This window comes from Escherichia sp. MOD1-EC6475, from assembly GCF_003046645.1.
Taxonomy (GTDB): domain Bacteria; phylum Pseudomonadota; class Gammaproteobacteria; order Enterobacterales; family Enterobacteriaceae; genus Escherichia; species Escherichia ruysiae.
The window spans coordinates 1-44,749 of record NZ_PZKQ01000064.1 but is presented as its reverse complement, the minus strand read 5'-3'; the positions used below and the strand labels follow the sequence as shown (position 1 = coordinate 44,749).

General features: G+C 50.5%; 38 protein-coding genes and 1 pseudogene. 5 read left to right on the top strand and 34 right to left on the bottom strand.

Translation table 11 applies throughout. The features are described 5' to 3' along the window. The 26 genes and pseudogenes from A7589_RS19865 to glcD form a co-directional block, all read right to left on the bottom strand. A pseudogene (locus tag A7589_RS19865) lies at positions 1 to 291 on the bottom strand (IS1-like element transposase); the annotation flags it as partial. A 28-nt stretch (positions 292 to 319) separates the two neighbouring features. Continuing rightward, positions 320 to 712, bottom strand: coding sequence for a hypothetical protein (locus tag A7589_RS23390; RefSeq protein WP_235613323.1), 393 nt, complete (start codon positions 710 to 712; stop codon positions 320 to 322). Further along, positions 681 to 1,505, bottom strand: a complete 825-nt coding sequence (locus tag A7589_RS19860; RefSeq protein WP_235613322.1) for a hypothetical protein — start codon at positions 1,503 to 1,505, stop codon at positions 681 to 683. Before A7589_RS19860 ends, A7589_RS23390 begins: the two co-directional genes overlap by 32 nt. Before the next feature lie 6 nt (positions 1,506 to 1,511). After that, complete coding sequence (locus A7589_RS19855) at positions 1,512 to 3,263, bottom strand: DUF8374 domain-containing protein (protein ID WP_108188976.1); 1,752 nt, start codon at positions 3,261 to 3,263, stop codon at positions 1,512 to 1,514. A gap of 234 nt (positions 3,264 to 3,497) precedes the next feature. Beyond that, positions 3,498 to 4,190: an ABC transporter ATP-binding protein gene (locus A7589_RS19850; protein WP_021524958.1), complete on the bottom strand. Its 693-nt coding sequence runs from the start codon at positions 4,188 to 4,190 to the stop codon at positions 3,498 to 3,500. Next, on the bottom strand, positions 4,187 to 4,963 hold the full coding sequence (locus A7589_RS19845; protein WP_000124294.1) for an ABC transporter permease: 777 nt from the start codon (positions 4,961 to 4,963) through the stop codon (positions 4,187 to 4,189). Before A7589_RS19845 ends, A7589_RS19850 begins: the two co-directional genes overlap by 4 nt. A 1,056-nt stretch (positions 4,964 to 6,019) precedes the next feature. Then, positions 6,020 to 6,556 carry a GspM family type II secretion system protein YghD gene (gene yghD / locus A7589_RS19840; RefSeq protein WP_004018100.1) on the bottom strand — a complete coding sequence of 179 codons (537 nt, stop codon included), beginning with the start codon at positions 6,554 to 6,556 and terminating at the stop codon, positions 6,020 to 6,022. Position 6,557: 1 nt separating this feature from the next. Continuing rightward, positions 6,558 to 7,736, bottom strand: a complete 1,179-nt coding sequence (gspL, locus tag A7589_RS19835; RefSeq protein WP_108188975.1) for a type II secretion system protein GspL — start codon at positions 7,734 to 7,736, stop codon at positions 6,558 to 6,560. Next, entirely contained in the window at positions 7,733 to 8,710 is a 978-nt protein-coding gene (gspK, locus tag A7589_RS19830) for a type II secretion system minor pseudopilin GspK (RefSeq protein WP_105282615.1), read from the bottom strand. The genes gspL and gspK overlap by 4 nt, the downstream gene beginning before the upstream one ends. Continuing rightward, a complete protein-coding gene (gspJ, locus tag A7589_RS19825) occupies positions 8,707 to 9,312 on the bottom strand; it encodes a type II secretion system minor pseudopilin GspJ (protein WP_105282614.1) in 606 nt (201 codons plus the stop codon). The genes gspK and gspJ overlap by 4 nt, the downstream gene beginning before the upstream one ends. Further along, a complete protein-coding gene (gene gspI / locus A7589_RS19820; protein ID WP_021551396.1) occupies positions 9,309 to 9,680 on the bottom strand; it encodes a type II secretion system minor pseudopilin GspI in 372 nt (123 codons plus the stop codon). Before gspI ends, gspJ begins: the two co-directional genes overlap by 4 nt. Next, complete coding sequence (gspH, locus tag A7589_RS19815; RefSeq protein WP_105282613.1) at positions 9,677 to 10,240, bottom strand: type II secretion system minor pseudopilin GspH; 564 nt, start codon at positions 10,238 to 10,240, stop codon at positions 9,677 to 9,679. Before gspH ends, gspI begins: the two co-directional genes overlap by 4 nt. Positions 10,241 to 10,243: 3 nt before the next feature. Continuing rightward, the gene (gspG, locus tag A7589_RS19810) at positions 10,244 to 10,699 is read right to left on the bottom strand and encodes a type II secretion system major pseudopilin GspG (protein ID WP_001087292.1); all 456 of its coding nucleotides are present in this window, start codon (positions 10,697 to 10,699) and stop codon (positions 10,244 to 10,246) included. A 16-nt stretch (positions 10,700 to 10,715) separates the two neighbouring features. After that, positions 10,716 to 11,939, bottom strand: coding sequence for a type II secretion system inner membrane protein GspF (gene gspF / locus A7589_RS19805; protein ID WP_108188974.1), 1,224 nt, complete (start codon positions 11,937 to 11,939; stop codon positions 10,716 to 10,718). Then, positions 11,939 to 13,432 (bottom strand): type II secretion system ATPase GspE, encoded by a 1,494-nt coding sequence (gspE, locus tag A7589_RS19800; protein WP_105282611.1) that lies wholly within the window; start codon positions 13,430 to 13,432, stop codon positions 11,939 to 11,941. The genes gspF and gspE overlap by 1 nt, the downstream gene beginning before the upstream one ends. Next, positions 13,432 to 15,492, bottom strand: a complete 2,061-nt coding sequence (gene gspD, locus A7589_RS19795; RefSeq protein WP_000498820.1) for a type II secretion system secretin GspD — start codon at positions 15,490 to 15,492, stop codon at positions 13,432 to 13,434. The genes gspE and gspD overlap by 1 nt, the downstream gene beginning before the upstream one ends. A 29-nt stretch (positions 15,493 to 15,521) precedes the next feature. After that, positions 15,522 to 16,481, bottom strand: a complete 960-nt coding sequence (gene gspC / locus A7589_RS19790) for a type II secretion system protein GspC (protein ID WP_105282610.1) — start codon at positions 16,479 to 16,481, stop codon at positions 15,522 to 15,524. A gap of 15 nt (positions 16,482 to 16,496) precedes the next feature. Continuing rightward, positions 16,497 to 16,907, bottom strand: coding sequence for a type II secretion system pilot lipoprotein GspS-beta (gene gspS2 / locus A7589_RS19785; RefSeq protein WP_001309757.1), 411 nt, complete (start codon positions 16,905 to 16,907; stop codon positions 16,497 to 16,499). Between the two features lie 65 nt (positions 16,908 to 16,972). Further along, positions 16,973 to 17,782 (bottom strand): prepilin peptidase PppA, encoded by an 810-nt coding sequence (pppA, locus tag A7589_RS19780; RefSeq protein WP_001372632.1) that lies wholly within the window; start codon positions 17,780 to 17,782, stop codon positions 16,973 to 16,975. A gap of 193 nt (positions 17,783 to 17,975) precedes the next feature. Further along, a complete protein-coding gene (gene sslE, locus A7589_RS19775; protein ID WP_105282609.1) occupies positions 17,976 to 22,529 on the bottom strand; it encodes a lipoprotein metalloprotease SslE in 4,554 nt (1,517 codons plus the stop codon). A 496-nt stretch (positions 22,530 to 23,025) separates the two neighbouring features. Next, positions 23,026 to 24,708, bottom strand: coding sequence for a glycolate permease GlcA (glcA, locus tag A7589_RS19765; RefSeq protein ID WP_000259282.1), 1,683 nt, complete (start codon positions 24,706 to 24,708; stop codon positions 23,026 to 23,028). 355 nt (positions 24,709 to 25,063) lie between these two features. Continuing rightward, on the bottom strand, positions 25,064 to 27,235 hold the full coding sequence (gene glcB / locus A7589_RS19760; RefSeq protein WP_000005028.1) for a malate synthase G: 2,172 nt from the start codon (positions 27,233 to 27,235) through the stop codon (positions 25,064 to 25,066). Between the two features lie 21 nt (positions 27,236 to 27,256). Beyond that, positions 27,257 to 27,661 carry a GlcG family protein gene (locus A7589_RS19755; protein WP_010355598.1) on the bottom strand — a complete coding sequence of 135 codons (405 nt, stop codon included), beginning with the start codon at positions 27,659 to 27,661 and terminating at the stop codon, positions 27,257 to 27,259. A 4-nt stretch (positions 27,662 to 27,665) separates the two neighbouring features. Then, a complete protein-coding gene (glcF, locus tag A7589_RS19750; RefSeq protein WP_001194830.1) occupies positions 27,666 to 28,889 on the bottom strand; it encodes a glycolate oxidase subunit GlcF in 1,224 nt (407 codons plus the stop codon). 10 nt (positions 28,890 to 28,899) lie between these two features. Next, positions 28,900 to 29,952 carry a glycolate oxidase subunit GlcE gene (gene glcE, locus A7589_RS19745; protein ID WP_000943115.1) on the bottom strand — a complete coding sequence of 351 codons (1,053 nt, stop codon included), beginning with the start codon at positions 29,950 to 29,952 and terminating at the stop codon, positions 28,900 to 28,902. Next, a complete protein-coding gene (gene glcD / locus A7589_RS19740; RefSeq protein ID WP_000026094.1) occupies positions 29,952 to 31,451 on the bottom strand; it encodes a glycolate oxidase subunit GlcD in 1,500 nt (499 codons plus the stop codon). The genes glcE and glcD overlap by 1 nt, the downstream gene beginning before the upstream one ends. 250 nt (positions 31,452 to 31,701) lie before the next feature. On the opposite strand from glcD, the gene glcC reads away from it, so the two are divergent. Next, a complete protein-coding gene (gene glcC, locus A7589_RS19735; RefSeq protein ID WP_010355594.1) occupies positions 31,702 to 32,472 on the top strand; it encodes a transcriptional regulator GlcC in 771 nt (256 codons plus the stop codon). Between the two features lie 70 nt (positions 32,473 to 32,542). Here glcC and yghO read toward each other — a convergent pair whose 3' ends face one another. Further along, positions 32,543 to 33,667, bottom strand: a complete 1,125-nt coding sequence (gene yghO / locus A7589_RS19730; RefSeq protein WP_000590177.1) for a protein YghO — start codon at positions 33,665 to 33,667, stop codon at positions 32,543 to 32,545. A gap of 379 nt (positions 33,668 to 34,046) precedes the next feature. Between yghO and A7589_RS19725 the strand changes: the two genes are divergently transcribed. From A7589_RS19725 to spt, 4 genes are read left to right on the top strand one after another with little or no spacing between them, the layout of a single operon-like run. Further along, positions 34,047 to 35,768, top strand: a complete 1,722-nt coding sequence (locus A7589_RS19725; RefSeq protein ID WP_010355590.1) for a fatty acyl-AMP ligase — start codon at positions 34,047 to 34,049, stop codon at positions 35,766 to 35,768. Continuing rightward, entirely contained in the window at positions 35,765 to 36,679 is a 915-nt protein-coding gene (locus A7589_RS19720; protein WP_000084341.1) for an NAD-dependent epimerase/dehydratase family protein, read from the top strand. The genes A7589_RS19725 and A7589_RS19720 overlap by 4 nt, the downstream gene beginning before the upstream one ends. Positions 36,680 to 36,710: 31 nt before the next feature. Further along, the gene (locus A7589_RS19715; protein WP_000248094.1) at positions 36,711 to 36,959 is read left to right on the top strand and encodes an acyl carrier protein; all 249 of its coding nucleotides are present in this window, start codon (positions 36,711 to 36,713) and stop codon (positions 36,957 to 36,959) included. Further along, complete coding sequence (gene spt, locus A7589_RS19710) at positions 36,959 to 38,131, top strand: serine palmitoyltransferase (protein WP_000524981.1); 1,173 nt, start codon at positions 36,959 to 36,961, stop codon at positions 38,129 to 38,131. The genes A7589_RS19715 and spt overlap by 1 nt, the downstream gene beginning before the upstream one ends. 34 nt (positions 38,132 to 38,165) lie before the next feature. Here the strand turns inward: spt and lptG are convergent, their stop codons facing one another. The 7 genes from lptG to A7589_RS19675 are packed head-to-tail and all read right to left on the bottom strand — an operon-like array spanning position 38,166 to position 44,636. Beyond that, complete coding sequence (lptG, locus tag A7589_RS19705) at positions 38,166 to 39,245, bottom strand: LPS export ABC transporter permease LptG (protein WP_010355589.1); 1,080 nt, start codon at positions 39,243 to 39,245, stop codon at positions 38,166 to 38,168. Then, positions 39,242 to 40,312, bottom strand: a complete 1,071-nt coding sequence (gene lptF, locus A7589_RS19700; RefSeq protein WP_010355588.1) for an LPS export ABC transporter permease LptF — start codon at positions 40,310 to 40,312, stop codon at positions 39,242 to 39,244. Before lptF ends, lptG begins: the two co-directional genes overlap by 4 nt. Before the next feature lie 30 nt (positions 40,313 to 40,342). Then, positions 40,343 to 40,903 (bottom strand): YtfJ family protein, encoded by a 561-nt coding sequence (locus tag A7589_RS19695; RefSeq protein ID WP_001141114.1) that lies wholly within the window; start codon positions 40,901 to 40,903, stop codon positions 40,343 to 40,345. Next, on the bottom strand, positions 40,903 to 41,739 hold the full coding sequence (locus A7589_RS19690) for a hypothetical protein (protein WP_000984961.1): 837 nt from the start codon (positions 41,737 to 41,739) through the stop codon (positions 40,903 to 40,905). The genes A7589_RS19695 and A7589_RS19690 overlap by 1 nt, the downstream gene beginning before the upstream one ends. Next, positions 41,736 to 43,088 carry a lipopolysaccharide biosynthesis protein gene (locus tag A7589_RS19685; RefSeq protein ID WP_000896936.1) on the bottom strand — a complete coding sequence of 451 codons (1,353 nt, stop codon included), beginning with the start codon at positions 43,086 to 43,088 and terminating at the stop codon, positions 41,736 to 41,738. The genes A7589_RS19690 and A7589_RS19685 overlap by 4 nt, the downstream gene beginning before the upstream one ends. 45 nt (positions 43,089 to 43,133) lie before the next feature. Beyond that, positions 43,134 to 43,892, bottom strand: a complete 759-nt coding sequence (locus A7589_RS19680) for a nucleoside/nucleotide kinase family protein (RefSeq protein ID WP_000339523.1) — start codon at positions 43,890 to 43,892, stop codon at positions 43,134 to 43,136. A gap of 30 nt (positions 43,893 to 43,922) precedes the next feature. Then, a complete protein-coding gene (locus A7589_RS19675) occupies positions 43,923 to 44,636 on the bottom strand; it encodes a dTMP kinase (RefSeq protein WP_105282608.1) in 714 nt (237 codons plus the stop codon). Between the last annotated feature and the right edge of the window lie 113 nt (positions 44,637 to 44,749).

Here is a 44,749-nt window from a genome sequence, read left to right as displayed (position 1 = left end):
GCTGTATGCGCGAGGTTACCGACTGCGGCCTGAGTTTTTTAAGTGACGGAAAATCGTGTTGAGGCCAACGCCCGTAATGCGGGCTGTTGCCCGGCATCCAACGACATTCATGGCCATATCAATGATTTTCTGGTGCGTACCGGGCTGAGAAGCGGTGTAAGTGAACTGCAGTTGCCATGTTTTACGGCAGTGAGAGCAGAGATAGCGCTGATGTCCGGCAGTGCTTTTGCCGTTACGCACTACGCCTTCAGTAGCGGAGCAGGAAGGACATCTGATGGAAATGGAAGCCACGCAAGCACCTTAAAATCACCATCATACACTAAATCAGTAAGTTGGCAGCATTACCGAGAAATACCCCCATATCCGGGCTTATTGGCCAACCATGAAATCCTGTTATACAGTCACCATGAGTCAAGTATTGTTGAATGGATATGAAGGCCTCTACATGACGAACAGATTTGTTAAGTTTTGCATCTAATTCTTTTTTTATTAAAACGGGTAAATTTTTATTAATTTGAGTATATATTTCCTTTTGCTGTTCCTCTATCTTTTTCATCATCGTGCATACATTATCTGTATGAATTTCATATTTAGATAAAATGTTTTCATTAACAGCATGGAACTCATTCAGATTAATAACAGATAGCTCCAATTTATTTTTTGGTTTTAATAATTCATTCTTAATATGATTTTTTATCCAGGATTTTTTCAAATTCTAACTTGTGTTTTTTTTCAATATCATGAATTTTTAATTCATACTCAACAGATTGCTGTTCCAAGCTAGACTGTAATATACTTATCTTCCGCTGCTGTTGTTTAATTTCTTCTTTTAGACTTTCTGCCTCAGTTATTTTTAATGCTACATTTCTAGTATAAATAGCATAGCCTATAGAAGGATGACGTTCTTGAAATAAATGGACCCGCCGCATGCCTACTTCATTCAAAACTTTGTCTAAATTTTTTAGGCTAGCTGAAAATGGTTCATCTTGTATGACTACCCTACTTACTACAACCTCTATTCGATGTAACATATCCCCCGCATGCTCAAGAATTTCTGGTGCGGGTAGGCAATCAATAAATAGCCAATTCAAGGGTAAGTTTTCACTTTTTTGTAGGCTATTAAGTGTGATACCATTATGTATTGCCTCTTCACCTATACACTTTATATTTGGCCATAGTGAATGTAATTGCTCTGGAGATAACAACCCGTTTTCTCGTGAGTTATCTACATAATGAAAAATATGTGGCTCACTCCCGAATATTACAATCTTATTCAAGAAAACCCATTCTTTATTTAAAGGAATATTATGTTTTAACAACTGAAACTGCTTCTGATTCCCTTCAACCAAAATGACAGGATTCACACATTTTTTGTAAAGCCATTGGACCCAAATACTGCTTCCATTTCCAGCACCAATGACCATGACGCCTGTCGGTGGATATATCGAACTTAAACAATCCAGCCATGTTTCCTCCGGTTGGGAAATCATAGATATTGATTTCATCGTATATTACTCACCTCGTTCTAATCGAAACTCTCGTACATTTTGTGCTAGTGCAAATGGGAGTTTAACCCAACCTAATGGAGACTTAATATTTTTAAGTAATGTCTGTCCTAATCTATAAGAAAGATGTTTTTTTACTCGTTCTGCTTCAAAGGCGTCATTATATGCATAAATAGGTGGTTCATTATTATGCACAATATCTTTCTTTTGATTTCGATATTTTTTAGCTTCAGAGCAAAGAGCCCAAGGCATTCCTAGCCAACCAAATAGTGAGTGCGAATGTTTTATCATAACTGCACCTAACTTATACCCTAGTTCATTTTTTATTCGCTGAGCTGCCCCATACAGTGGTACTGGTAATTGTTGCTTGAGCTTTTGGTTATCGTAATAATATTTCTCCAGTTCATCTTGGGCGCGATGTAGTTGGGATATTAATGATTTATTCTCTTCTTCTAATCGTGAAATGCCAGAACGCAGCTCTTTAGCTTTTTGTTCAGTCGCATTCAGTGATGATAACTTGCTTTGAAGCTCATGTATTGATCGTTGTGATAATTTTATTTGAGATTCACGTTCCTGCAATGTTTTTAATGTGGCTTTGAATTCTTTTTCAAGCTCACCTAGTTTAATTTCTAAACAATTACGTTCTTTTTCTTTTTCTTTAACTAATCTTTCCTTATCTTCAAGATGGCATTCCTTAATTTTAAGCTCTTTTTCTAAATTTTTCTTGTTTAAATAAAAGCTCTCTAAATCTTCCTGGGCTTCGTATAATTGTGACAATACTAACGATTGTTCTTTATTTTTTTCAGACAGTATAAGTTGAGTATCATTATTAATATTTTTGTATGCTTTATGGAGTGCGGTTATTAGTTTATAACTCACATCCTGTTGTTGCATAAAATTTTCAAAAGCCTTAGTTGGATGAATCTCTTGTATAAATGATTGAGACGGGAGATTAGCTACAGATTGTAATTCAGCATAAAGCTGTTGACTTGCAGGGTAGTATTCTAGTAAATGTTTTAGCAAGTAATTCTCTGTGATTTCATTTGAAAATGCAGTCCTGACAACTCTTGAGTCAATACCAGAAATATTAATTATATCTTGATGTATTACTGGAAGCTGACATGATAATTCATTAGTTTGAGAGGAATTTATAATATCTGTATTCTTTTCTATTAATGTTGAAGATAAAGATGGCAACTCAAGAAGATCTTGAATTTGTTGTATGCAATCCTCAGCATTCCTTTTTATTTGTTCAGAACTAACCAATATGCATCTTTTTTTATTTCGCAGAAAGAATCTTAATAATGCACTATTATATGCGTTCCAATTATTTATCTTTCTTTCAATATTTCTTTCGTCTACATATGTTTCGTTTTTTCTGTCTATTAATACTGACTGAGGCTTATCATAAACCAATACAAACATTAACTTATCATCAAGATCCAACCAATAATTTAGTAAAAATATTAAATTTGGATCTGACCACCCCCAAAATAATTGATCTATATTGTTAAGCATTAAATCCAAAACAAGGCTATTCCATACAGGAGAAATCTGTAATGGATGAAGTTCACTCTCGTTTTCAATATCTTCTAATGGATGAACTTGATAAGCATTACAAATAGTTGTAGTAATATCACTTGGCGTTAGATTTTCCCGCCTTGAGGATTTTGGATAAGCCATTCCTCTTTGTCTAAGAATATCCTCAACTTCCTCAAATTTTGAATTTGGGTGGCCAACAACAACTATTCTGTTCATCAAATTACCTTTTTGTTAACTATAGATGATATACGTATAAATATTTAAATTACATAGCATTGAATATATTACGATATAATTAACACTTCCTGGATAATAGCGTCTTTATAATCATTTTTATATAGCACCATAAATATACCATCAATAGAATTTGTTTTTATTTTCACTATGATGCATCATAAAAATAAAATTGTTGTTTATGTTGTTGAGATTTATTTGCATAACTATTTATGTTTAGTCATAGGATTCAGAATCGCCCAATATATAATATTTTAATTTTTTATACTCTTCTATCCCTTCCTGAACATCCTCATGAAAACTAACCACATTATCATCCTTAAATACAATGGCCACATCACAAAACTCTTTCAATGAATTCAAACTATGTGAAACCATCAAAAAACTAGACTCTTTATGCCTTTCTTTAAACAATTGAGCGCATTTTTCTTTAAACCTGGCATCACCGACCGCCGTTACTTCATCGACGATATAATAATCAAACTTAAATGCCATGCTTAAACCAAAGCCTAAACGCGATCGCATACCAGATGAGTAAGTTTTGATCGGCATATCGAAGTACTTACCGAGTTCGGCAAATTCTTCGACAAACTCAATTTTCTCTTTCAGTTCTTCTTGCTTCGCGTATAACCGCGCAACAAATTTTACGTTTTCGCGTCCGGTTAAACTTCCCTGAAATCCACCTGCGAGGCCGACTGGCCATGATATTGTTTTATTAGTGATGATCTTTCCACTGTCGGGGCGGTCAATGCCGCCAATCATTCTCAGTAACGTTGATTTACCAGCTCCGTTGCGACCAATAAAGGCAACACTTTTTCCTGAAGGGATTTCAATATTTAAATTCTTAAAGACATAATGTCGACCCGTTGGCGTGCGATAGGACTTCGTCAAATTTTCAATCTTAATCATGATGTCAGCATTGCCTCTTCACGCGTTCGGTATAACGCCAGCCCGATGAACAGGGTGACCAGAGTGAACATTGCAAGGTAGTTCAGACTCACGCCTTCGCTGATATAGCCAGGCATAACAGCCTCGCGGCTTAGCTCTACGACATGCACTAATGGATTCCAGAGTAGATATGACCAGTATTGCTTCGGAATCGAGTGTAGAGGGAACATGATGCAGGAGATGAAATACAGCGGCTTAAGCAGTATCGGCAGGACCTTTTGCATTTCAGGGAAAGTCTTACCAACGACCATGAATATTAAGCCAACGCCACATGAAAGAATGATTAACAAACTCCAGGTAAGCACAAGTTGTAAAAAGTTTGTTATTTCGAAATATTCGCCTGCCATCCAGACGATAAGCATAAGCAATATATAAACAGCAACGTAAATCAGTGTCTCAAGCAATGCACGCGCAATGATCGTATCGATGGGTTTTACTGGTCGATAATTAAACAGCCCCTGATTCGCTTCAATAGCACCTACAGAACGATTGCTGATACTGCTAAAGATAAAAAAGGGAATCAGGCCATTAAGTAAAAACACCGGGAATGAGATGTCTGGCATCGTGCGGTGCATAATGTAACCAAAAATGCCCAACAGTATCAGCAAATGCGCAGAGGGTTCGAGAATCGCCCACAAATATCCCAGACGGAACTTACCAAAGCGTGTTCGTATTTCTCGTAGAAATAATGCCTCTACGGTGACTTTCTGGACTTCAAATCCACTTCTTGCCATTTGATGATGTGATCCTAATCTCTTCAGGTACGCTACCGCCCTTGGCTTAACAGCTACCAATACACTGGAGGTAATGCTTATTTGTAACTGGATAAAATTTACTCAGACGGTTTGACCTTTTTAATAGCCGCAAAAAATTTCAGCAGAAATTATTTCCGCAGGGATAAATAGTTCTATTTCCGTCTCGTTTCTTCTAATCCATTCTTCAGGCATGAATGTATTCGGTCTTCTGGTAACTTCAGAAAACTGGCCGTTTTAGAATGTAGAGTTAATTTCTCAGGAAATTATTTTTTGTTATTACTGTTAACTACTTGATTATAATATCACCTATGGATTTTATGCGTAACAATACCTGCAATCTGTTTCAAACCAGAACGCACGCGATTGATTACCAATAAATTGTTCACCGAGAAACTATTTCCCTATTTAAAATTCACTCATGTACTTCTTATTTATATCTACAGCCCCCTCTTTACAGTCACATTTGTGATTTACATCACATTTAAACGGTGTTATTTAAGCCCCACTAATAATTCCGTGAGTAATTATTTTCATCAATTAAAATATACATCTTGATTATTTTGTACATTTATTTTAACCAGCGTTACAGCCAGCATTATCCCTCAGTAGATATACCTGAGCAGACATTTCTTAAAATCGTCGAATAGCTTCCCTGGAAATTATTATGCTTATTTGAAATTCCCTTTCTGATTATCTCCAGTAATTTTACTAATTTCCAGGCTACACAAAATACAGATCACATAAGAATTATCCTATATGTTTTGACCTATCAATTGTTACTCAATGATTTATTACAACTATTAATAATCATAATGTGTCAAAACACTTAAGCATCTTTACAGTCTTAGAAAGGTGTCGATTAACGAAGGCTACATGGTGAAAAACAGGTTCCTTCAGTGTTACCGAATATTCCGTGGTGGTCTGGAGGGAGATAATTCTTGCTACATCGAAACTCAGCCCGGTGAGCGGGTTTGACAGTTCCGCACTCACCATTGGGCTAAGGGTTATCAGGTGGGGTTAAGGAAATGGCAAAACCTACCCCCGCCCAAACTCCAGTCGCTGCACGTTCACCATTCCTGCCTTTTCATCTGCACTGACATCAATTTGTGTCACCTGCAGCGCATATTTTTCATCCAGCGCGTTTAACCAGTTCAGCAGGTCATTAAACACCACAGGTTCTATCCAGACCTGAATATTCTCCCCGCGCTCGGCTATCCGCTTGATGACCACAGAGTGCGCCGACGCACTGTCACTGATAACCCGCGATAGCTGAACGGGCGTTGTCGTGCCGGATTTTCGCGCCGCAATAATATTCGGCGCAGTGCTCTTCAGTCGCGCGTTCATCGCCACGAGCTGCTGCAACATTGTCTCCCGCTGCTCAATCCGTTCGCTCAACGGCTGCCAGATGAGGACGTAATATCCGACGCTAAACAGGAACACCACCGCTGCCAGTAACATGCCTTTTTCACGCGGCGAACGCCCCGCCAGGTGCTGTGCTAGCCAGTGTTCGCCACGGCTTAACTGGCGTTCACGCCATTGCTGAAAATATTGAATAAATTTATCGCGTAACATGTTATTTCCTCCGCAACGTTACGCCGCCGGAAACCGCATCACCCTCTTTCTGTAACGCGTCCTGTTGCACAACATAATCTGCCGCCAGTGCGCTACGCAGTTTGTCGAAGCTGGCAAAGTTCGCAGCCCGTAGCTGGAGGTGAAGCGTCTGGCGTTTTTGATCAAAGGTGAAACCACGCATTTCGATGTCGGTAAGTGACGCTGATTTCAGGGTACTGGCGATCGCTGACAATTCTGCGAGCAGCCGGGTATCGTCGGCCTGTGGGCGATATTTTTTCAGCGCCATCGTCACCTGAGAGCGTAAATTCACAATCCGCTTCTGCTCCGGGAATAGCGTTAAGAACTGTTTCTCCGCCTGGGTGCGGCTTTGCGCCACCTGTTCGCTGACGCTCCATAACGTCACGCCCCGTTCCACTACCAGCGCAACCAGAATCAGCAATATCGGCAGAATCATCACCCGCCAGCGCGCCCACTGTTTTCGGTAGCTGACACGAGGCTGCCACGGCCCTGTTAGCAGGTTTCCTTCCGGTTCTCCATAAGTGGTAATAGCTGGCAGAGCCGTCACTGTCAGGCGTTCGGCGTCCGCCTCAGCCCATGCAGATAGCTCTTCCGGTTCAATGCCGACCACGGTTAGCGAAAGCGGTAAATCCTGCTCATTGAGCTGTGCGCGGAACATGACCGGAGCCAGCGCCCGCCCGGCGCTCCATCCCCGACATTCATCGATGCGGCAGATAACCCGTTGCGCATCGCCAGCCATATAGCCACAAGGAATGGACATCCAGTCCGGCGCGACGGTAGCGCGGGTGATACCGTTTTCCTGCAACCACTGCGCAATGTTGCGCATATGCTGCTGGTGAATCACTGCCACGGTTGCCAGTTGCTGGTCGATTTTCAACGGGGCGAAATGCAGTTCGTCGATATCCTGGTTCAGCTCTTCTTCCAGTAAGGCGGGCAGAATAGTCGGTATCTGCTTGCGGGCGACATCAGGCAGTTCAACCTGCCAGACGCTGATCCATTCGCCGGGAATGTAGAGTCGAATCGCATCAGTTTGCAGCCATTGCTGGAGATGCTCATCGGCAGCGTCAGGCCAGATGCCGTGCTCCACGTCGGGTGTACGGCGCTGCCAGCGGATGGGGTCGGTGGCGCAAAGCGGGAAAAAAATCTCAAGCATGGAACTCACTCACTTTCTCCTGTCTGATGCCAGAGAACCGAAAAGTGTTGTGGCCCCATGCGGACAATTAACGAGTTCATCGTCAGTTCAATCTCATTCACGGTGATATCCGAACGCAGCCAGAAGTAATTGCTGTCCACGCTCAGGACGGTTTTTAGCTGTTTTTTAGTACGCTCATCGACGTCAGCAAGTAGCGGCTGTGCAAGAAACTGATCGACATCTTCCCAACCCTTTGCCGGACGTTGTTGTAGTAACGCCCGCGCCTGAACAGGGCTTAACCACGGGTCAAACAGCGCCTCAAGAATTACGCTTTGCGTGACGTCTAAGGTGTTGATGTTGATTTGCTGGCGGGTCATCGGCAGCGCACAAACCAGCGGTTTCAGTTTTTGATAGAGTCCGGCGTCCATTCCCTGCACCACGCGCATCTCGCTGATATCAGCCAGCGGTTGATTCGCGGCATAGAACGGCACCGAGCGGGCGAGATACTCGCTGTCTTCACGCCCCAGACGCGTCTGCACGCTGCGATCTTCGTCAATAAACTCCCACAGGCTTTCGGCTATCAGTTCGGCTCGATAAGCAGGCACATCCAGGCGCGAGATCAGGGCAATCAACTGTTGTACCGCAAGCGGACGCGATGCCGTCGTCGGCTGAGCGAGAGCATTCAGGTTAAAGCAGGCCTGTGCGTCACGCAGGGTGACGGCAATTTGCCCCTGCGGCAGAGGAAAAAAACGAGGGCCGGGTGCCCACAGCTGCGCCAGATGCACGCGTTGTTCATTTTTCAGGCTCAGACTGAGCGCGCTCAGCGCCAGGCTTTCTGCACTGGCGCTGTACCACAGTGCCTGCTGGTACTCCTGCTGGCTGCGCGTTCGCCCAAGTTGTTGTTGCATCCGCCCGGAAAGCGTGATGGTTACCAGCATTATGACCGCCAGCAATATCAGCACCACGACCAGTGCCATTCCGCGTTTTGGTGGTGAGGTGATCATGATAATTGCGGCCCGCGTAACAACCAGATGCGTTCAATCTCGCCCCATTGCGGCGAATGCAGAGTCATGCGCACCGCCACAGGGATCGCCTGCCCTGACGACCAGCTCTCCTGCCAGCGCGTGCCGTCGTAGAACTGCAAACGGAGCGAATCTGCCGGGATTAATTTTTGCGTTGTTGGCTTCACACTGCCTGCTGCATCGGTCAGCGGCCAGGACAATCGTTCAAGATAACCGTCATGAATGCGGTAACCGACGGTGAGCAGATTACTGCGCGGCAGGCGCATCAATGGATTAACCACACCGCCACGCACAAAGCGTATCCCTTCACTCTCAGACGCCAGCACGCCAGCGCCAACCAGTAACGCCGGTTCCCGCTGCCCCTGCTCGCCTCTTACCGGGCGTGGCATCATTTGTGTCAGATCGTGGGTCAGAAAACTCATCGTTTGCTGCATGAGGTTTAGTTTTTGATCGTGTTCGGCGACGGCGCTATTCACGCGCGTAACGCCGTTTGTCACCTGCTGTGCCATCAGTGCCAGAGAGGCAAAAATGGCGATTGCCACCAGCATTTCCAGTAACGTGAAACCAGCGCGAGTCTTTTTCATTGCTGGCCTCCCACGGAGCTAAACCAGGCGCGTCGTGACTGAACCACCGACGAAAAGTCTTCGTGACGGCTGACTTCAATATCCACCGCCTGAAGCAGCGCGTTACCTGTATTCAGCGGTGTGGTTCGCCAGTACCAGCGGCTTCCTGCCATATCGCTCTCGCCCTGATGCCTGACCGCCCGCTGCTCGCGGGTCATCAGGTAGAGCAGTGCGATTTGGTTTTCAGCTACCCAGCCCGCTACTGTTTTCTCCTCAAGAACTTGCTGATTACTCAGCGCACCGCTGGCAATCTGTAACACTGCCGTGGCAGCCAGCGCAAAAATCGCCAGCGCGAGCATCACTTCCAGCAACGTAAATCCGCGCTTCATGGCATCCTCTCATCACATTGATTGAGGGATAACGCGCCATCGTGCGCCAGCTTTACCGCCCAACATGCGTTTTGCGCCGCCGAATAGAATCGCAGCGTAAACGGCGTGGCGGGTTCAAAAGGCGAAAAACGGATCTGCGGCGTCTTCTTTTTCGCCTCTTTTTGCAGCTCCAGTTCAATATCATGCAGCGTCAGGCGACGACGTTGCAGCTCCAGAGTATATTCCTTCTGCCAGATATCACTTCCGGGTTGTAACAGCATCTGCACCTGTTTCGGCACCGTAACCTGTGCCGATAACCGGGTCGCAGAAACGGGCAACCACTGCCCCTGACGACGCTGCATAAACTGGTAGCCAGGCGGGTCGATTAACACACCGAGTGTTTTCCCTTCGATCACTGCCCTGTCCTTAAACTGCGCCAAGCGAGTCAGAAAATCCTGCGCCGCTTTTTTCGCGGGCGATTCAGAATCGGTCGCAAAAGTCTGTACCACGCCCACACTGGCAAGGCCGATAAGGAAAATCACCAGCATGATTTCCAGAAGAGTGAATCCGCGTCCAGGCACTGATTACTGAAACTCCTGCAAATTCCAGTTACCGATATCTGCGCCAGCGCCTTCTCCGTTTTCCTGACCATCCGCCCCTAAGGTGTAAACATCAAACATCCCTTTTTCACCGGGGCTGAGATACTGATAATCATTGCCCCACGGATCTTTTGGCAATCGTTTAATGTATCCACCTGGACGGTAGTTGCGGGAATCCGCCATATTGGCCGGTTGCTGGATCAGCGCCTCAAGCCCCTGCTCGGTGGTCGGATAACGCCCGTTATCCAGTCGGTACATATCCAGCGCGTTTTCCAGCGCCACGATATCGCTGATGGCTTTTTGCCGATCCGCTTTCTCTTTGTTGCCCAGCAGGTTAGGCACCACCAGGCTTGCCAGAACGCCAAGAATAACAATCACCACCATCACTTCCAGCAGGGTAAAACCTGCCCGTGGTTTTTGTGTGCGGGATAATGAATTCATGTGATAACTCCGTAAATTACATTCCAACCATATTGTTCAGTTGCAGCATTGGTTCGAGGATGGCGATGACGATAAACAGCACCACGCCCGCCATCATCACCACCAGCGCCGGTTCAAACAGCCCTAATGCCAGCCCCACCTGGGTATCAAATTCCCGCTCCTGGTTGACTGCGGCCTGTTCAAGCATGGTTTCTAGCTCGCCGCTCTGTTCACCGGAGGCGATCATGTACAACATCATCGGCGGGAACAGGCGCAACTCCGCCAGCGCGGCGCGCAGACTGCTTCCTTCGCGGACGCGATCTGCCGCCAGCAGCAGTTGTTGCTCGACATAGCGATTTGCCGACACGGCGGCGGCGGTCTGAATGCCTTCCAGTAGCGGAACACTGCTGGCAGTGAGGATGCTTAAAGTGCGGGAAAAACGCGCCGTATTCAGCCCGCGCGCAACCCGCCCCGTCACGGGCAGGCGCAGCAAGGTTTTATCCCAGCGCAGTCGCATAGCAGGATTTTTGAGTAGCCGTTGCCCGAGCACCAGAAGTCCCAGCAAACCTACCAGCCAGTAAACGCCGCTGGCCTGTAACGCGTCGCTCATGGCGATAAGCGCGCGGGTGGAAGCGGGCAGCGCGTGTCCGAGATGATCAAACTGTTCGATAATTTTCGGCACTACCGCTGTCAGCAAAATAGTGACCACGCCTGTTGCCACCACCAGCAATACCAGCGGATAGAGCATGGCCTGCAACAGTCGTGATTTCAGGCGCTGGCGCTGTTCGGTGTAATCCGCCAGGCGATTGAGCACCACGTCGAGATGCCCGGATTTTTCTCCGGCAGCCACCATCGAACAAAACAGAGAATCAAAGACGCGGGGATGTTCGCGCAGGCTGTCCGACAGGGTGTAACCCTCCTGAATCCGGCTGCGTAGCGCCATTCCGAGGCTTTTTACATGCAGTTTTTCACTTTGCTCACTGACCGCCTGTAAGCAGGTTTCCAGCGGCATTGCTGCCTGCACCAGCGTTGCCAGTTGGCGCGTGAACAGCGCCAGATCTGCCGCCGCCACGCGACGATTTGCGTGCCGCCGACGCTGCAACATTCCCCCTGACGAAGCATTCAGCCGGGCTTCAATGTGCACGGGAATGAGGTCTTTACCGCGTAACAACTGGCGGGCATGACGCGCGGAATCCGCCTCAATCATGCCTTTGGTTTTGCGACCATTACGCTCCAGCGCCTGATAGTAAAACAGTGCCATTACGCCTCCATGGTTACCCGCAGAACTTCATCGAGAGAGGTTTCTCCGGCGAGCACTTTCTCAATGCCGTTGCTGCGGATACCCGCAGAGTGTTGCCGGACATAACGTTCCAGCTCCAGTTCCCCGGCCTGACGGTGGATCAAATCACGCAATGTGGCGTCCACCACGATCAGCTCATGGATGGCAGTACGTCCGCGAAAGCCTTTGTGATTACAGGCGGGACAGCCCTGCGGATGGTACAGAGTGACGGTTCGCGCATCGGTAATCCCCAGCAGGCGTTTTTCTTCGTCGGTGGCAGGCACGGGCTGGCGGCAGTCGGGGCACAGCGTGCGAATCAGCCGCTGCGCCATCACGCCCGTCAGACTGGAAGAGAGCAGGAAAGGCTCCACGCCCATATCCTGCAAACGCGTAATCGCCCCCACCGCCGTGTTGGTATGCAGCGTGGAAAGTACCAGGTGCCCAGTGAGCGACGCCTGAACCGCGATTTCTGCGGTTTCGGTATCGCGGATTTCACCGACCATCACCACATCCGGGTCCTGACGCAAAATCGCGCGCAGGCCACGGGCGAAGGTCATGCCGACGCGGGTGTTGACCTGCGTCTGACCGATCCCTTCAATCATGTATTCGATAGGGTCTTCAACCGTGAGAATGTTGCGCGAATGGTTGTTCAGCTCCTGCAATCCGGCGTACAGCGTGGTGCTTTTGCCGGAACCTGTCGGCCCCGTCACCAGAAAGATACCGTGCGGTTTGTGTAACAGCTGGCGCAACTGCGCGGTCAGTTCATGGCTCAACCCCAGACGCTCCAGCGTCAGGCGGGCCTGGTTTTTGTCCAGCAGTCGCAGCACCACGCGCTCGCCCCAGGCGGATGGCATGGTGGAGACACGCACGTCAATCGCCCGACCGCCCAGCAGCAGCGCAATACGTCCATCCTGCGGTACGCGCTTTTCGGCGATATCCAGCCGTGCCATCACCTTAATACGCGATACCAGCAGCGAGGCCAGTTTGCGCCCCGGACGCAGCATTTCATGTAATGTGCCGTCAACACGAAAACGGATCACCAGACTCTTTTCAAACGTCTCGATGTGGATATCCGAAGCGCCTTCTTTAATCGCCTCTGCCAGCATGGCGTTGATCAGTTTGATGATTGGCGCATCGTCGTCACTTTCCAGCAGATCTTCCGTTTCCGGCAGCTCTTCTGCGAGGGTAAAAAAGTCCTCGGCAGAACCGAGATCTTCCATCAGCTGGCGAGCCTCGGAAGAGTCCCGCTGCCAGACCGCATTCAGCCGCTGTTCAAACTCGGCCTCATCGATTTGCCGCAGCGTAAAGGGCGCGTTCAGCCCCCGTTGCAGCTCCTGCAAAACAGAGAGCGACAACGGATGCACATGGAGGATCTCCAGCGACGCTTCGCACCATGCCACCAGGCTAAACCGACGGCTGAAACTGTAGGGCAGACGCACGGTGTTAGCGGTGGTTTCCTGTGCTACAGGCACCATTAACGCGTTCTCCCGGCATTGAGGAATGCACGTACTTCCGGCGGTAGGGCCTGGTTTTGCGCTGGCAGTACCGGCTGCGCGGTGTGCGGCATCAGGCTTAAGCCTTGCTCATCGCGATAAATCTGCTCGGCGCGCATATAGTTATATTTGCGCTGCGACACGCCGTCTGCCGCCATACCGTCACGCAGAATCGTCGGGCGGATAAACACCATCAGGTTACGTTTTTCTTTTTTATCTGCCGTCGATTTAAACAGGTTACCAATCAACGGGATATCGCCCAGCAACGGCACTTTCGCCACGCTTTCTCCCGCCTGGTCGTCCATCAGACCGCCAAGCACGATCAGCTCACCATCGTTAGCTAGCACGGTGGTTTTCAGTTTGCGCTCACCAAACACCACATCGAGGCTGGTCTGCCCTTCCACTTTCGAGACTTCCTGCTCAATCACCATCTGTACCGCGTTACCTTCGTTAATCTGCGGCGTGACTTTCAGCATGATGCCGACTTTTTTCCTCTCTACCGTGTTGAAAGGATTGCTGTTATTGGAGCCAACGGTAGATCCGGTTAATACCGGAACATCCTGCCCCACCATGAAGAAGGCTTCCTGGTTGTCCAGCGTGGTGATGCTCGGCGTGGAGAGCACGTTAGAGCTGGAGTCGTTTTTAACCGCCTGCACCAGCGCCATCCAGTCGCCTTTCACCACGCCAACCGCCGTACCGCTAAAGCCGGAAAGTAGCTGAGCGAGCGTGGAGAGATCGCCGTTGGTATCCGGGTTAATGGTGGTGGCACCGTTTTCGCTGATCACCGTGGAGCCTTTCTGCGGTTTCGCCTGAGAAATCGCCGCCCCCAGCGTGCCGATAGGGATCTGCGTGCCGTTGGCAAACTGCATTAACCCGGCATCTTTCGACGCCCACTGTACGCCGAAGTTGATATTGCTGCCTTCGGCAACTTCCACGATCAACGCCTCGACATGCACCTGAGCACGGCGAATATCCAGTTGTTCAATCACGCTTTGCAGCGACTGCATGATGTCCTGCGGCGCGGTAACAATCAGGGCATTACTGTGTTTACTGGCGGCGATGGAGACAACCTCACGCCCGCTACCGACCGTGCCTTCCGCCTCTTCTTTAGCGGCGGTGAGCGTGCCGCTGACCTGTTTCAGAACATCGACCAGATCTTCGGCTTTGCTGTATTTGAGATAGAACACCTGGCTGTTGCCGCTGCGCTCCATTTCTGAGTCCAGACGACGGATCAGGCGGCGCATTTTATCCCGCGTGGCGGGATCGCCGCTGATAATCACGCTGTTGGTGCGTTCATCGGCGACAATCTGTGATTTCAGCGTCGCTGGCTGGTTCTCGCCGCTGTTTTTGGTCAGGCTTTCCAGCACGCGGGCAATTTCCGAAGCCGAGGCGTTATCCAGCGGGATCACCTCTTCAGTGCGATTTCCCGCGTGATCCACGCGCTGGATCACTTCCGTCAGCCGTTCCACAACCGAGGCGCGTCCGGTAAGCATAATCACGTTGGAGGGATCGTAATTAACAACGTTGCCTGAGCCTGCGCTGTCGATCATCTGGCGCAAAATCGGTGCCAGTTCGCGGACCGACACATTACGTACCGGCACTACTTTGGTGACCATTTCATCGCCCGCGTAGTTGTCGCTGCCTTCACCGACCAGCGGCAGCGGCTCGACTTTCGCGGCGCTGGATTTCACCACCTTCAGCACATCGTTTTCCATCGGTACGACGGCATACCCCTGCGCTTCCAGCAGGTTAAGGAATAGCTGGTAATACTGGCGTTCATTGAGCGGGGTCATGGTGCGAATACTCACTTTCCCCTGTACGCCTGGTCCCATAATGATGGTTTTATTAAGGTTAGCGCCGACGGTTTCGATGAACGATTTCAGGTCGGTATCTTTAAAATTGGCGGTAAAGGTGGCTTCTTCCGCCCAGACCGGTGAACTACATAATGCCGCTGCCAGCACCAGCGGCAGTAAACGCTTTTTTGTTTTGAGGCCAGTTGTCTTCTTACGCCAGACCGACAACGTAATATCACGCCAAAACACGATGAATGATTCTCCTGGATTAAATGCGGTTAGCGCAGCGCGATGGAAATGTCGTAGCGCGCACCCTTGCGTAAAACCGTAAGTTGAATGGAATCCATTGAAGGTAACTGCCGCATCAGAGCAATCATTGCTCGTGGATCAGTGAAATCCTGCTGATTTAACGCAATGGCGATATCGCCTTCCTTGAAACCGCTGGCATCGAACAGAGAACGATCTGCCCCCGGTTTCACTGCATAACCGACAATCCCCTCCTTACGCACGGGCGTAAGCTGGATATAGTTAAAAATTTTCTGCGGATCTTTCGCCAGCGCCTGACGCACGGCTGCCGGGATCTCAACTGGCGCACTGGCAGCAGGCTCAACAACAGCTTGCTTTGCTTCGTCACTGACGGCTTTTTTGTTGGTCACGGCTACGGTAGAACGCTCCTCTTCTGCCAGACTGAGGCGCTCCATTTTTCCCTGATAGCGCAGCATCACATGGTCGCGATTGATTTCCTCAATCACCGCGTTGTGAGAACCAAGCCGTTCCCCCTGCAAATAGACCTGCTGTTTGCCGCCTTCTTCAATAACCGCACCGGGTCTGGCACCAAAGGCGATCCCGCGCAGCACCACGTTAAGACGCGTTTCTGCCACAGGCGCTGGTTCGGGTTGCTTTACCGGCGCGGCGACGGGCTGATATTTGCCAAACCAGTTTTGCTGGCTGATTAATTGCACGTCTTTTTTATCGAACTTTTTTGCATCCGCACGTGCCGGTTTATTCGCCGATGGGGAAACCGCCGTATATTCCGCAGAAAAGGAGATATAGCGCCAGAGTGAATACGCCATTTTTGCAGAAATAATAAGCAGCATCAGCCAGAACATCGCGCGTACAATTTTTCGCAGATGCTCTTTGTCTGTATTAAGAGATTGTCTCTGGCTAAGAGTGTGACGAATTTTAGTCAGCCACTGAATGAGATAAATTCGTGCGTCACGAAAAACAACCCGCGCCAATTTATATACCCGACGTTATGCTTTGACTATTCCACAGGTGGTGCGATCCAGTTTCCGCTGATACTGGTTACCTGTACGTGTATCATTAATCGTTATGCTGTAATTAATTCCCTCGGTAATCATTAATTTCACCGTCGGGTCAGCGCACATTTGTCGTTGATAGCTGGTTAAAAAGGCGTCAGGCGTCTGCGTGGTCTGGGCACCCGCTTCGCTGATAATGGTCATTTTTACCGTCGTGCCGCTACTTTGCGCCAGCACTAAGGTATATCCCGCAGATTTAATTGGCAGGTTTTGACTGATATTTTGCGCCTGTTTTTTCGCCAGTAAACTGGCGTTTTCATTATGGCTGGCGCAGCCACTTAATAATCCTGTAACGCTCAACAATAGCGATATTAATACCCTCCCTGGCATCTGTTTTATCGACATGGTTAATAATCTCTAAGGTTATTAATAAGAGTAAAAATGTCACTTCGATAATGACATTGTTATCATTAAAGCAATGCCTGTAGATAAAGTGTTGCTATACCGCCCAGACTTAAACACGGTCCAAAAGGCAGCGTGGTTGATCCTTTCTTTGTAATAACGGCATATATCAGGCCGCAGCATGAGGCGATTAAAGCAACATTGGGCAGCGACAACGCCCCCACCCAGCCACCTAAAGCGGCGAAGAGTAATACATCGCCCATGCCTAATGCTTCTTTACGCAGAACTATTCCGGCTATCCAGCGCAGCGAGTAAAAAGAGATAAACCCTACCAGTACGCCAGTAACTGCGTCTTGTAGCGTGAGCGGACTCTGCTGCGCCCATGCCGCAATCAGCCCCGTCCACAATACGCCCTGAGTAAAGACATCGGGGAGCCATTGGTTATCGAGGTCGATGATGCTCGCGGCAATCAGCCAGGCGGATAATATCATCACCGCCAGCCCCCATCCACTTTCCGGCCAGACCAGACTCGCCAGCAAAAAAGCGAGTGCCGTCAATAACTCCACCAGCGGATAACGCTTGCTGATTTTCGCCTGACAGTCACGGCAGCGCCCTTTGAGCATCAGCCAGGAGAGCAGCGGAATGTTGTCACGAACGCGGATGGTCTGCTGGCAATGCGGACAGTGCGAACGTGGCAGGGCAAGGCTTATTTTTGACTGCGCACTCGGAGTTTCCCCCTGAAACTCCGCCATTTGTTGGCGAAGCATGATGGGGTAACGCCAAATCACCACATTCAAAAAACTGCCGATGATTAATCCTCCAACGGTTGCCAGGATGGGCATCACCGCTGGATATTGCTGAAAAACATCAAAATGCATGGTTAAAGGTTGTTTGTTGTAACTTGCCGGATGCGGCGTAAAACGCCTTATCCGGCCTACAGGTATCTGCCAACGCAAGTAATCGCGGCTTTCCCTGAAGACCCGATAAGATGGCGCATCGGGCATATGTGTTAACCCGATGCGCCTTATATCATGCCGGATGCGGCGTGAACGCCTTATCCGGCATACAGGCTTACTCGGCAGACATCTTATGCTCGGTAACCTTGTTAATGGTTTCCGGCCCCTGTTCCGGTTTCGGCAGATTAAGCGCCGCGAGCTTGTTGTAAGCCGACTGGCTCACACCGCCCTCGAAGCTCATCTCGCTCGCCCCCGGCAGCTGGTAAGCATTCGCACCCGGATTCCATTTCTTAAAGAACGCGGAAAGATCCGTCTGGGCTACCCAGGAGGCACACAGCATCAGCGTGTCGGCAGCGTTACCGTTGGATTCGGCACAGTAATTCTTGCCGCCGAAGGTGCTATCACCGACATCATCGCCGCGTGCTTTACGATGCATCAACTGGAACAGGTTCCAGCCTTTCATCCCTTCACGATCGCTGTAGAACTTAGGCAGAGGAGTGCCATCTGGATACCATTTCTTGATATCAAAGTTTTTCTCTGCCCATTCCTTCAACTGTGCGTACATCAGCAGACGGTCACCCGCACCGCCGCGCGCCCATGCCTGACCGTTGCTCTCGTTCAGATATTCCGGCGCAACGGTAATATCGTCAGCGACACGGTTCATCTTGCCGAGATAGCGATCCTGCATGTACAGCGCCAGCACGTTGTTCGCTACTTCAGTTGCGCCCGGTACAGTCAGTGGCGTTTCTGCAGCGTTGTGCCCTACTTCGTGCCAGATCAGCCAGTCGTTCAGCGGCGTCGTCGGCAGCGTGGTGCTGTTCGTCGAGAAGCTGCTGTTCATTACCGGATAACCAGAGTGCGCATCACCAATGGAGATCTGCACATCGTTGGCGAAACGGTGTTTATGCCCCGTCAATGCTTTATAGGTAAACATCCGGTGCTTACCTTGCTCGCCATCACGACCGTAGAAGTCATTCATCGAGCTGGCAAAAGTATCCAGATCTTTAGCGAATTCTGCTACGCCACCAGTGAAATTGCTGGCCTCAAGGTTCTTCTTCGGCGTGGTGTAGACGAAAGAGTCTGACTCCAGCTCACCCAACGGCGCCGGTGAGTTCAGAGCGTTTTTCCATTTACCGTCTTTATAGAACGGCGCTTTTACCACACCGGTAAAGGTGAAGCTGGCAGATTTATTATTCTCCTTGCTGTCGCCCTTGATATAAATCAGACCACCGTAAGGAACCGTAAACTTCACCGTACCATTAGCCTCCAGAGTATACGTTTTAGTCACTCTCGGCGGACGGTTCAGCGCGACTTCATGCTTCTCACGTCCGGTCAGGTCGTCAGCCAGCGCCACGGTGACAGTCACAGGAACGTCCGCCGTAGACTCGATGGTGACCTCTTTCTGAGCCGGAGCCCACAGACCAGTAGACTGCATGTTACCCGCAAACCATTTGGTCGGATTCGAGTACAGGCTGATGGTTTCAGTAACATTCTCACCCTCTGCCGATACCGCTCCCGGATACTTCTCGACATCAACTTTGATGTTCAGATCCCACCAAGAACGCCCCAGCATCAGACGCGTCAGCGGTTTTTCCATATAGTTGAGCGGATAGCTCGGGTTCATCATGCCCGCTTTGCCGCTACTTTCACCGTAGATCATCTTGTTATCGACAAGCGATTGTTTCAGCTCTGCGGAGCACTGCGTGCCTTTGGTGTAAGCATTGTTGGCGTAGCAGTTCAGGAACTCGGTGAACGTTTTAAAGCCCAGCTCGTCATCCTTGTCGTTTTCATAGCGGTATTCTGTATCGTTCCACAGCCAGACCGACATGTTCTGGTACAGACGTTCCAGATCGACGCTGCTCAGACGCTCACCTTTGCGACCATTGGTACGGAAGTAAAGCTCGTGCTGATACAGGCGCTGAATGTTGGTTCCCAAATCCGCTGCCTGTAGCATCGCTTTCGCGGTGTCGGCGCTGAGATTCAGTTGCGTATAGCGCGGAACATACATGCCCCCGGTTACCGGAACACCCGTGCCAGGACGATGTTCCAGGCAGTTGACCTCGTAGTGGTAGTCAGGATCCTTACACACCTCTAATCCAGGAAATGCCTTAAGGATTTTTGCCTTTGCCGCCTCCAGGGACTCGTTTGTTTCATGCTCCGCCTCATCGATAAAGGCATAACGCTTGACCTGTTTGCCATCGACATCTTCCAGCCAGCTGGCCACTTCCAGTTTCGGCTTGTCATCAGGCTTGTTTTCTTGCTGGTATTTCCAGATAACTTCTTTCGTTGTTTCATCAATGGTATACGGCGGTTTACCGTCGACAAACGGATAACGTTCATATACCCAGATGCCTTTTTCACGCTGCTGACGAACGCGATCCGGATACCCTTGAGGATCGTTATTCACCACCGACTTGTTCAGTGCCATCGACAGACCTGCGGCATCAAGCAGACGAACAAAGCCAGATGCGCTCTCTTCCTTAAGGTTGCTCATCACGTTTTCCATGATCAGCACCGATCCGCCTTTGTTCAGATAGGCGATCAGATCGGTCACATCCTGCTGAGTCAGCTTCGGTTTGCTGGTGTCTGCACGCAGCGGGATTGCATAGGGATCGTTACCCACCTGAGTCACATACTCAAAGCCGTTGAGGATCAGCAGCGGCATTTTCTGCGGATCGAGATCGCCATAGCTACTTAAATGTTCAACGGAGATACCCGCAAAATCCGGATGGAAGCCGAACTCAGCACTGTTTCCTGTAACCTGACCATGACGTTTGAAATAGACGGTATCCAGGTTGGTGCCCACGGTCATGCTGGTTTTCGCGTCTGGAGTCCAGCTATTGTTAGACAGATAGCGCAACACGTTCTGCATAAAGTGCTTCATGTCATTTGAATCACCGTTACGCATACACTGACCGTTTTTATCAACACCGCCTTCCCAGCTGTAACCGTTCGGGCAACGCAGGATGCTGTTGTAGTGCGGGTTACCGATAACCATCAGTTTGCCCTCACCAACTTGCCCCAGCGAGATAAACGGCAGGTTGAAGGTGGCAGTTTCGCGTGTCACGTTCTCCGGTCGCACAATGGAAGGCGCTTCCGTAATGTACGCCAGCTCGTTTTTATCCCAGGCGCGTTTTTCGCCAAACGCCAGCCAGTAGTTTTTATCATTACGCGCCATCAGAATCGGGAATGCCGCGTTGGAGATATTCACCACCGCCTGACCACGCGCATTACCGGTGCTACCATAGAAGTTGGTAGAGTCATGGAAAACGTGGAATTTCGTCACTGATTTGTAATCTTTATCCACACCCCACAGCTTGTTGATAACGCCCTGAATCTGACCTTCGTTAATGCTGCGCGCGGTCAGCGAGAACCAGCGCGGAGAGTTACAACCGTCGGTTTTCGCACAGATTGCAGTATCGATCTCTTTGGCCTGACCCGTTTCAAACTGTTCGATAAATTCGTTAGGCAGAGTAACAACTTGATCACCTTCACCCAGCGTCGCACCGTTGGATAAAGAGAGATTGATAATCTCGTTGATCACGTTGGGATATTCAGCAAAGACCTTGCGCACATCGTCCGGAACGACACGGGTATTATTTTGTCCGGCTTTCGAATAGCGGTGGATCAGCTGATCGATATTTGCCCCGCGAACTTCATCGCCCAGTTCCGTCAGTGCAATAGTCGACTTGTTACCGCGCACTGAGCCAAGTTCAAAGGTGTCGATGCCAAAGGAGATGGTTTCCCCCCAGCTAAAGGAAAACTCGCCGTTTTCTCCGGTTACACCACGCCCTGAATTGGTGTAGTAGTTGACGCCAACCACGCCATTCCCCTGGCTATCTACCAGACGACCTTCAGAAAGAATGATTTCCGTAGGTTGATACTGATAAAACTGTTCCGCGTTAGCCGACACGAAGGAAGCGTTCAGATCCGGCTTTGTTCCCGGCGTCGTGACGGGCACTACCGGTGAAGTATGAGTGGATGGCGCCTTATCGGTCGCGGCATTGTTTTCCACCTCTTCATTGACCAGCTTTTTGAACTCTTCCGGAGTCAGATCGATTTGCTTATACAGCGAGTCGAAGCGTTTACTCTCGATCACCGAGGAGAACGTCAGGCAAACCTGTTCTGTATCCGCCGGACAACTGTTCATGGAGGTTACCAGCGAGAGCGCATTGCTTTTCTTGTCGTCGGACTCCGCCAGTTCTTGCGAGTCCTCAAGGCTAAACGACACTTTTTCAACCGCACGCAGGCTACGCGCAGCTTCTGACTGAGTGTTGAAGGTGGCAATTGTCGTGTTACCCGCTACGCAAGTAACGTCCTCGCCAGGTGTAAAAGTAAAGCCGTCGCTGGATTCACCATTACATTTAGCACCGATTACCCGCTGGCTTCCGCCCAGGGTCAGATAACCCGTTTTAGTAGGAACAGGTTCTGGCTCCGGTTCTGGCGTTGGCTCTGGATCAGGTGTCGGGTCCGGAGTAGGTTCAGGCTCCGGCGTCGGCTCCGGGTTTGGTGTTGGATCAGGTTTCACTTCCGGCAAAGACCCTGTTCCAGAATCTACAGGCGGAGTATCGGAGGACGATCCTGAACCACCGCCATCACAACCGGCTAACAGGGTTGCGCTTAAAATAGCCGCTAAAAGCGATTTCTTATATTTAAATTTCTTATTCATTAATAACGCAAGTGACAAAATAAAGTTAAAAGATTCGTAACTGGGGAAATAGTTTTATGCTTTATCTTCTCTAATAATTTCCTCCATTCTTAAGAAAACTGCATTATTGATAACGAAACAGGTAAAATTTATAAGAATATCCCCTATACGATGTCAGTCGGGGTATTTATCAAAAGATTTAACAAACAAAAAAGTAACAATTATTCACAATGTGACTATCTCAAGTTGTTGATAGTTTTAACGATTGCGATTGCAAAAGCAACAGATAGCACGGTGTTTACTCATCAAGCGAACATAATTAATACAGACTTGTTTTGCGGGACAAAAAAATAGATATTCTCACGCGCTTAATTATTTAGCGGGTTATCTGAACACAAAACATTATTGCCGCATAGATAATAAATCAGGAAATGATTTTTTTAATTAATAAGACAGAATAATGTAACCAGAAAAGAATGAAGCCGGATGATATTGACGATCATCCGGCTTTGTTGACTTACGAGACTAACATTCCGGTAAACACATACGCCTGCAACAGCGTGATAATGCCAATAACGCTGGCAAAGATCAGACTGTGTTTCACAGTGTAGCGGAACAGTTCAGATTCTCGGCCCACCATGCCTGTTGCGGCGCACGCCACGGCGATAGATTGCGGAGAGATCATCTTGCCGGTCACGCCGCCGCTGGTATTTGCTGCCACCAGCAGGGTGTCAGAGACGTTGATTTGCTGCGCGGTGGTTGATTGCAGTGAACCAAACAGGGCATTCGAGGATGTGTCCGAGCCGGTAAGGAATACCCCCAGCCAGCCAAGGAACGGTGAGAAGAACGGGAACATCACGCCAGTGCCCGCCAGTACCAGCGCCAGCGTGGTAGACATGCCGGAATAGTTGGTCACGAAAGCAAATGCCAGCACCATGCCAATCGACAATATCGGCCACTTCAGGCTAATTAGCGTTTCGGCAAAGACGCCAATGCCTTTCTTGATCCCCACGCCGAGAATGAAGATAGAGATAATCGCCGCAATAAAAATAGCGGTGCCGCCAGCGGACAGCGGGTCGAATTTAAACACCGCATCCATCGGTGTCGGCTGGGCGACAATGGGTGCCGCTTTCAGTACCTGCTGATGCAAATGAGGGATCTGGAAATTAATCACCAGCGAATAAAACGCACCGCCCGGCGCAAATAACGCTTTAAATGGCTTCATCGTCCAGATGGTGACCAGCACCGTTAAGATTAAAAAGGGTGACCAGGCGCGAATGATTTGCCCCAGACTATATTCTGAAGGCACGGGACCGCCAGAAGACGGTTTATTCACCACCATCGCACCTGCGGATTGCCCCATGCTGATTGCCGTTTCGGTATTTTTCGGTCGCCAGACTTTAAGGAATAAAGAAAGTGAGACGATACTCACCAGCGCCGAAGTAATATCCGGCAGTTCAGGACCAATGTAGTTAGAGGTAAAGAACTGGGTAACCGCAAAGCTACCACCCGCAACCAGCGCCGCTGGCCACGTCTCTTTCACCCCTTTCCAGCCGTCCATCATCGCCACCAGCCAGAACGGTACAAGAACTGACAAGAACGGCAACTGACGTCCCGCCATTGCACCGATGTCGAACGGATCGATTCCCGTTACCTGACCGGCGACCAGAATCGGCACGCCCAATGCACCAAACGCCACCGGCGCAGTGTTGGCAATCAGGCACAGCCCCGCCGCATATAACGGTTTGAAGCCCAGCCCCACCAGCAACGCCCCCGTAATCGCCACCGGTGCACCAAAGCCAGCCGCCCCCTCCAGCAGCGCGCCAAAGGAGAAACCAATCAGTAGTACCTGCAAACGTTGATCGTCGGTGATGGAGATAACCGAGCTGCGGATAATATCAAACTGCCCGCTGGCAACGGTTAATTTATAGAGGAATACCGCTGCGACAATAATCCACGCAATCGGCCATAAGCCATAAATAAAGCCATATCCCGCAGCAGCAAATGCCATATCAATCGGCATTTTAAAGGCGAATATCGCAATCAATATCGATAATATAAGGGTTATTGCTCCGGCGACATGTCCTTTCAGACGTAATACCGCGAGTGCAACGAAGAAGAATATTATCGGGATCAAGGCGACCAGAGCGGATAGCCCCAGTCCTCCCATCGGCATATACATTTGGGTCCAGGTAACCATATTGTTCAGTCTCTTATTATCTTTATATGCTTGATATACTTAAGGTTGTAATAAGCAAAAGAGGACTGAACTGTAAAATATAGGGGTTATACTTTACAGCAACAGCACGCCGCTAACGCAATTGCTACCTCTGGCATAACAAGTATATCGGGTAAGGGTTTCTGTTCCGCACACGCAGGTGCAGAGTATCGTTAAGATGTCCATATTGTTGTTTTAATCCCGCTAGTGATGCGCTACGGGTATTTAATATTGTTAAACCCTGATAATCGCTCCGGTTATTTCCGGGATAAATGTACTACCGCAGTAACTATAATAGCCCCGACAATAAAACTTGCCGGGGCTTTTGCTATTGCTATTAATGACTTTCTTTTTCGCGTAAACGCCAGGCGTGTAATAACGGTTCGGTATAACCGTTTGGCTGTTTCACGCCGAGGAAGATTAAATCGCTGGCAGCTTTAAACGCACACGAATTAGCGAAATTCCCCACCATCGGACGATACGCCGGATCGCCAGCGTTTTGCTGATCCACCACTTTCGCCATATTCTCCAGCGACGCCTGCACCTGTTCTTTAGTCAGAATACCGTGACGTAACCAGTTGGCGATATGCTGGCTGGAGATGCGCAGCGTTGCACGGTCTTCCATCAGCGCCACGTTGTGAATATCCGGTACTTTTGAACAACCAATCCCCTGCTCGACCCAACGCACCACGTACCCCAGAATCCCCTGCACGTTGTTATCCAGCTCTTGTTGGATCTCTTGCGCCGACCAGTTAGCGTTTTCAGCAACCGGGATGGTCAGCAGATCGTCCAGCAGCGGTTCAAATTCAGCATTGAACTCTGTGTTGGCAATGTTGGCTTGCACGCTCTGTACGTTGGTTTGATGGTAGTGTAGCGCATGGAGCGTAGCGGCGGTCGGCGACGGAACCCAGGCCGTGTTTGCCCCGGCACGTAACTGGTCGCCCTTCTGGCTGTACATGTCAGCCATCAGATCCGGCATTGCCCACATGCCTTTACCGATTTGCGCTTTACCGCGCAGCCCACAGAACAAACCAGACAGCACGTTATTGCGCTCGTAGGCTTTGATCCACGGCGTCGATTTCATCTGGTTTTTACGCAACATCGGCCCCGCTTCCATCACCGAATGCATCTCATCGCCGGTACGGTCGAGGAAGCCGGTGTTGATGAACGCCACGCGGTTGCGCGCCTGGGCGATACAGCTACGTAAGTTCAGCGAGGTTCGGCGTTCTTCATCCATAATGCCCATTTTCAGGGTATTCGGTGCCATGCCGAGCATCGTCTCAATGCGGGTAAACAGTTTGTTGGCGAACGCCACTTCCTGCGGACCGTGCATTTTCGGTTTCACAATATAGACGCTGCCGGTACGCGAGTTTTTCTGCACTTTTAAATCGTAGAGGGCAATCGCGCCAGTCATGACGCCATCAAGAATACCTTCCGGAATTTCATTGCCTTCGCTGTCCCAAATCACGGGAATGGTCATCAAATGACCCACGTTACGGATAAACAGCAGCGAGCGCCCGTGCAGAGAAATTTCAGAGCCATCGGCGGCGGTGTAATGACGATCGTCATTCAGTTTACGCACGATTTGCCGACCGTTTTTCTCCATCTTCTCTTGCAGAGTGCCCTGCATCAGCCCCAGCAGGTTGCGGTACAGCAGGATTTTATCTTCCGCATCAACCGCAGCGACCGAATCTTCGCAGTCGAGAATGGTACTGATGGCAGCTTCGACGATAACATCGTTGATGTGCGCCGGATCGTCTTTGCCAATCCGCCCGTTGGCATCGATTTGCAGCTCGATATGCAAACCGTTATTTTTCAGCAAAATGCAGCCCGGCGCAGCGGCATCACCACGATAACCGACAAACTGCGCCGGGGTACGTAACGTGGTTTCCGTGCCATTTTTCAACTGGATACGTAATTGTTTATCGACCACGCTAAACGCCACCGCATCCTGATAGCTGCCATTTTCCAGCGGCAGTGATTCGTCGAGAAAACGCCGAACCCAGGCGATAACCTGCTCGCCGCGCTGCGGATCGTAGCCGCTGACCATCGCCCCTTCCTGCGGGATGATGTCGCTGCCGTACAGCGCGTCGTACAGTGAACCCCAGCGGGCGTTCGCCGCGTTCAGCGCATAGCGGGCGTTCATTGCCGGAACCACCAGCTGTGGCCCCGCCTGACTGGTAATTTCACTGTCGATGCCCGTGGTTTCCACCGTCACGTGCTCCGGTTGCGGCACCAGGTAGCCCAGTTCACGCAGGAAAGATTTATAGGCCGCTTTGTCTTTTACCGGCCCTGGATTGCTGCGATGCCACTCGTCGAGCGCCGCCTGAATGCGATCGCGTTCTGCCAGCAACTGACGATTTTCTGGCGCCAGATCGTGAACAATCTCATCAACATTGCGCCAGAACGCGGCAGCATCCAGTTCCACGCCCGGTAAAACTTCTTCATCCACAAAACGTTTAAAATTGGCGTCAATGCGTAAACGGCCCTGGGTTATGGTCTCACTCATTATTTATATCCTCGTTTTCGCTTATTTCGCCAACACCGCTGCTGCCGCTTTCGCGACCTGCGCATCCTGTGCTCCGGTTAAACCAGAAACGCCCACGGCACCAATAATTTGCCCATCAACAACAACCGGTACGCCGCCTTCCAGCGACGTCAGTAACGGTGCCGTCACAAACGCGGTACGTCCGTTGTTCACCATCTCTTCATAGCCCTTAGTTTCACGACGCCCCAGCGAGGCGGTACGCGCTTTCTCCTGGGAGATGTAAGCCGCAATTGGCGCGCAATCATCCATGCGGCTTAACGCCAGCAGATGACCGCCGTCATCTGCAACAGCAATGGAAACAGACCAGTTATTTTTCTGCGCCTCTTCCTGACCTGCGGCAATAATTGCACTCGCCATTTGCTGGCTAAGAATGACTTTAGTTTTCATTTTGTTATTCCTTTTCAAGGGCTTGTTCTACAATTTCAATCCAGTGACGCACAGAGGTACGACCGGCGCTCGCCAGATGCGTCTGGCAACCAATGTTGGCGGTGACGATCATTTCCGGTTTGCCGCTTTCCAGCGCATTCATTTTGTTATCCCGTAGCTGGCGCGCCAGATCGGGATGCGTTAACGCATATGTTCCCGCCGACCCGCAGCACAGATGGCTGTCGGGAACGTCGGTTAAGGTAAATCCAAGACGAAGTAACACTTTTTCCACTTCGCCGTTCAGCTTTTGCGCATGTTGCAGAGTACACGGGCAGTGGAAGGCCAGTTTTTTATCGCCGCGAATTGCCAGTTTTTCCAGCGGTTCCTCGCGCAACAGTTCGACTAAATCGACCGCCAGTTCACTGACCTGACGCGCTTTATCGGCATACAGCGCATCGTTTTTCAGCATCTGCCCATACTCTTTGACGAACGCGCCACAGCCGCTGGCAGTCTGCAAAATAGCCTCGGCACCCGCTTCAATCGCAGGCCACCAGGCATCAATGTTATTTCGCGCACGCGCTAAGCCCTTTTCCTGCGCATTAAGATGATAGTCCACTGCCCCACAACAGCCTGCTTCGTTAGCTGGCATGACGCTGATCCCCAGACGATCCAGCACCCGCGCGGTTGCCGCGTTGGTGTTGGGCGAAAGCGTAGGCTGGGCGCAGCCTTCCAGCATTAAAACCCGACGCTTATGGCGCAGCGGTGGACGTGGTTTGGCCTTCACGGTTTCGGCGGGCAGTTTTGCTCTGAGCTGCTCTGGCAAAAACGGTCGCAGCACCAGGCCTACCTGCGTCAGCGCGCGGAAGACTGCCGGACGCGGCACCACCTGGCGCAGCCCTTCGCGCAGCATTCGCTCCGGCAGTGGGCGTTTCACTTTCTGCTCGACAATATCACGCCCGATATCCAGCAGAGTGTGATAGCGCACACCAGAAGGACAGGTGGTTTCACAGTTGCGACAAGTGAGACAGCGATCGAGATGCTCCTGTGTTTTAAGCGTAACTTCGTTGCCTTCCAGCACCTGTTTAATCAGATAGATGCGCCCGCGCGGCCCGTCCAGTTCATCCCCCAGAAGCTGATAGGTTGGGCAGGTTGCGGTACAAAATCCGCAGTGAACACAGGCACGCAGGATGCTGTCGGCTTCCAGCGCCCGCGCGTTCTGACGCATCTCTTCGGTTAATCGGGTTTGCATAGCCTGCTCCTCAAAGTTCCGCGTACATGCGACCGGGGTTAAACACGCCGCAAGGGTCGAGCTGCTGTTTAAGCTGCTGGTGATAGCGGAATAAAGGAGCCGGTAGCGGAGCAAAGCCGCCATCTCCGGCACTAAAGCGAGTCGCATGACCGCCAGCGTTGCGGGCGATGCGGTGGATTTGATTGTCATCGGCTGTCGATTTCAGCCAGCGTAACGCCCCGCCCCAGTCGATCAGTTGCTCGCCGGGTAAATCCATCATCGGCGCATCGGTAGGTAAGGAAATGCGCCATAAAGTGCCCGGTAATGAGAAGAACGGCAGTTGTTGTTCACGCAATTGCTGCCAGAACTGACCCGCAACCTCTTCGCCCCCCAGCAGTTCACGCGCTGCTTTTACCGATCCTTCGCCGCCCTCAAGGCGGATCCACAACGCATTGTCGAAGTAACATAAGCCACTAATGGGTAGCGGCTGGAGTTGCCACTGGGCGATTTCGTTCATGGCTTCTTGCAGGCTGATTTCCCGACGCAGGCTCAGGGTGGCGCGCGGTCGCGGCAACACTTTCATTGAGATTTCAGTGAGTACGCCAAGACAACCGTAGCTTCCGGCCATTAACCGCGAGAGATCGTATCCGGCGACGTTTTTCATCACTTCGCCGCCAAAGCGCAGATGTTTTCCAGTGCCGGTAATGATGCGCGTACCGAGGACAAAATCGCGTACCGATCCGCTCCACGGGCGACGCGGCCCCGCCAGCCCGCAGGCGACCATCCCGCCCCAGGTGGCTTCTTCACCATAATGCGGCGGCTCGCAGGGGAGCATTTGCCCGGCGCTCTCCAGCGCCGCTTCAATCGCCACCAGCGGCGTTCCAGCGCGAGCGGTAATCACCAGTTCGGTCGGGTCGTAATTAACAATGCCGCGATGACAACGCACATCCAGCGTTTGCCCGGTGACAGGGCGACCTAAAAAGGCTTTGCTATTGCTTCCCTGAATTACCAGCGGCGTTTTATCGCTAATCGCCTGACTCACCTGCTCCAGTAGCACCTGGCTGTAATCACACTCGCGTAGCATCAGAAACGCTCCAGTTCAGGGAAAGGTAAATGACCGTGATGCACGTGCATGGCACCAAATTCAGCGCAGCGGTGCAGTGTGGGAATGTTTTTCCCTGGGTTCAGCAAACCATCAGGGTCAAACGCCGCCTTGACCGCATGGAAGGTCGTGATTTCATCGCTGTTGAACTGGGCGCACATTTGATTGATTTTTTCGCGCCCGATGCCATGTTCCCCACTGATGCTGCCGCCCACTTCGACGCAGAGTTCGAGGATCTTCCCACCCAACTCTTCCGCACGGGCAAATTCACCGGGTTCGTTGGCATCGAAAAGGATTAACGGGTGCATGTTGCCGTCTCCCGCGTGAAAGACGTTGGCAACGCGTAAATCATATTGCTGTGATAAACGGGCAATGCCTTCCAGTACGCCAGGCAGCGCACGGCGCGGAATGGTGCCGTCCATACAGTAGTAATCCGGCGAGATACGCCCCACCGCCGGGAAGGCGTTTTTGCGACCGGCCCAGAAACGCACACGCTCCGCTTCGTCCTGTGCCAGACGGACGTCAGTCGCGCCCGCTTTTAGTAAGATGTCGTTAACCCGCTCGCAGTCTTCCTGAACGTCAGACTCCACGCCGTCCAGCTCGCACAACAAAATCGCTTCGGCATCGACGGGATAACCAGCATGAATAAAATCTTCCGCCGCGCGGATCGACAGGTTATCCATCATCTCCAGCCCGCCGGGGATAATGCCATTGGCGATGATGTCACCGACGGCAAGCCCGGCTTTTTCTACCGAGTCAAAGCTGGCTAACAACACGCGCGCCACGGGGGGCTTTGGCAGCAGTTTTACCGTCACTTCGGTGGTCACGCCGAGCATACCTTCCGATCCGGTGAACAGCGCCAGCAGGTCAAAACCAGGCGAATCCAGCGCGTCCGATCCCAACGTCAGCGCCTCGCCGTCCAGCGTTTGCACTTCGATTTTCAGCAGGTTATGTACGGTCAGACCATATTTCAGGCAGTGGACGCCTCCGGCGTTTTCCGCCACGTTGCCGCCAATAGAACAGGCGATTTGCGAGGAGGGATCCGGTGCGTAATAGAGATTATGCGGCGCTACGGCCTGGGAAATCGCCAGGTTACGTACGCCCGGCTGCACGCGCGCGCGGCGACCGACGGGGTTAATGTCGAGGATTTCTTTAAAGCGCGCCATCACCAACAACACACCTTTTTCCAGCGGCAACGCGCCGCCAGAAAGCCCGGTGCCTGCGCCACGGGTCACTACCGGTACACGCAGACGGTGGCAGACAGCCAGAATCGCTGCCACCTGTTCCATCTGCTTAGGCAGAACAACCAGTAATGGACGCGTGCGATACGCGCTCAACCCGTCACACTCGTAAGGAATGATCTCCTCATCGGTATGCAGGATCTCGAGTCCTGGGACATGCTCACGCAGTGCCATCAGTACCGATGTGCGGTCGACATCGGGTAAAGCGCCATCAAGACGCTCTTCGTACAAGATGCTCATGAGTAGGCTTCGCTTTGTTGTGTTGTGTGGCAGCTGATTTTTGCGCGCTGCTTCTGTGAACAGTTATTAAGCGGGCTTTTTGTTTTCGTCTATCTCTTTAGCTACCGGTCAGACCATTTTTTTTCCAGCTCTGTGACCTTGCCTCGGTTAACTTAATGTTAAATTGATGTAACATAATCACTTACGTGATGTACGTGTTTTGCAAATTAAGAACAGAAAAATTGGTCCTACCTGTGCACGAGGTCCGGCAATGAAAGATGAGCGTCGCCCTATTTGCGAAGTGGTTGCAGAGAGTATCGAACGGTTGATTATCGACGGCGTGTTGAAAGTTGGGCAGCCGCTTCCTTCAGAGCGCCGACTGTGTGAAAAGCTCGGCTTCTCACGCTCCGCACTGCGTGAAGGACTGACCGTGCTGCGCGGGCGCGGGATTATTGAAACGGCGCAGGGGCGTGATTCCCGTGTGGCTCGTCTTGATCGGGTGCAGGACACCAGCCCGCTAATCCATCTGTTCAGTACGCAGCCGCGAACGCTGTACGATCTGCTCGACGTTCGCGCACTGCTGGAAGGTGAATCGGCAAGGCTGGCGGCAACGCTGGGAACCCAGGCTGATTTTGTCTTGATTACCCGCTGTTATGAAAAAATGCTCGCCGCCAGTGAGAACAACAAAGAGATTTCGCTGATCGAACATGCGCAGTTGGATCACGCTTTTCATCGGGCAATTTGTCAGGCTTCCCACAATCAGGTGCTGGTGTTTACTCTGCAATCATTGACCGACCTGATGTTTAATTCGGTGTTTGCCAGCGTGAATAATCTCTACCATCGACCACAGCAGAAGAAACAGATCGATCGCCAACATGCGCGGATCTATAACGCGGTTTTGCAGCGGCTGCCGCACGTCGCCCAGCGCGCCGCCCGCGATCACGTGATGACCGTAAAAAAGAATCTCCACGATATCGAGCTGGAAGGCCACCACTTGATTCGCTCGGCGGTGCCTCTGGAGATGAATCCGGGGGGAATGTGAGCCGAGTTTTCGCCCTCCCCCTCTTCCCCTGGGGCGAGGGGACCGCCCCTGCGCTTAATGGGATCTGGTATTAAATGTGCTTTTCATACAACCGGTAACGTTTATACGGCTCCGCCCCAATGCGTTCCAGCATGTTATTCATGCCTGTATTGGTTTCGAGGATCCATGACATCTCCAGCGCATCAATCTTCCTGCGAGCAAACGGATCGCGTAATGCTTCAATCAGCAGCAGCGCGATCACCGGGCCAATGCGGCTAAACTGATACTCGTCACGTACCCCCATCAGCGGCACTCGCGCAGTTCGCACACCGCTGACTTTTAAGCGCCACAGCAATTTTGCCCAGCCGAAGGGAAAGAGCGATCCATTCAGATCGGCAATCGCTTCGTTGATGTTCGGTAAGCCGACAATAAACGCACAGGGTGCAGAATCAATCTCGGCGATGTAGATCATATCGTCCGGCACCAGGTACTTAAGCTGATCGCCCATGGTCGCGAACTCATGTTCGGTAAACGGCACAAATCCCCAGTTGTGCTGCCAGCCAGAGTTGAAAATCTCACGCAGAACCTGCATTTCTTCGGCAAACCGCTGGCGATTGATGCAGCGAATGATCACCTTTTTGCGTACCTGCTCCATCAGTTTTTTTAGCACCGGAGAGAAAGTAAGATCGGTTCGCTGCATCCACCACGCCAGTAGATCAATGCCTTTGCGATAACCCAATTGTTCAATATGCGCGGCATACCACGGTTTACCGTGCGGCATCATCGCGCATGGCGGTGTATCGAAACCTTCAATCAGTAATCCGCTTTCCTGATTGATATTCAGGCTGAAAGGTCCGCTGATGTTGCGCGCGCCTTGTGACTTCAACCACGCTTCCGCTGCGCCAAATAAAGCGGCAAAAACTTGCGGATCATCAATGGCGTCAATCATGCCGAAATGACCGGTATCTTCACCGTAACGCTCACGGTGCAAGGTATCGATTTGCGCGGTAATACGCCCAACTATCTGCCCGGCTTTTTTTGCCACCCACGCCTGCCAGATGATATGGTCCGTCCCCGGATTCTTCGCAGACAAATGCTCGCTGCGTTCAATGAATAAAGGGGGTATCCAGTTTGGATCATCGGGATAAAGTGATGACGGAAAAGCGATAAATGCCTTAAGGTCATTTTTATTAATTACTTTTTCAATTTTAATCATCAGCAGACCGCATTCCCTGGCTCAGTGGCTAACAAATAATTAACGGAGGGAATACGGGCATACACCGAGACATTCGGCACCTTAATAATCCATCCGATGAATATAAAATACTGTTTTTAATTATTGCGATAATACCATCACCTACATTATCTGAAAAAATATTAATCGTTAGTGCTTAATGCGACCAGACAGGCCACTTACTTAATATATTCACAAATCAAATATTATTCACAATAAAAACAAAAAAGTTAAAATCATTATTTAAATCAATGTTCAATATCGCACCCGTGAAAATACTATCTCATTTATCTTTTATGCATATATAATCCACCGCATTATTGTCATTTTATTTTTGATATCCAATTTTCTCGTGGTGTATATGTCTAATAAAATTTTTACGCATTCCCTGCCTATGCGCTATGCCGATTTTCCAACGCTGGTTGATGCTTTGGATTATGCCGCTCTGGGTAGCGCCGGAATGAATTTTTATGACAGACGTTGCCAGCTTGAAGATGAACTGGAATATCACAATTTAAAAGCACATGCCGAAGCAGGCGCAAAGCGGTTGTTATCGCTAAATTTGAAAAAAGGCGATCGCGTGGCGCTGATTGCCGAAACCAGTAGCGGGTTTGTTGAAGCATTTTTTGCCTGCCAGTATGCCGGGTTAGTCGCCGTCCCGTTGGCGATTCCGATGGGGGTCGGTCAACGAGATTCCTGGAGCGCCAAATTGCAGGGCTTACTGGCAAGCTGTCAGCCAGCCGCGATTATCACCGGCGATGAGTGGTTACCGCTGGTCAATGCTGCGACGCATGACAACCCCGAGTTGCATGTGTTAAGCCATGCCTGGTTTAAATCCTTGCCGGAAGCCGACGTTACGCTCCAGCATCCCGTTCCAGACGATATAGCCTACCTCCAGTACACCTCCGGCAGCACCCGTTTTCCCCGTGGCGTCATCATTACTCATCGCGAAGTAATGGCAAATCTACGTGCCATCAGTCATGACGGCATTAAATTACGTCCGGGCGATCGCTGCGTCTCCTGGCTGCCTTTCTATCATGATATGGGGCTGGTCGGTTTTCTCCTGACACCTGTCGCCACGCAGCTTTCAGTGGATTACTTGCGCACTCAGGATTTCGCCATGCGCCCGCTGCAATGGCTTAAATTGATCAGCAAAAATCGCGGCACCGTTTCCGTTGCGCCACCGTTTGGCTATGAACTGTGCCAGCGCCGGGTGAATGAAAAAGATCTCGCTGAACTGGATCTCTCCTGCTGGCGCGTCGCCGGTATTGGCGCTGAGCCAATCTCCGCAGAGCAACTCCATCAATTTGCTGAATGTTTCCGTCAGGCTAACTTTGACGATAAAACTTTCATGCCATGCTACGGGCTGGCAGAGAACGCACTTGCCGTCAGTTTTTCTGACGAAACCTCCGGCGTTGTAGTTAACGAAGTGGATCGCGACATCCTAGAATATCAGGGTAAAGCCGTCGCGCCGAACGCAGAAACGCGCGTTGTATCGACTTTCGTCAACTGCGGTAAAGCATTGCCGGAACATGGTATTGAAATCCGTAATGAAGCAGGTATTTCAGTCACGGAACGTGTGGTAGGTCATATTTGCATCTCCGGCCCCAGCCTGATGAGTGGTTACTTTGGCGACCTGGCTTCGCAAGACGAGATTGCCGCGACGGGTTGGTTAGATACTGGCGATCTCGGCTATCTGCTGGACGGTTATCTGTATGTCACCGGACGCATTAAAGATCTGATTATTATTCGTGGGCGCAATATCTGGCCGCAGGATATTGAGTACCTGGCGGAGCAGGAGCCGGAAATTCACTCCGGCGATGCCATTGCTTTTGTTACCGCCCAGGAAAAAATCATTTTGCAGATCCAGTGTCGGATTAGTGACGAAGAACGTCGCAGGCAGCTTATCCACTCGCTGGCGGCGCGGATACAAAGCGAGTTTGGCGTGACAGCGGCTATCGATCTGTTACCGCCCCACAGTATTCCCCGCACCTCTTCCGGCAAGCCCGCCCGTGCGGAAGCGAAAAAACGTTATCAGAAGGCCGTCGCCGCTAATCCCGCTGTGCAGGAATCTCTCGTATGAGCCAAACAGTCGCGGTGACGGGTGCTACCGGGTTTATTGGTAAATATATTATCGATAACCAGCTCATTCGCGGCTTTCATGTTCGCGCGTTGACGCGTACTGCCCGCGCTCACGTCAGCGATAATCTCATCTGGGTGCGCGGTTCGCTGGAAGATACGCATTCGCTTAGCGAGCTGGTTGCCGGTGCCAGTGCGGTGGTTCATTGTGCCGGGCAAGTGCGCGGGCACAAAGAAGATGTCTTTACCCGCTGTAACGTTGACGGCAGTCTGCGTCTGATGCAGGCAGCAAAAGAGAGCGGCTTTTGCCAACGTTTTCTGTTTATCTCTTCACTGGCGGCACGCCATCCTGAACTCTCCTGGTATGCAAACTCCAAACACGTCGCCGAACAACGGCTGGCTGCGATGGCTGACGAAATTACGCTGGGCGTTTTTCGCCCGACGGCAGTCTATGGCCCCGGCGATAAAGAGCTAAAACCACTGTTTGACTGGATGCTGCGCGGTTTGCTGCCACGGCTTGGCGCACCAGAAACACGGCTCTCTTTTCTGCACGTTACCGATTTCGCGCAAGCTGTGAGTCAGTGGTTAAGCGCCGAAACTGTACCAACGCAAACATATGAATTATGCGATGGCGTCTCCGGAGGCTATGACTGGCAACGCGTACAACAACTTGCTGCTGCCGCCCGTCATGGTTCCGTGCGAATGGTCGGCATTCCTCTACCGTTGCTCACATGCCTTGCGGATATCAGCACAACATTAAGTCGTCTGTCTGGTAAAGAGCCAATGCTGACGCGCTCAAAAATTCGTGAATTAACCCATGCCGACTGGTCGGCAAGTAATAACCGTATTTCTGAAGATATTAACTGGTTTCCCGGGATTAGCCTGGAACACGCATTACGCAACGGGCTATTTTGATTGTCTTGTTTAAAGGTGTGTTAACGTTTCTATGGTAAATCGTGAAATAGTAATGGATTACATCCTTTCCTGTTTACAGGATTTGGTCGAAAACGGTGTGGAAATTAAGCCTGACAGCGCGCTCGTCAACGATCTTGGTCTGGAATCGATCAAAGTGATGGATCTCTTAATGATGCTGGAAGACAGATTCGATATTTCCATTCCGATTAATATTCTGCTGGATGTCAAAACCCCTGCGCAATTAATGGAAACACTACTTCCATGGCTGGAGAATAAATAATGGGGCTATACGATAAATATGCGCGTCTTGCTGGCGAGCGACTGCAATTTAGTGATAACGGGTTAACGCCGTTTGGCACCTGTATTGATGAAGTGTATTCCGCCACCGAAGGGCGTATCGGCAATAAAAAAGTGATCCTGGCCGGAACCAATAATTATCTCGGTTTAACCTTCAATAACGAGGCCATCGCCGAAGGTCAGGCTGCGTTAGCGGCACAAGGCACCGGCACCACCGGTTCTCGAATGGCTAATGGCAGCTATGCGCCGCATCTGGCGTTAGAGAAAGAGATCGCCGAGTTTTTCAATCGCCCTACTGCTATTATTTTTTCAACTGGTTATACCGCCAATTTAGGCGTCATCAGCGCACTTGCCGACCATAACGCCGTGGTATTGCTGGATGCCGATAGCCACGCCAGTATTTATGATGCCTGCTCTCTCGGCGGCGCGGAAATTATTCGTTTTCGCCATAACGACGCCAACGATCTGGAACGTCGCATGATTCGCCTCGGCGAACGGGCGAAAGAGGCGATTATCATCGTTGAGGGCATCTACAGTATGCTCGGCGACGTTGCGCCGCTGGCGGAAATTGTTGATATCAAACGTCGTCTCGGCGGTTATTTGATTGTCGATGAAGCTCATTCGTTTGGCGTGTTAGGCGCAACGGGGCGTGGGCTGGTTGAAGCCGTTGGCGTTGAGGACGATGTTGATATTATCGTTGGCACCTTCAGTAAGAGTCTGGCCTCTATCGGCGGTTTTGCTGTCGGCTCGGAAGCGATGGAAGTGCTGCGCTACGGCAGCCGCCCGTATATTTTCACCGCCTCCCCTTCTCCTTCCTGCATTGCGACCGTGCGCTCGTCGTTAAGAACCATTGCCACACAACCAGAGTTGCGGCAAAAGTTGATGGATAACGCCAACCATCTGTATGACGGTCTGCAAAAATTGGGTTACGAGCTAAGCTCGCATATTAGCCCGGTAGTGCCAGTGATAATCGGTTCGAAAGAGGAAGGGTTACGCATCTGGCGCGAGCTTATCTCTCTAGGTGTTTATGTGAATCTTATCCTGCCACCTGCTGCGCCTGCGGGCATTACGCTGCTGCGCTGTAGCGTTAACGCTGCGCACAGCCGCGAACAAATCGATACCATCATTCAGGCATTTGCCACGCTGAAACAGTAATGTTAACCCGTCGTGGTATTACGCCACGGCGGGTTTAGTGTTGCCTGTCATACCAATACACCAGACTCAACGCCACCAGCACAAACACTACCGGTAAACCGAGCGCAGTCGCTGGGGCGCTTAACGCAAATAGCAATCCCAGATTGACCATGATTTGATAGCTGATCCAGGTAAGCAAGCCAACGATGACGCCCACAGCAAGACGGCTGCCCATCCCCGGTGAGCGCGGGGCGCTAAAGGTAAACGGCACAGCCAGTAAAATCATCGCCAGAGTTAAGATGGGGTGTCCCAGCTTTTCCCACAGTGCCAGACGATATTCACTGCTCGGTTGCCCAGTTTCCTGCAAATAATGGATGTAATGGTTGAGCTGGCGGACAGAAAAGCTATTACCCGGCATCGATAACTCTTCGAGATTTATACTGGTGAACGTCGATTGCCACGGCAGATTATCTAATGTTTCCAGCGTTTCTTTGCCATTAAGCCATTTTTTATGATTCACACCGTGCAGGAGCCACGTTTTATCGTCTTCGATGGTGGCGCTGCGCGCGTAAATGTAGGATTCGAGTGACAGATCGTCGCGGTAATGAAATATCTCCACGCCTACCGGCTGGCCCTGTTCATTCAGCGATTTCACCGTCACAAATTCATTGTCACGTCTGGCCCACAACATGTTGCCGGTGATGTCATCGTCCCCCCCTAACGCGGTGGCGGTCGATTTGATTTGCATCGCCTGTTGCTGCAATGGCGACGCTACCCACTCATCAATCGCGCCTAACGAGACTGTCCACAGCATTCCGGCGACCAGCACCACCAGCGCGATACGGAAAATGGAAAATCCCGTGCTGCGAATAGCGGTAAGTTCACTGTTTTTCGATAACTGCCCAAGACCGACAATCCCCCCTAATAACGCGATAAACGGCGCAAGATCGACCAGTGTGCGTGGCAGGGTCATCACCACCACCAGAACAGCCTGAGTCCAGCGATAACCGCCAGGGCTGACATCATCCAGCTCGTTAATCAGGTTGAAGGTGGTAAAAAGCGGCAGCAGTAGTCCTGCGGCAGCGGCAAAACCGAGAAACAGGTGACGGATTAAATAGCGACTGAAGACATTCATCGGGAAAATTTCTGCAGCAAAGAGAAGTCGCGAGCAACCAGCACCAACAAACCAGTCAACATCAGTCCAGGCACTAACCACAAACCAGGGATAACAGGAATTGCACCGTTCGCCACCAGAGTGCGGCAAACGTCTCCGCCATAAAAAATGGCAATAAACAGTAACGTTAAAGGCAATAAGGTAGAAAATCGCCCCTGCCGTGGTTTTACCCGACTTAAAGAGATAGCCATCAGTGCCATTAACAACGCAGTCACGCCACGGCTTTGTCGCCATTGCAATTCGGCGTGATCGGCAGGAAAGACAGAATGCGCCAGCTCCGTGAGCGATTTCGCTTTGCGTTTGACGTTAGGGCTTTGATCCAGCGGATTCAGATGTAATTGCAGATTGCGATAGATCTGTTCGTTGTCGTCACTGCCCTGATGATCGAGAAGATAGGCTGTGCCGTTATGCAACATGACGGTCGGTTTGTCCGGAGAGGGATCGATAACATTAACGGAGCGGGCACGAAAAATGCGGGTTCGATTGGCCGTAGAAGTGTATATCAGCGCGTCAGTCAGGCGATTATTGTCTTGATCAACCGTCTGCGAGAGGATCATCCGCCCATTATCGTTAGTATTAAATTTTTTCGCCCGTAGCTGGCGGACATCCAGCTCCGACTGCGACTGTTGCTCCAGTTGATAAATCTGCGCATAAGCCCACGGCCGACCATACATCGACAAAACGGTGACAAAAATACTTAACGGTATAGCAAGGTAAAGAACAGCTTTATACAAACGCGCCGGGCTGCCTCCCGCCGCAGAAATTGCGGTAATTTCTGAGTCGGTATACATCTGCCCAAGCGTCACGCCAACTGACACATACAGGCCAACCGGTAACAACATCTCCAGTGCAATCAGCACTTTGTAAAAAACGATATCCAGCACAACGTTGAGAGCTAAAGTGCCATTTGCCGCTTCGGTCAGATAACGCTGTGCGGAATAGCTGGCGAAAATAAAGATCAGAAAACCGACGATAATCAGCACCAGACGGCGCGTACCGCGCATGATGTAATGTTCAATCAGCTTCATCTCACTAACGCCCTCAATCCTTTGAGTTTTTTATTCATTGATCAGCTTCTGCGCCAGCGCAATAACATGATCTACCTCTTCCGGCGTCAGGCTGCCGTCCTTTGCCCACTGAATTTGCCCGTTTTTATTCAGCACCAGAATGGTTGAACTCTGCTCCGGCAATTGCCAGGCAACCCGTCCCAGACCATTGCCGTCAATAACGAATTGCGCCCACGGATAGCGGCGTTTATTTTTCTCGATTTTACCGCTCACAAAATAGCCTGTACCAAAGATGGCATCATCAGTATTCACAATAGTGGTGGGCTGAAAACGATCCTGCGGAAAGTTTGCCGCTTCTACTGCTTTGATTAACAGTGAGTTCTTTTTCTTTGCCGACTTGCGCCCGGCGATATACTGGATAATGCGGACTTTTCCCGCCAGTTGCGCGCTGTTCCATTTCTGGTAGTAGATTTCATCGTTGTTAGTAAGCAGTAATTCGCCGCCATCCTGAATATAAATAGGCGTAACCTGCTTCCCATTGATGAAATTATGCGCCGCCACGACTGGCGCTAAGAGCGCAAGGATCAGCGCGACAATCAGGCGAGATGGCATTATTGCTCCGGATATAGCGGAAAACGCGAAATCAGCAGCTCTAAACGCTGGCGAATATCGCTATCCAGCGCCGTCGGCACGTTATACGAACGGCGGTTCTCCATATCATCCGCCACCATGTCGTCGTGTTTATCCCCCATCAGACCATTAATGGCAGCGAGGAAGCGGGAAATCTGTAACGCCTCTTTATTTTCAGGATCAAGCGATCTTAGGGTGTCGTAATAAGAAACCTGCTGACTGATGATTTTTCGCACATCATGAAATTCCCTGCCGGTTAGTCGCGGTTTGGCAATAATCTCTTTCAGGATATGCATTTGCTTTTGCCGATAGGCAATAAAACCGTTCACGCTTTCTAACTGGCTATGGCGTAATGACCAGTTCACTAACGACCAGACCGGGGAGCTTAAATAAATCCGTAACAGGTTACCGTAATACGACACGATATTTTTCTTACCGTTACGAAAACCATCCTGAAAATGGCCCAGACATACCGTCGTTTTGCCGAATAAAAATCCGGCCTGATGCTTCTTTAAATACAACCGTTGAGCAAAACGTAAATGCTTATAGCGCGCTCGCATGTATTTAAATTGTTTGCGCTCTTCAGCCGAAAGCTCATCGCCTTTGGTTTGTTTATGGATTAAACGCAGCAACTCCTTATGATCAACGCCATTTAGCCAGAATTGCAGACATAACGCGTAATTATCATGGATGATTTCGGCGGTACAACCCAGGGCGATTGTCGGCGGCAAACTGACCTGCGCGTCAACAACATCATCTTCCTCAATCGCAACAAATAAACGCTCGCTCGCCTCAAGCGGAAAATATTTTCTCATCATCGGGATTTCTCTCCGGCTGCGTTATAAAGCAATGAATGGCGCTGAAAGAACGCCTTTAAGGTCGGAATTAGTGAGAGCGCCACGTCCAGACATTGACCGCCGAAATAAGCAAACGCTGCTCCCAGCACGCCAAACAGATGACAAAACATGAACAGCAAAACGATGTAGCCGATTGAAGCGATGGTTTGCGCTACGAGGAAGGCGCGCTGTTTACCCGCCATCAATAGCAATGACTCCTGCGGAAAGCCCAGCATCGAAATAACAATCGCACCAAGCATCACCTGGATCAGGTCATATGCTTCGAGATATTTAACGCCAAATACCAGCGAAATTAGCGGCTTGCCGACGATTAGCACCGCGAGCGCCACCAGAATACCGATTCCGCCAGCCAGTAAACCTGACTTCACGCCTAACAACCACGGTCTGGTAGTGCGCGGATCTAATCGCATTACCTCTGGATAAAAACTTTTACCCAGCAAACCCGCTGGCGTACCGGCGGCATCGAAGAATGTCATGGCGATTTTAAATAACCCAGCGGCGGCTGGCCCCAAAACAATCCCCACCAGCACGGTGCTGCACGAGTTACGCGCCGACCAGATGGAGTGAGCAATGTTGGTTGACCAGACAAAACTCCACGCGCCTTTGATATGACGGGCAGACTCGAACAGATTCAATTTGAAGGCGTTATGGATATTTCTGCGGCGTAATTCACGCGCAGCAAACCACCAGTACATCGTGCCGCCAACCAGATTCGAGGCGTACCAGGCAATAACAAAGCCCGCAAAACCAAAGTCAAAATACCAGGCGATTACGCTACCCGCCGCTCGCAGAAAGGGTTTTGTAGCCTGCTGCACCGCAATTAAATCGAATCGATCGACAGCGCGCAGAATGCCGGTCGGCGTGGAAGAAGCCATTGAGGGGATCAGCGTGCAATAGAGCGCCGCCAGCCAAAAGCTTTGCTCATCCAGACCTAATGAATGGGAAAGAAATGGCAGTAAGGCAATGCCGCCGACAATCGCCACCGCGCCGCTGACGATATCCAGCGAAAAGGAAAACGAGACGACATTACGAAATTGTTGGGGGTTATTGTTGGTTAAGGCTGGCGTTCCGTACTGCACTACCAACTGCCATGTCTGAAACTTAATAAAATCGCTGATCGACTTAGCATACGATTGCACAATCACCAGTACGCCAAACATCGCTGGCGTCATCCCTTTACCAGCGCACGAGAGCGCCAGTAAGCCCAGCAAGGCGCTCACGACATTGCTGGAGCCTAACCAGGCGCTATTGCGAATAATGGTGCGAAAGGCTCCATCTGCAAACCAATGTTTGATGTAAAAACCCGCCAATTCAGCCTGACCTTATCGTTGATAGTAAAAAGTATCCCGCCAGCCTTAAGTTAAACTTCGGCGGTCAGAAACGATGGCAACCAGAGAAACCGCTTTCTGCGCCTGTTCCAGCACGTCGTGGTAGGGCGCTCTGGAATCAATCTCAAGAATTTTTGTGCCGTTATAGCCAATCTTCGACATAACGCCGATTTTGTCCTGCAGCTCGGCATAGTCGTGATCTGGCTTGCGGGAGATGGCGGTATCAATATCAATGCCCAGACGAATAATTAATTCAGGACGATATTGAGCCATTTGTTGATATAAGCGCCGCTCGCGCTGTGCCAGAAACATGTTGATTTTGCCGCTGGCGCGTTCGACGCCAATCCCCGGTCCGTCATAATAAAAACCGGAAATTTCCGCCTGCGGGAAGCGATCGCTGACCACCAGAACACCACTTTTCGCCAGTCGCTGAACCTTGCGCAGATTCGCCATTCTTCGCAGAGAAAAGCAGTACATAATCACCGCCGCCCATAGCGCCGGAGATTTAGTTTTCATACTTTGAGTTTTCGAGGATTTGGCCGCCAGACGCCGTTCCAGCCAGACGCCAACGAGCGGCAAGCGTTTAATTTTGTCGCCGTCTTCGCCGGATAGCAGCCCCAGATAACGACGCTCAGTTTGCCAGTGTTGTTGCAGCGATTTAACCAAATCGGTGGTCAATGTGGATTTACCGGTGCCATCGCACCCGACCACCGCAATCAGCCCTGGAATGTAGTTGGGTTGCGGCGCGGTTGTACTGTTAACAGTTTGCGTTTGTAGTGCATCCATTCGTAAATCATCCCCTATCCATTTTGGTGATCAGGAAAGTGCGGCGTGAATCGAGCGTAATGAGGCTTGCAGGATTTCATCAGCAGGTTGTCGCCCATCCAGTTCCAGTATCTTTGCGCCATTGAACATCAGTTGTGGCGTAACGGCGATTTTTTCCTGTAACGCCGCCAGTTGATGATCGGGCTTGCGGGAAAATGCCGTCTGTTCATCAATAGCAAGACGAATCAATAACACAGGCAAATAAGACGCCATCCACTGGTATAGTTTCAGCTCGCGTTGCCTTAACATTTTTATCCAGCCGTTACCGCCAGTAGTTTTTGCCAGTTGCGGGCCATCAAAGCGAAAACCAGGCACTTCGACCTGTGGGTAACGGTCGGTAATCAACAGATAGCCTTGCTGGCTTTTACGCAACATTTTGCGAAACTTGTACGCCCGCCAGCAGGAAAGCAAATAAATAACCAGCGCGGTAATATTGCCGGGCGGCGTTGACGGCTTTTCATGCACATGTGCCGCTTTCCCCCGCAGATAACGCCCAAAAGGCGCGCCAATTACTGGAAGATGTGATATCCATTCGCCAATTCTCCCGGAAGATTGCCCGAGATAAATGTGTTCTGTTGGCATTTTTGTTGCCAGTTCATTTACCAGATTTGCTGTGAGAGTCGATTTACCTGAACCATCACACCCCACAATGGCAATAACACGCACTGGCGTGGAATTAATTATTGACATATTACGTTGATTCACGAAAAACCCGGCAGCAAATAATGTATTGAATATTACGTGGTCGGTGCTCAGAATATCTGTTCAACCTTATTGTGACAATGGTTAATTGTCACATTGGGTAATGACTCCAACTT

Bases quoted from the DNA above. Each gene is read 5' to 3' on its own strand.
- A7589_RS19860 (WP_235613322.1), bottom strand. From the start codon at position 1,505: ATGAAATCAATATCTATGATTTCCCAACCGGAGGAAACATGGCTGGAT.
- A7589_RS19855 (WP_108188976.1), bottom strand. From the start codon at position 3,263: ATGAACAGAATAGTTGTTGTTGGCCACCCAAATTCAAAATTTGAGGAA.
- A7589_RS19850 (WP_021524958.1), bottom strand. From the start codon at position 4,190: ATGATTAAGATTGAAAATTTGACGAAGTCCTATCGCACGCCAACGGGT.
- A7589_RS19845 (WP_000124294.1), bottom strand. From the start codon at position 4,963: ATGGCAAGAAGTGGATTTGAAGTCCAGAAAGTCACCGTAGAGGCATTA.
- yghD (WP_004018100.1), bottom strand. From the start codon at position 6,556: ATGTTACGCGATAAATTTATTCAATATTTTCAGCAATGGCGTGAACGC.
- gspK (WP_105282615.1), bottom strand. From the start codon at position 8,710: ATGATCACCTCACCACCAAAACGCGGAATGGCACTGGTCGTGGTGCTG.
- gspJ (WP_105282614.1), bottom strand. From the start codon at position 9,312: ATGAAAAAGACTCGCGCTGGTTTCACGTTACTGGAAATGCTGGTGGCA.
- gspI (WP_021551396.1), bottom strand. From the start codon at position 9,680: ATGAAGCGCGGATTTACGTTGCTGGAAGTGATGCTCGCGCTGGCGATT.
- gspG (WP_001087292.1), bottom strand. From the start codon at position 10,699: ATGAATTCATTATCCCGCACACAAAAACCACGGGCAGGTTTTACCCTG.
- gspF (WP_108188974.1), bottom strand. From the start codon at position 11,939: ATGGCACTGTTTTACTATCAGGCGCTGGAGCGTAATGGTCGCAAAACC.
- gspE (WP_105282611.1), bottom strand. From the start codon at position 13,432: ATGGTGCCTGTAGCACAGGAAACCACCGCTAACACCGTGCGTCTGCCC.
- gspS2 (WP_001309757.1), bottom strand. From the start codon at position 16,907: ATGTCGATAAAACAGATGCCAGGGAGGGTATTAATATCGCTATTGTTG.
- pppA (WP_001372632.1), bottom strand. From the start codon at position 17,782: ATGCATTTTGATGTTTTTCAGCAATATCCAGCGGTGATGCCCATCCTG.
- sslE (WP_105282609.1), bottom strand. From the start codon at position 22,529: ATGAATAAGAAATTTAAATATAAGAAATCGCTTTTAGCGGCTATTTTA.
- glcA (WP_000259282.1), bottom strand. From the start codon at position 24,708: ATGGTTACCTGGACCCAAATGTATATGCCGATGGGAGGACTGGGGCTA.
- glcB (WP_000005028.1), bottom strand. From the start codon at position 27,235: ATGAGTGAGACCATAACCCAGGGCCGTTTACGCATTGACGCCAATTTT.
- A7589_RS19755 (WP_010355598.1), bottom strand. From the start codon at position 27,661: ATGAAAACTAAAGTCATTCTTAGCCAGCAAATGGCGAGTGCAATTATT.
- glcF (WP_001194830.1), bottom strand. From the start codon at position 28,889: ATGCAAACCCGATTAACCGAAGAGATGCGTCAGAACGCGCGGGCGCTG.
- glcE (WP_000943115.1), bottom strand. From the start codon at position 29,952: ATGCTACGCGAGTGTGATTACAGCCAGGTGCTACTGGAGCAGGTGAGT.
- glcD (WP_000026094.1), bottom strand. From the start codon at position 31,451: ATGAGCATCTTGTACGAAGAGCGTCTTGATGGCGCTTTACCCGATGTC.
- glcC (WP_010355594.1), top strand. From the start codon at position 31,702: ATGAAAGATGAGCGTCGCCCTATTTGCGAAGTGGTTGCAGAGAGTATC.
- yghO (WP_000590177.1), bottom strand. From the start codon at position 33,667: ATGATTAAAATTGAAAAAGTAATTAATAAAAATGACCTTAAGGCATTT.
- A7589_RS19725 (WP_010355590.1), top strand. From the start codon at position 34,047: ATGTCTAATAAAATTTTTACGCATTCCCTGCCTATGCGCTATGCCGAT.
- A7589_RS19720 (WP_000084341.1), top strand. From the start codon at position 35,765: ATGAGCCAAACAGTCGCGGTGACGGGTGCTACCGGGTTTATTGGTAAA.
- A7589_RS19715 (WP_000248094.1), top strand. From the start codon at position 36,711: ATGGTAAATCGTGAAATAGTAATGGATTACATCCTTTCCTGTTTACAG.
- spt (WP_000524981.1), top strand. From the start codon at position 36,959: ATGGGGCTATACGATAAATATGCGCGTCTTGCTGGCGAGCGACTGCAA.
- lptG (WP_010355589.1), bottom strand. From the start codon at position 39,245: ATGAATGTCTTCAGTCGCTATTTAATCCGTCACCTGTTTCTCGGTTTT.
- lptF (WP_010355588.1), bottom strand. From the start codon at position 40,312: ATGAAGCTGATTGAACATTACATCATGCGCGGTACGCGCCGTCTGGTG.
- A7589_RS19695 (WP_001141114.1), bottom strand. From the start codon at position 40,903: ATGCCATCTCGCCTGATTGTCGCGCTGATCCTTGCGCTCTTAGCGCCA.
- A7589_RS19690 (WP_000984961.1), bottom strand. From the start codon at position 41,739: ATGATGAGAAAATATTTTCCGCTTGAGGCGAGCGAGCGTTTATTTGTT.
- A7589_RS19680 (WP_000339523.1), bottom strand. From the start codon at position 43,892: ATGGATGCACTACAAACGCAAACTGTTAACAGTACAACCGCGCCGCAA.